At 65.9% G+C, this 53,317-nt stretch carries 57 protein-coding genes and 3 pseudogenes; 27 read left to right on the top strand and 33 right to left on the bottom strand.

All coding sequences use genetic code 11. The annotated features are described in order from the left end of the window. Nucleotides 1-245 precede the first annotated feature (245 nt). Nucleotides 246-1,001, bottom strand: coding sequence for a hypothetical protein (locus tag AC1DYD_RS30950; RefSeq protein ID WP_478176570.1), 756 nt, complete (start codon nt 999-1,001; stop codon nt 246-248). A 471-nt stretch (nt 1,002-1,472) separates the two neighbouring features. Between AC1DYD_RS30950 and AC1DYD_RS30945 the strand changes: the two genes are divergently transcribed. Beyond that, entirely contained in the window at nt 1,473-1,667 is a 195-nt protein-coding gene (locus AC1DYD_RS30945; RefSeq protein ID WP_286521153.1) for a hypothetical protein, read from the top strand. 69 nt (nt 1,668-1,736) lie between these two features. On the opposite strand, the gene AC1DYD_RS30940 is transcribed toward AC1DYD_RS30945, so the two are convergent. Both AC1DYD_RS30940 and AC1DYD_RS30935 read right to left on the bottom strand, forming a co-directional pair. Beyond that, nucleotides 1,737-1,943, bottom strand: a complete 207-nt coding sequence (locus AC1DYD_RS30940) for a hypothetical protein (RefSeq protein WP_478176569.1) — start codon at nt 1,941-1,943, stop codon at nt 1,737-1,739. 816 nt (nt 1,944-2,759) lie between these two features. Continuing rightward, nucleotides 2,760-3,083 (bottom strand): hypothetical protein, encoded by a 324-nt coding sequence (locus AC1DYD_RS30935; RefSeq protein ID WP_478176568.1) that lies wholly within the window; start codon nt 3,081-3,083, stop codon nt 2,760-2,762. 902 nt (nt 3,084-3,985) lie between these two features. On the opposite strand from AC1DYD_RS30935, the gene AC1DYD_RS30930 reads away from it, so the two are divergent. Next, nucleotides 3,986-4,783, top strand: coding sequence for a hypothetical protein (locus AC1DYD_RS30930; protein WP_478176567.1), 798 nt, complete (start codon nt 3,986-3,988; stop codon nt 4,781-4,783). 105 nt (nt 4,784-4,888) lie between these two features. Here the strand turns inward: AC1DYD_RS30930 and AC1DYD_RS30925 are convergent, their stop codons facing one another. Both AC1DYD_RS30925 and AC1DYD_RS30920 read right to left on the bottom strand, forming a co-directional pair. Beyond that, complete coding sequence (locus AC1DYD_RS30925; RefSeq protein ID WP_478176566.1) at nt 4,889-5,899, bottom strand: ParB/RepB/Spo0J family partition protein; 1,011 nt, start codon at nt 5,897-5,899, stop codon at nt 4,889-4,891. Nucleotides 5,900-5,945: 46 nt separating this feature from the next. Continuing rightward, nucleotides 5,946-7,142, bottom strand: a complete 1,197-nt coding sequence (locus AC1DYD_RS30920; protein WP_478176565.1) for a ParA family protein — start codon at nt 7,140-7,142, stop codon at nt 5,946-5,948. Nucleotides 7,143-7,810: 668 nt separating this feature from the next. Between AC1DYD_RS30920 and AC1DYD_RS30915 the strand changes: the two genes are divergently transcribed. From AC1DYD_RS30915 to AC1DYD_RS30900, 4 genes are all read left to right on the top strand, one after another. Next, nucleotides 7,811-9,136: a hypothetical protein gene (locus AC1DYD_RS30915; protein WP_478176564.1), complete on the top strand. Its 1,326-nt coding sequence runs from the start codon at nt 7,811-7,813 to the stop codon at nt 9,134-9,136. A gap of 160 nt (nt 9,137-9,296) precedes the next feature. Further along, nucleotides 9,297-10,157: a methionine ABC transporter ATP-binding protein gene (locus tag AC1DYD_RS30910; RefSeq protein WP_478176563.1), complete on the top strand. Its 861-nt coding sequence runs from the start codon at nt 9,297-9,299 to the stop codon at nt 10,155-10,157. Then, nucleotides 10,150-10,812, top strand: a complete 663-nt coding sequence (locus AC1DYD_RS30905) for a methionine ABC transporter permease (protein WP_478176562.1) — start codon at nt 10,150-10,152, stop codon at nt 10,810-10,812. The genes AC1DYD_RS30910 and AC1DYD_RS30905 overlap by 8 nt, the downstream gene beginning before the upstream one ends. A gap of 241 nt (nt 10,813-11,053) precedes the next feature. Beyond that, nucleotides 11,054-11,881 (top strand): MetQ/NlpA family ABC transporter substrate-binding protein, encoded by an 828-nt coding sequence (locus AC1DYD_RS30900; protein ID WP_478176561.1) that lies wholly within the window; start codon nt 11,054-11,056, stop codon nt 11,879-11,881. A gap of 60 nt (nt 11,882-11,941) precedes the next feature. Here the strand turns inward: AC1DYD_RS30900 and AC1DYD_RS30895 are convergent, their stop codons facing one another. Then, nucleotides 11,942-12,193: a hypothetical protein gene (locus AC1DYD_RS30895; protein ID WP_478176560.1), complete on the bottom strand. Its 252-nt coding sequence runs from the start codon at nt 12,191-12,193 to the stop codon at nt 11,942-11,944. 38 nt (nt 12,194-12,231) lie between these two features. After that, nucleotides 12,232-12,840, bottom strand: a complete 609-nt coding sequence (locus AC1DYD_RS30890; protein WP_478176559.1) for a hypothetical protein — start codon at nt 12,838-12,840, stop codon at nt 12,232-12,234. A gap of 383 nt (nt 12,841-13,223) precedes the next feature. On the opposite strand from AC1DYD_RS30890, the gene AC1DYD_RS30885 reads away from it, so the two are divergent. After that, entirely contained in the window at nt 13,224-13,919 is a 696-nt protein-coding gene (locus tag AC1DYD_RS30885; RefSeq protein WP_478176558.1) for an aspartate/glutamate racemase family protein, read from the top strand. Nucleotides 13,920-13,985: 66 nt separating this feature from the next. Beyond that, on the top strand, nt 13,986-14,276 hold the full coding sequence (locus AC1DYD_RS30880; RefSeq protein ID WP_478176557.1) for a YciI family protein: 291 nt from the start codon (nt 13,986-13,988) through the stop codon (nt 14,274-14,276). 52 nt (nt 14,277-14,328) lie between these two features. Here AC1DYD_RS30880 and AC1DYD_RS30875 read toward each other — a convergent pair whose 3' ends face one another. The 9 genes from AC1DYD_RS30875 to AC1DYD_RS30835 all read right to left on the bottom strand — a co-directional run bounded on the left by AC1DYD_RS30875 (nt 14,329) and on the right by AC1DYD_RS30835 (nt 21,003). After that, nucleotides 14,329-14,907, bottom strand: coding sequence for an SRPBCC family protein (locus tag AC1DYD_RS30875; protein ID WP_478176556.1), 579 nt, complete (start codon nt 14,905-14,907; stop codon nt 14,329-14,331). A 56-nt stretch (nt 14,908-14,963) separates the two neighbouring features. Further along, nucleotides 14,964-15,485, bottom strand: a complete 522-nt coding sequence (locus AC1DYD_RS30870) for a tetratricopeptide repeat protein (RefSeq protein ID WP_478176555.1) — start codon at nt 15,483-15,485, stop codon at nt 14,964-14,966. A 28-nt stretch (nt 15,486-15,513) separates the two neighbouring features. After that, on the bottom strand, nt 15,514-16,695 hold the full coding sequence (locus tag AC1DYD_RS30865; protein ID WP_478176554.1) for a TIGR03118 family protein: 1,182 nt from the start codon (nt 16,693-16,695) through the stop codon (nt 15,514-15,516). Nucleotides 16,696-16,763: 68 nt separating this feature from the next. Beyond that, a complete protein-coding gene (locus AC1DYD_RS30860) occupies nt 16,764-17,459 on the bottom strand; it encodes a TorF family putative porin (RefSeq protein ID WP_478176553.1) in 696 nt (231 codons plus the stop codon). A gap of 1 nt (nt 17,460) precedes the next feature. After that, a complete protein-coding gene (locus AC1DYD_RS30855) occupies nt 17,461-18,702 on the bottom strand; it encodes a S8 family serine peptidase (RefSeq protein ID WP_478176552.1) in 1,242 nt (413 codons plus the stop codon). Next, complete coding sequence (locus AC1DYD_RS30850; RefSeq protein WP_478176551.1) at nt 18,699-19,382, bottom strand: anti-sigma factor family protein; 684 nt, start codon at nt 19,380-19,382, stop codon at nt 18,699-18,701. Before AC1DYD_RS30850 ends, AC1DYD_RS30855 begins: the two co-directional genes overlap by 4 nt. Continuing rightward, nucleotides 19,379-19,984, bottom strand: a complete 606-nt coding sequence (locus tag AC1DYD_RS30845; protein WP_478176550.1) for an RNA polymerase sigma factor — start codon at nt 19,982-19,984, stop codon at nt 19,379-19,381. Before AC1DYD_RS30845 ends, AC1DYD_RS30850 begins: the two co-directional genes overlap by 4 nt. A gap of 216 nt (nt 19,985-20,200) precedes the next feature. Then, entirely contained in the window at nt 20,201-20,728 is a 528-nt protein-coding gene (locus AC1DYD_RS30840; RefSeq protein WP_478176549.1) for a cytochrome b/b6 domain-containing protein, read from the bottom strand. A 2-nt stretch (nt 20,729-20,730) separates the two neighbouring features. Beyond that, the gene (locus tag AC1DYD_RS30835; RefSeq protein WP_478176548.1) at nt 20,731-21,003 is read right to left on the bottom strand and encodes a PepSY domain-containing protein; all 273 of its coding nucleotides are present in this window, start codon (nt 21,001-21,003) and stop codon (nt 20,731-20,733) included. Between the two features lie 132 nt (nt 21,004-21,135). Here AC1DYD_RS30835 and AC1DYD_RS30830 point away from each other — a divergent pair, with 132 nt between their 5' ends. The 3 genes from AC1DYD_RS30830 to AC1DYD_RS30820 all read left to right on the top strand — a co-directional run bounded on the left by AC1DYD_RS30830 (nt 21,136) and on the right by AC1DYD_RS30820 (nt 25,833). Next, entirely contained in the window at nt 21,136-21,411 is a 276-nt protein-coding gene (locus AC1DYD_RS30830; RefSeq protein ID WP_478176547.1) for a DUF2164 domain-containing protein, read from the top strand. A gap of 92 nt (nt 21,412-21,503) precedes the next feature. Continuing rightward, a complete protein-coding gene (locus tag AC1DYD_RS30825; protein ID WP_478176546.1) occupies nt 21,504-24,272 on the top strand; it encodes an MGH1-like glycoside hydrolase domain-containing protein in 2,769 nt (922 codons plus the stop codon). A gap of 79 nt (nt 24,273-24,351) precedes the next feature. Further along, nucleotides 24,352-25,833, top strand: coding sequence for an alpha-amylase family glycosyl hydrolase (locus AC1DYD_RS30820; protein ID WP_478176545.1), 1,482 nt, complete (start codon nt 24,352-24,354; stop codon nt 25,831-25,833). Between the two features lie 25 nt (nt 25,834-25,858). Here the strand turns inward: AC1DYD_RS30820 and AC1DYD_RS30815 are convergent, their stop codons facing one another. Next, the gene (locus AC1DYD_RS30815) at nt 25,859-26,146 is read right to left on the bottom strand and encodes a hypothetical protein (protein ID WP_478176544.1); all 288 of its coding nucleotides are present in this window, start codon (nt 26,144-26,146) and stop codon (nt 25,859-25,861) included. 554 nt (nt 26,147-26,700) lie between these two features. Between AC1DYD_RS30815 and AC1DYD_RS30810 the strand changes: the two genes are divergently transcribed. From AC1DYD_RS30810 to AC1DYD_RS30785, 6 genes and pseudogenes are all read left to right on the top strand, one after another. Further along, nucleotides 26,701-27,303 (top strand): SpoIIE family protein phosphatase, encoded by a 603-nt coding sequence (locus AC1DYD_RS30810; RefSeq protein WP_478176543.1) that lies wholly within the window; start codon nt 26,701-26,703, stop codon nt 27,301-27,303. A gap of 20 nt (nt 27,304-27,323) precedes the next feature. Next, the gene (locus tag AC1DYD_RS30805; RefSeq protein ID WP_478176542.1) at nt 27,324-27,743 is read left to right on the top strand and encodes a YXWGXW repeat-containing protein; all 420 of its coding nucleotides are present in this window, start codon (nt 27,324-27,326) and stop codon (nt 27,741-27,743) included. 21 nt (nt 27,744-27,764) lie between these two features. Beyond that, nucleotides 27,765-27,901 (top strand): annotated as a pseudogene (locus AC1DYD_RS30800) (DUF899 domain-containing protein); the annotation flags it as partial. Nucleotides 27,902-27,983: 82 nt separating this feature from the next. Further along, nucleotides 27,984-28,250 carry a tripartite tricarboxylate transporter substrate-binding protein gene (locus AC1DYD_RS30795; protein ID WP_478176573.1) on the top strand — a complete coding sequence of 89 codons (267 nt, stop codon included), beginning with the start codon at nt 27,984-27,986 and terminating at the stop codon, nt 28,248-28,250. Nucleotides 28,251-28,387: 137 nt separating this feature from the next. After that, nucleotides 28,388-28,516 carry a hypothetical protein gene (locus AC1DYD_RS30790; RefSeq protein WP_478176541.1) on the top strand — a complete coding sequence of 43 codons (129 nt, stop codon included), beginning with the start codon at nt 28,388-28,390 and terminating at the stop codon, nt 28,514-28,516. A 5-nt stretch (nt 28,517-28,521) separates the two neighbouring features. Further along, nucleotides 28,522-28,668, top strand: coding sequence for a hypothetical protein (locus tag AC1DYD_RS30785; RefSeq protein ID WP_478176540.1), 147 nt, complete (start codon nt 28,522-28,524; stop codon nt 28,666-28,668). Between the two features lie 51 nt (nt 28,669-28,719). Here the strand turns inward: AC1DYD_RS30785 and AC1DYD_RS30780 are convergent, their stop codons facing one another. Then, nucleotides 28,720-30,222: a lyase family protein gene (locus AC1DYD_RS30780; protein WP_478176539.1), complete on the bottom strand. Its 1,503-nt coding sequence runs from the start codon at nt 30,220-30,222 to the stop codon at nt 28,720-28,722. Nucleotides 30,223-30,288: 66 nt separating this feature from the next. Continuing rightward, nucleotides 30,289-33,051: a tannase/feruloyl esterase family alpha/beta hydrolase gene (locus AC1DYD_RS30775; RefSeq protein ID WP_478176538.1), complete on the bottom strand. Its 2,763-nt coding sequence runs from the start codon at nt 33,049-33,051 to the stop codon at nt 30,289-30,291. A 132-nt stretch (nt 33,052-33,183) separates the two neighbouring features. On the opposite strand from AC1DYD_RS30775, the gene AC1DYD_RS30770 reads away from it, so the two are divergent. The 5 genes and pseudogenes from AC1DYD_RS30770 to AC1DYD_RS30750 form a co-directional block, all read left to right on the top strand. Beyond that, nucleotides 33,184-34,116 carry a LysR family transcriptional regulator gene (locus AC1DYD_RS30770; RefSeq protein WP_478176537.1) on the top strand — a complete coding sequence of 311 codons (933 nt, stop codon included), beginning with the start codon at nt 33,184-33,186 and terminating at the stop codon, nt 34,114-34,116. Then, nucleotides 34,113-35,117 (top strand): tripartite tricarboxylate transporter substrate binding protein, encoded by a 1,005-nt coding sequence (locus AC1DYD_RS30765; RefSeq protein ID WP_478176536.1) that lies wholly within the window; start codon nt 34,113-34,115, stop codon nt 35,115-35,117. The genes AC1DYD_RS30770 and AC1DYD_RS30765 overlap by 4 nt, the downstream gene beginning before the upstream one ends. Further along, nucleotides 35,032-35,583, top strand: coding sequence for a TetR/AcrR family transcriptional regulator (locus AC1DYD_RS30760; protein WP_478176574.1), 552 nt, complete (start codon nt 35,032-35,034; stop codon nt 35,581-35,583). Before AC1DYD_RS30765 ends, AC1DYD_RS30760 begins: the two co-directional genes overlap by 86 nt. Next, nucleotides 35,484-35,921 carry a VOC family protein gene (locus tag AC1DYD_RS30755; protein ID WP_478176572.1) on the top strand — a complete coding sequence of 146 codons (438 nt, stop codon included), beginning with the start codon at nt 35,484-35,486 and terminating at the stop codon, nt 35,919-35,921. Before AC1DYD_RS30760 ends, AC1DYD_RS30755 begins: the two co-directional genes overlap by 100 nt. 20 nt (nt 35,922-35,941) lie before the next feature. Continuing rightward, nucleotides 35,942-36,223, top strand: a pseudogene (locus tag AC1DYD_RS30750) (FAD-dependent monooxygenase); the annotation flags it as partial. Between the two features lie 130 nt (nt 36,224-36,353). On the opposite strand, the gene AC1DYD_RS30745 reads toward AC1DYD_RS30750, so the two are convergent. Next, nucleotides 36,354-37,244, bottom strand: coding sequence for a LysR family transcriptional regulator (locus tag AC1DYD_RS30745; protein WP_478176535.1), 891 nt, complete (start codon nt 37,242-37,244; stop codon nt 36,354-36,356). A 112-nt stretch (nt 37,245-37,356) separates the two neighbouring features. Between AC1DYD_RS30745 and AC1DYD_RS30740 the strand changes: the two genes are divergently transcribed. Continuing rightward, on the top strand, nt 37,357-38,115 hold the full coding sequence (locus tag AC1DYD_RS30740; RefSeq protein WP_478176534.1) for an SDR family oxidoreductase: 759 nt from the start codon (nt 37,357-37,359) through the stop codon (nt 38,113-38,115). Between the two features lie 83 nt (nt 38,116-38,198). Continuing rightward, on the top strand, nt 38,199-39,050 hold the full coding sequence (locus AC1DYD_RS30735; RefSeq protein ID WP_478176571.1) for an SDR family NAD(P)-dependent oxidoreductase: 852 nt from the start codon (nt 38,199-38,201) through the stop codon (nt 39,048-39,050). Nucleotides 39,051-39,244: 194 nt separating this feature from the next. Here the strand turns inward: AC1DYD_RS30735 and AC1DYD_RS30730 are convergent, their stop codons facing one another. Then, entirely contained in the window at nt 39,245-40,087 is an 843-nt protein-coding gene (locus tag AC1DYD_RS30730; RefSeq protein ID WP_478176533.1) for an oxidoreductase, read from the bottom strand. A 228-nt stretch (nt 40,088-40,315) separates the two neighbouring features. Here AC1DYD_RS30730 and AC1DYD_RS30725 point away from each other — a divergent pair, with 228 nt between their 5' ends. After that, a complete protein-coding gene (locus AC1DYD_RS30725; RefSeq protein ID WP_478176532.1) occupies nt 40,316-40,513 on the top strand; it encodes a hypothetical protein in 198 nt (65 codons plus the stop codon). A gap of 84 nt (nt 40,514-40,597) precedes the next feature. Here the strand turns inward: AC1DYD_RS30725 and AC1DYD_RS30720 are convergent, their stop codons facing one another. The 4 genes from AC1DYD_RS30720 to AC1DYD_RS30705 all read right to left on the bottom strand — a co-directional run bounded on the left by AC1DYD_RS30720 (nt 40,598) and on the right by AC1DYD_RS30705 (nt 45,124). Next, the gene (locus AC1DYD_RS30720) at nt 40,598-41,398 is read right to left on the bottom strand and encodes an IclR family transcriptional regulator (protein ID WP_478176531.1); all 801 of its coding nucleotides are present in this window, start codon (nt 41,396-41,398) and stop codon (nt 40,598-40,600) included. 160 nt (nt 41,399-41,558) lie between these two features. Next, nucleotides 41,559-42,773, bottom strand: coding sequence for an ABC transporter substrate-binding protein (locus AC1DYD_RS30715; RefSeq protein ID WP_478176530.1), 1,215 nt, complete (start codon nt 42,771-42,773; stop codon nt 41,559-41,561). Next, a complete protein-coding gene (locus AC1DYD_RS30710) occupies nt 42,760-43,779 on the bottom strand; it encodes a zinc-dependent alcohol dehydrogenase family protein (RefSeq protein WP_478176529.1) in 1,020 nt (339 codons plus the stop codon). The genes AC1DYD_RS30715 and AC1DYD_RS30710 overlap by 14 nt, the downstream gene beginning before the upstream one ends. Before the next feature lie 100 nt (nt 43,780-43,879). Further along, nucleotides 43,880-45,124, bottom strand: coding sequence for a serine hydrolase domain-containing protein (locus AC1DYD_RS30705; protein ID WP_478176528.1), 1,245 nt, complete (start codon nt 45,122-45,124; stop codon nt 43,880-43,882). A gap of 152 nt (nt 45,125-45,276) precedes the next feature. Between AC1DYD_RS30705 and AC1DYD_RS30700 the strand changes: the two genes are divergently transcribed. Then, nucleotides 45,277-46,191 (top strand): LysR family transcriptional regulator, encoded by a 915-nt coding sequence (locus AC1DYD_RS30700; protein WP_478176527.1) that lies wholly within the window; start codon nt 45,277-45,279, stop codon nt 46,189-46,191. A 173-nt stretch (nt 46,192-46,364) separates the two neighbouring features. Here AC1DYD_RS30700 and AC1DYD_RS30695 read toward each other — a convergent pair whose 3' ends face one another. Genes AC1DYD_RS30695 through AC1DYD_RS30685 form a run of 3 tightly spaced genes read right to left on the bottom strand, consistent with a single transcriptional unit; the run spans nt 46,365 to nt 49,053 of the window. Continuing rightward, nucleotides 46,365-47,567 carry an alpha/beta hydrolase family protein gene (locus AC1DYD_RS30695; RefSeq protein WP_478176526.1) on the bottom strand — a complete coding sequence of 401 codons (1,203 nt, stop codon included), beginning with the start codon at nt 47,565-47,567 and terminating at the stop codon, nt 46,365-46,367. Nucleotides 47,568-47,610: 43 nt separating this feature from the next. Further along, complete coding sequence (locus AC1DYD_RS30690) at nt 47,611-48,780, bottom strand: FAD binding domain-containing protein (RefSeq protein ID WP_478176525.1); 1,170 nt, start codon at nt 48,778-48,780, stop codon at nt 47,611-47,613. A 3-nt stretch (nt 48,781-48,783) separates the two neighbouring features. Further along, on the bottom strand, nt 48,784-49,053 hold the full coding sequence (locus AC1DYD_RS30685; RefSeq protein WP_478176524.1) for a hypothetical protein: 270 nt from the start codon (nt 49,051-49,053) through the stop codon (nt 48,784-48,786). 95 nt (nt 49,054-49,148) lie between these two features. Here AC1DYD_RS30685 and AC1DYD_RS30680 point away from each other — a divergent pair, with 95 nt between their 5' ends. After that, nucleotides 49,149-50,072 carry a LysR family transcriptional regulator gene (locus AC1DYD_RS30680; RefSeq protein ID WP_478176523.1) on the top strand — a complete coding sequence of 308 codons (924 nt, stop codon included), beginning with the start codon at nt 49,149-49,151 and terminating at the stop codon, nt 50,070-50,072. A gap of 139 nt (nt 50,073-50,211) precedes the next feature. Here AC1DYD_RS30680 and AC1DYD_RS30675 read toward each other — a convergent pair whose 3' ends face one another. From AC1DYD_RS30675 to AC1DYD_RS30655, 5 genes and pseudogenes are all read right to left on the bottom strand, one after another. Beyond that, nucleotides 50,212-50,973, bottom strand: coding sequence for an IclR family transcriptional regulator (locus tag AC1DYD_RS30675; RefSeq protein WP_478176522.1), 762 nt, complete (start codon nt 50,971-50,973; stop codon nt 50,212-50,214). Nucleotides 50,974-51,123: 150 nt separating this feature from the next. Next, nucleotides 51,124-51,693, bottom strand: a complete 570-nt coding sequence (locus AC1DYD_RS30670) for a YceI family protein (RefSeq protein WP_478176521.1) — start codon at nt 51,691-51,693, stop codon at nt 51,124-51,126. Nucleotides 51,694-51,713: 20 nt separating this feature from the next. Continuing rightward, entirely contained in the window at nt 51,714-52,256 is a 543-nt protein-coding gene (locus AC1DYD_RS30665) for a YceI family protein (RefSeq protein ID WP_478176520.1), read from the bottom strand. Nucleotides 52,257-52,290: 34 nt separating this feature from the next. Beyond that, nucleotides 52,291-52,893, bottom strand: a complete 603-nt coding sequence (locus tag AC1DYD_RS30660; RefSeq protein ID WP_478176519.1) for a cytochrome b — start codon at nt 52,891-52,893, stop codon at nt 52,291-52,293. Between the two features lie 166 nt (nt 52,894-53,059). Beyond that, a pseudogene (locus AC1DYD_RS30655) lies at nt 53,060-53,317 on the bottom strand (glucose-6-phosphate isomerase); the annotation flags it as partial.

Genomic DNA, 53,317 nt, shown 5'->3' with positions numbered 1-53,317 from the left:
CTGGCGCCGATCCAGATCGACCTCGCAGGCGATGTCCTTGTTCTGCCAGCCCTGAGCGGCCAGCAATACGATCTTGGCCCTTTGCTGCACACGAGCCTCGACACGGCCACGCCGCGCCAAGGCCGTCAACTCTCGTTCGACAACAGCATCCAGTTCGATCCTTGGGGCAATGCGCATGGCTGCGACCTCCGTCAAGGTCGGAGTGTGCCGCATCGAATAAGTTCCACTATTTCGAGCGCACTACACTAGATGTCGACAAAGTCCGAATCGCCATTGAGGCGTTTCGCGTGCCAGTCGTCAATAAAAGCGCGCGATCGGTCGGACAGGGAAGCGATCGCGCTGGCGCCGTCCTCGTGCTTCCCACTCAGGGCGATCCGGCATTTGTGGCCGTCCTTCCAATGAAGATCTGCGTGCCCAGAGATGATTCCATCGAGCATCGAACCGTCCAACTCCACCACCACATTCCAGCCGTCGTACTCGAAACGATGAGCTGCAGAGTTAGTCATCACAAGACCTCCAAGTCGCTTCCCCCCCACTCCCTCGAAATCCACGTATTCGAGCAGCAGCGGCGCCACAGCCCGCAGGAACGCAAGTTCACACGGCTTGACCTCGCGGCGTTCGACGTCGAAGTGGCACAAAATCCCGGCGACCGGCCCTGCCAGCGGGCCCACGGCCACACCGCAGTACGACGCGATCGGCCCGCCGAGTGAAGGCAGGCGGCGGTCCGTGCTGCAATCCGCACTGACAAATTCGCCGTTCGCAACCGTCAGGCAGCACAGGGTCTCCAGGAGGAAAGCGCTTCGCAAATACGCCCGGTCCTCCCTGAAGCGATCGAACACACAAAGCGGACGCATGGCGCGGTTGACGAACCCGTGCATGGCCGTGTACCGAAACTGGGTTCGACCATTCAGCAGTTCGAGCGCTGACGAAAGACCACGCTGCGCCAGGTGCGCTCTGAACACCAACAACTGCTCCTCGAAAGGGAGGTCGGTGGATGTCATGTTGGAGCCTCGAATTTTTCAAATTGTCGAGTGGACCGCGCGTTTTTCAGTATAGGTCAGGTTACTTACCAGCGACTTGTTCAGTACGTGGTCAACTCGCTCCGCAGACGCGAGAGCAGCTCAAACTCCGTCCCGTACTTCGCCTCGAACCGGGCCTTCCACGGGTGGCGGCTGACCTTCACCACGTTCAAGGGGGAGCCCTACACCCACGATGGCATGAGCACGGCTTGGACGCGCGCGCGATCGGGCAGGGACCAAGAATGCGCACTTCCACGACCTGCGCGCCAAGGCTCTGACGGACAAGAATGACAGCCAGAGCATCGGCGAGGCGCGCAAGATGGGCGGGCACTCCACCCAGCAGCAGACGATCGATCACGTGCGGCACAAGAAGCCGAAAGACCTCCGCGACACGCTGAAAAAGTGTCTACGCCGGATAATGCTCTGCCCAGCTTTTAACAGCGAAAGGCAACCATGTTCAGCAATATTGTCAATGCCATCATCTGGATGCTGATCGTCGGCGTGGCTTGGTATCTGGTGAGCTTCATCCCGATCCCGGCGCCGGTGGGTACGATCATTACGATCCTGTTCCTTGCACTGGCCGTGGTCGTGCTGCTTTCCAGCTTCGGTGTGATCAACGTTGGGGTGCCACGCCTGTACAACAAGTGATTCGCGGGTATCGTCTAGCGGTGTCAGCATCACCCTCGTCTAGACCACGCTAAAGGGGGAACCCTACTCCTACGATGGCATGAGCACGACATCGTTCGGTAGCCCCATCGCAAGTTGGGCGGCGATCTGGGCCTCGGCAAGCACGATGAGCGCGCGCCGCTGATCAGGCGCCAGCCTGTGCTGTTCGTCAAAGCCGCTGTTGCCCCACGTTTCGTACGCGCCGCGTGCGAGCCAAGCGTTGAAGGGGTCGACGTCGGCAGCGCCGAAGACGGCCATAGCTGCAGCCAGGTCCGGCCGTGCGCAATTGCGGGGCGCCTTTGGGATAGTTCACAACGAGTTTCATCGGAAACCTCCGGAGAACCTCCCCTTCGAGGAGCAGTTGCTGGTTTTCAGCGCGTGCTTGGCGCAGCAAGGATCTCCGGCTGCGCTGGAACTATAGATAGACCGCTTATCAATGCTAGTTTTATCGGAGGCTCATGCCGCGTGCTCCGTCGCTCCCACAAGAGCGTGTTCTACTCGCCCTTGGGTCCACCCGGAGCAACGTCGCCCAATCGATCGCCTGAAAGGGCCTCTTGAAGGCTGCGCCACGCGCTCGAATCTCGTTCAAGTTGTTTCGCAGTGGAGGACCGTTAAATGGCCATGGATATGCTTAAGCATCTCGCCGAATCCCGGCTGCCCGTCACGTCATATGCCCCCGCGGAAATCGATCAAGTCAAACTATTGCGCGCGGCTGACCTGATCGTCGCGCTCACACCCGCTCCGTCCGATCCCATGAAGCGGTGCGGGGGAGGCTGCACAAGTGCTCGCGATAACGCCGCCGGGTAGAGACGAGCTCGCCAGATTTTTCAATTCGCAGGGCTGACCCTTCTCCTCGTCGCCGGCTCGTGACGCCATGCATCGCCCGCGCCGACGCGCAAAATCTAGCGCTCAGCCCCAGGAAAGGAGCCGCCGTGTCCTTGGAGCTTCTTCGCCAATTCGCCGAGCGTAGGCTGCCATAGCCGGTCGGCCGCCCCAAACTAGCGCCATGCTCCCATTCCTACGACGCAAAGCCCGTCATCCTGAGCGGGTGGATCCCGAACTGCCTGATGTCAGTCAGCCCGTGCCGCTGTCCGATCCGCCCACGTGCGGCCCGGCCGACGGCATCACGGTCAGCGAGTTGTCCGAACTGGAAGCACGCGCCCTTTGCGCGCGCGAGGGTATCCCGGTTTTCTGGCCGCGGCCCGATCGCGACAAGCGCGCTGCCTGAGCCGTCACGCGCATCCAACGCAACTGTCCCTGATCCAGGAACACCCGCTGATCCAGTCGGCCGATGTGTACGCCGACCTGTTCGCCCGCGGCGCTGCGCGCCACGGAAGGTCCGGTTGTGGCCGGAAGCGGCAGGCCGCCATTGTTGACTGCCGCATGGTCAGTGCGCACGCGCTTCAATGTGATGTGGGCAACCGCCCTGCGCAATGTCGGGCTATGTCCGGCGCGTGGTTGGTCGTCGGTATGTCGCGCCGCCGTGGTCGTTGGTAGATCTTCGGTAGATCCATCTACCAATATGCGGCACTCCGCGGCCTGGGGCAATGCAGACGGACGACTTGTCCGACGCAACGGCTTGCTCAGGTATGTCTCCAGACGATCGCCGACGCTACGAGTTCAACGTGCCGTTCAATCGTCTCTTGGTCTGCGCGCGGTGCGCCCCCGCAGGCCCGGGGTGTCAACCTTTGGGGCCCCGTCCCAGATCCTGAGCGGCCAGTGACCACCGCGGCCCGACTGAACGCTCCTACGAGCAGGTCGCTTAGCGTCACCTCCTCGCGCTTCGGAGATTTGTCTGTCGGCTCTCATGTATCCCTTGTGATCGCCAACTTCAAAAGAGCCGGCCGCCGAGCTGTAGCGTCAACGTCGGGCGCCGAGATACGTACGCGGGGGCCGGGGGCGGGGAGAATTTGGTACGCAGTGAGCCCGCGGAAAGTCGGCGCCATCTCAGCGCCCAAGGTCCCAACGTTGCACCGACCGAAGCATGCGCTGCAGCCGTGGGCGACCAATCTCACGTTGTGGAAAATCGACAGGGAATGGTGTCGCACCCAACAAGTAGTACTGACGCACGACACGACAACCAAGTGTCCAGGTATTAATCGCCAACCCCCTGCCCGCTGCCACCGATTGTTTCACGACATTTTGAAGCATTGATTTTTCCTCAATGGCAGCAATGACTTAACTCTACATCCTCGTGTCCGGCAGCAAAATGTTTCACGCAATTCAGCTGGAATCACGACATTTTTCCGAACTACCACGGTTGTCAGCCATAATTAGGTTATTTAGTAACCAAATAGTCCATGCAGCCCTTCTCCATCGTCGAGATTCCTTCTGCGCATTCGGGCAGCGAAGACGCAGATGCGCCTGCCGACATGCTGCAGACCGCAGGGTCCATTGCTGGCAAAGGATGGCCTTCCGTTTGCACGCTTGCGGAACTCGGGCGAATTCTCACGCTGATACACGGCGTTCGGGCGCCCGCCGATTCATCTCTCAAGAAGTGGAGCGCCGCCGGCGCATTTCGAGATTGCCTGGCAAGCAAGGAAGACGTCGAAACCAGCGAAGTCCCCTCCTCCCTCACCCACGAAGCGCTGCAGCGGCCACGGCGGGGCGGGCGGCCAGGACTGAGGCTGCGCACCGCGGCTGCCATCGGGCGGGTGTACGAACTCTGGCCCTTTCTGGCTGATTCCGACGCCAACGCGGTGCTTGAACTGGCGGTCGCCCGGACTGCCGATCGCTTCCGCTCCGCCCTCGGACCGATCCCCGCTCCACCCCACCCCCCCGCATCACTTGCCGTGCCGGTGGCTGCGACCGAGCCGGTGCTCAAGGAAGTCCAGGAACAACTGGCCGTGTTGACCCGAGAAATGAGCGCAGTGCGGCGCGAGTTGGCGCAGTTCTCGGCGCTGCGCAACAACCTCATCACCAAGCTGGACGACGTGGTCGCGCGCGCCAAGGACGCGTTCGCAGGCAATGGGCAGGCGGCAGGTCCAGGCTTCGACCCGTTGGCCGAGGCGCGACGCGACCGCGACATGGGCCTGATGAAATCGACCTTGACCGAAATCCTGACGGCGCTGGAGCGCATCGAAGCGGGCCGAGGCTGACGCTGGCATGGGGGGGTGGTTTGAAACTACCCCCTCCTCTGCGTCTGACTGGCCAAAAAAAAAGGGGTAGTTTGAAACTACCCCCTTCGTCCTTCTTGTAGCGATTCAGACCGAATCCACGAAACCCTGCATCGTCTTGATCAGCGTCTTCTGCTGCTCTGCCGACAGCTTGATCGACAGCCTGAACGACGGGCGCCCGATCGCGTCGAAGCGCAACGAGCCCACCTTCTGCCCGCCGACCTTGAGAGCATGGCTGCCCTGGGCCGGAAGTGGCGCCGCCTCGGGAACGACCGACGGCGGCGACACCAGACGCGCGAGAGCGCTCTTCGCCGGTACCACGCCCTTCTCCGCCGACAGCGCCTGGGCCCGTGCCAGCAATCCGGCTTCGTCTTCCGCCAGCGCCTTGCCCAGATCGGTCGCCCATGCAAGCTGAATCGATTGCGGGGTCGGAAACGCCGCGATCACGGTCGCCGGCAGACGCGCCAACGCCAGTGCTTTGCCCAGGTTGCTGATGTCCACGCCCAGCGCCGCCGCCATCTGCCGGTTCGACGGATAGATTCCCTTCTCGAGCGCGCGCAGGTAAGTCATGCCTTGTTCCCAGGGCGAAGGATCCGCCCTGCCCCGGTTTTCCCGATCCATCTCCTCGATCAGCGCCCGATCGTCCAGGTTCTCGACCACGGCCCAGACCGGTAAACCGATCTGGCGGCAAGCCTCATAGCGCCGGTGACCGAACACCAATTCGTAGCGCGGGCCATCTCCCGGATTCGCGATCGCGCGAACCTTGATCGGCTGCGAGTTGCGCCCGGCTTCCTGAATCTCGCGCTTGAAATCCTCGAAAAGCTTGCCTTCGAAAGCGGACGCATGCCGGTTCGCGAATTCGCTGCGGGCGATGTCCGCGGTATCGATCAACCGGGCCGGCAAGGCGCCGTCCCAGGTCCGGAGCTCAGCGCTGACCTCGCTCAGGCGCCCTTCCAGGTCATCGACCTGCGAGGCCCGCGCCCGCAGTTCGTCGTTCTCACGCAGCAGGTCCGAGCGCTGGTCATTGGCAAAGGCCATCATCGCGCCAGGCGCGGTCTTCGGTTTCGCGAGCTCCGGGTTGGGCTGCGCCGTCGGCATGATCGATGCGAAGTCGATCTTGGAAGCTTTGTCTTTCAGTCCCATGTCAAACCGCCGTTTCCAGAACTTGCCGCTCCGCCACCTGACGCGCCCAGACCGCCTCGATCTGCTGCTCGATCAGTTCGCACATCCGATCGTAGGCCACCCGGGCCCTTGAGAAAGTCTTCGAGTTCACCGAGCCCCGCGGCAGGTCGTAGACCGTGCCGAACTCGGCGCTCGCCGTGGCCGCCACTGCCGTCTTCGGAATCTCGATCGGCAGCACCTTGTCGCCGTAGCCCTCGAGCACCCATTGCCGGACCACCGAACTCGCCGTGTCCGAAGCCTCGACCCGGGACAGCAGCACATCGATGAATTCGAAGCTCTTGTCCTTGCCCCGGCTGCGGACCAGCTGGTTGCACAGGTCGGAGAACAGATCCCAGAACTGGGCCGAACTCGCGAAGTCCAGCGCCGAAGGCGGCAACGGCATGATCACGCCATCGGCCGCCATCAGCGCATTGATGGTCACGTAGCTCAGGGAGGGCGGGGTGTCGATCACGATGACGTCGTACTCCTCGCGCGGCAAGTCCAGTCCGCGGTCCAGCACGCGCCAGAACTCGAAGCCCGGATCCCGGGCCTGGCGCGCCGGCAAATGGAATTCAGCGCCGTAGAGCAGGGGAGCGGCGCAGACCAGGTCGATACGGGGCCAGTATGTCGGGCGGACCGCATACTTCAGGTTCTCCTGGTCGCCGGTGAACAGGGACATGGCCGTGTGCTCGGTCTCGACTTCCGCATCCGGCAGGACGCCGAACAGCGTCGTCGCCGAACCCTGCGGGTCGAGGTCGACCAGCAGCACGCGGTGGCCGCGCATCGACAGGCCCTGCGCCAAGGTCACGGCCGAGGTGGTCTTGGCCACGCCGCCCTTGAAATTGGCGACGGTGATCGTGATACCTGCGGCCCCCTCCGGCCTCAGGTGCTCGGCGCGCAGTTCACGTGCCCAGCTCTGGGCCTCCGCCATCGTCCACTCGCGGCTGTTGCCATGAATCTCCCCCGCAGGGAGATCGCCACGGGTCAGGCGGTAGGAGATCTTCGATTTGTCGACGCCGCACAGGTCCGCCAGTTGCACGGCCTTCAGGGTCGGCGCAGACTTGACGGCCGTCGGCGCCAGCATGGCGGCCCGGATGCGGTCCATCATGCCGGCGATCTTGTGTGCTTGTTGCTCGATGTCCTCCAGGTTTTGACGTCGAATGGTTTGCTTGATGTCCACAGGATCTGCCTCGAAAGTTGGGGTGTTGTGCGATTATGCAGGGCACACACGAAAAAACGAAGAATCCTTGATGCATCGGCAGAAGTGGAGGGCTCCTGGGAGGGTTTGGGTCTTCTTATCCAGCCTTCTCGGGAGATTAAGAGAAGAACTTCAATGAATTCAAGAGATTAAGCTCCGCCAAAAAGACAATTTCTTCAATTAAATCAACAACTTATAAGCGATCCAAAGGGGCAAGTGTCCAGGCTTTAATCGCTTGCGTCCAGCTTTTGAGCGAAGGTGTCCAGCCTTCCATCGGCATCTGTCCGCGTCGACATCGGTGCCGTCTTCCATCTTGTCCACAGCCCCGAATTCGCTCGATCTGCACCAGCTTGACGCAAGTGTCCGGGTTTTAAGCGCCTTTTCGAGGCCCGGGACACGCCCGCGAAAGGGGGTGAAAAGCCAAATGTCCGGCTTTTAATCGCGTCGGGCAGCCACCGACGAAGGCCCGTTTCGGGCAACCGTCCAGCTTTTAATCGGGATCGCCGCGTGCCTGTCGTTCCCAAATGTCCAGGATTTGATCGGCTTCCTGTACCGATAGCGGCGCGGGCTTGTGTCCAAACATCGTTGGACATATCATCGAACTCGCAATGAGCCATCCAATCGCGGGAAATCCGGGCGAGAAGCCCCTCATGAGCCACGCCGTCGACGACGTGCTGGAGCTCAGGAAGCCGCACGAGATGATCGTGATGATGCCGCGCTCGGCCCGGGTCACCCTGACCGGCCGCCGGATCTACAGCGCGCTGCTGCAGGTCGCGCAGACGCGCCTGGTCGCCATGCCCGGCATGCCCGCGGCCGACTTCATGTTCGAGGCACCGCTGGCGGCCATCCTGCGCACCACCGGTTCCAGCGGCAGCGAGCGTACCGCGGCCAAGAAGTACCTGATCGAGATGCGCAGCCTGGAGGTCGACTGGGAGTCGACCGCCCCGGGCGACGGCGTCAAGTGGCGCGGCTTCTCGATGCTGTCCGAAGTCGCGCTGGAACTGAGGCGCGGCGAGAACTGGGTCAGCTGGTCCTATCCGCCGACCATCATGGCCGCCTTGAGGGATCCGCAGCGCTGGGCCAGGATCGATCTCGACGTCCTTGCAAAGCTCGGCTCCTACACGGCGGTGGCCCTCTACGAGATCTGTGCGCGCTATCGCGAGAACCCCAGCGGCGTCACCAGCCGCAAGCCGGTCACCTGGTGGGTCGATGCCTTGAGCAACGGGCCCGGGCCCGAACGGCGCGAATGGCGCAAGTTCAAGAACGAACGCGTCAAGGACGCGGTGGCCGAAATCAACGCCGAAACCGATCTAGAGATCGACCTGATCGAGCACAAGCAGGGCAGGGTGATCACCGAGGTCCAGTTCGCGGTGCGCAAGAAGCGCCAGGTGTCGGCACCCCGGCCGCAGGTGGGCGAACCGGTCGATGCCACGCTGGTGCTGCGCGCCGAAACGCTGGGCATTCGAGAAATCAAGCTGGAAGGCCTCCTGAAGGAGTTCGGCGACGAGCGGGTGCGCACCCAGATCGAGGTGCTCGAGCGGCGGGCCGCCAACAAGTCGCTGCGCACCATCGAGAACGCCTTCTCCTACCTTCGCTCGCTGTTGCGCAACGAGCCGCAGAGCGAAGGCGCGACCGACACCCGCGCCGCCATCCCCGCGCCTGCGGTGCCGAAGCCCGAGCCGGAGTCGGCCTCGCAGGTGGCCAATGCCGAAGGCGCGAACTGGCTGCGCGAGCAGATCGAGGCGATGAAGAAGGAAGTCGCGGCACTCGAGCCGGCACAGCTCAAGCGCTGGGTCGACCAGGCCCTGCAGGACCTGGCGCGCAAGGGCGCGCTGAACGCCGTCATCAGCCGGCGCGCAGCGCAAGGCGACGTGCTGCACGGGCTCCTGGGCTCGGCCGTGGTGTACGCCTATGCCGACGCCACCTACGGACCTGACTGGAAGGTCGACCGCCAGTTGTTCGACGCCGTGCAATAGGGCCTTGCCGACGAGGCAGGGCTCTTATGCCCTGCGCATATAAGCACCTTTCGAATGCTTCGTTCCCTCCGAAGCGACGGTCCGCGAGAATTGCAGGCTTTGCCGCGCCGCCGTTCCGGCCCGCCTGTTTTTCGCCAGGTGCTGCGCGACCGCTCTGTTCATGACTTCCTCTCCCCCGGCCGTGCCTGCGTCTCGGCCACCCCTGATCCGACTCGAATCGGTGCAGAAATCCTTCACTCTGCCCGGCGGCGAAGTATTCGACGCCGTGCGTTCGCTGTCGCTGGACATCCATGAAGGCGACGTGTTCGGCCTGATCGGCAAGAGCGGCGCCGGCAAGTCGACCCTGCTGCGCCTGATCAACCTGCTGGAGCGTCCCGATGCCGGCAAGGTGCGGGTCGGCGGCCGCGACCTGACCACGCTGTCGCGCCGCGAACTGCGCGACACGCGGCAGAACATCGGCATGATCTTCCAGCAGTTCAACCTGATCCAGAACGCGACCGTGGGCGACAACGTCGCCTTTCCGCTCAAGATCCATGGCCGCCATTCGCGCGAGCAGATCCGGGCCCGGGTCCGCGAATGCCTCGACCTGGTCGGCCTGGCCGAGAAGATCGACAGCTACCCGGCGCAACTCTCGGGCGGCCAGAAGCAGCGCGTGGCGATCGCCCGTGCGCTGGCGCCTCGGCCCCAGGTGCTGCTGTGCGACGAACCCACCTCGGCGCTCGACAGCGAGACCACGCGCGCGCTGCTCGAGACGCTGCGCGACATCAACGAGAAGCTCGGCGTGACGATCGTCATCGTCACCCACGAGCTGTCGGTGGTCGAGGTGCTGTGCCGCCAGGTCGCGATCCTCGAGCAGGGCCGCCTGGTGGAGCAGTTCGAGGTCGATGCACCAGCGACCGAGCGCGCCACTGTGCTGGGCCGCGAGATCGACGCCCTGGTGCGGCGCCGCGAGCGAGATGCGCGCGAAGCGCTCGAAGCCCGGGCCGCGGCATCCACGCAGAGGGAGCCGGCCCATGCCTGAGAACATCGTCGCCATCCTGCCCGAACTCGGGATCGCCATCGCCCAGACCTTCATGATGCTGGGCATCGGCCTCTCGGCCGCGCTCCTGATCGGCGGCCCGCTCGGCGTGCTGCTGTTCCTGCTCGGTCCGGGCCAGTCGCTGGAGAACAAGCCGGCCTTCCTGATCCTCAACTGGATCGTGAACACCGTGCGCTCCTTCCCCTTCATCATCCTTCTGGTGGCGCTGGTGCCCTTCACGCGCGTGATCGCGGGCACGTCGATCGGGCCCCTGGCGGCCGCGGTGCCGCTGTCGGTGGCGGCCATCCCGTACCTGGCGCGGCTGGTCGACCAGTGCTTGCGCGAGGTGCCGCGCGGCGTGATCGAGGCGGCCCATGCGATGGGCGCCTCCGAGCTGCAGATCATCTGGCGCGTGCTGATCGTCGAGGCCCGTTCGGGCCTGGTGCTGGCCTTCACCGTGCTGGCCGTGAGCTTCCTGTCGTACTCGGCGATCGCCGGTGTGGTGGGCGGCGGCGGCATCGGCGACCTGGCCATCCGCTACGGCTACTACCGCTTCCAGACCGACGTGATGGTGCTCACCGTGACGCTGCTGGTGGTGCTGGTCCAGATCATCCAGTTCGTCGGCAACACCGCCGCGCGCCGCCTCGACAAGAGATGACACCCCCGAAGCGCCTGCGGCGCCCCGAGTCGCTGCCAGAGGCAGCGGCTCTTCGGGTCCGTCCAAGCCTGCGCAGGCAGGCTTGGAGCCGCGGACCTCAGCCCACCCAGGGGGCGATACCAGCGGCCCGGCGAAGCCGGTTCCGCGGTATCCCTGGCTTCGGGCTGCGCCGGTGTCTCCCATTGCGCCCTGAAGCTCGGTGCGCGTCGAATCGTTTCTTCACTGCTGTTGACTGTCTCCCATGAAAACATCTCTCGTCCGCCGTTCCGTCCTCGCTCTGTCGGTGCTCGCACTGTCGCTCGGCGGCCTCTCGCTCGAAGCCCAGGCCCAGGCCGCGGCCAAGAAGGACCTGGTGATCGGCGGCACCGCCGGCTCCAACTTCGACCAGCTCAAGGCCGGCATCGTGCCGCTGCTCGAAAAGAAGGGCTACAAGGTCAAGCTGGTCGAGTTCAACGACTACGTGCAGCCCAACCTGGCGCTGGCGCAGGGTTCGCTCGATGCCAACTTCTTCCAGCACCGGGTCTACCTGCAGAAGTTCGCGGCCGACCAGAAGCTCGACATCGTCGAACTGGTGCAGGGCCCGATCGCGCCGCTGGGCATCTACGCGAGCAAGCGCAAGACGCTGGCCGAGGTCAAGGACGGCGACCGCTTCACCTTGCCCAACGACCCGAGCAACCTGGCCCGTGCGCTGGTGCTGCTGGAGCAGAACAAGCTGATCACGCTGAAGCCCGGCATCGATGCGCTGCGCGCCTCCGAGAAGGACATCGCCGAGAACCCGCGCAAGCTGAAGTTCATCCCGCTCGAGGCCGCGCAGCTGCCGCGTTCGCTGGGCGACACCGACTACGCGGTCATCACGGGCAATTTCGCGATGTCCTCGGGCCTGAAGCTGACCGAAGCCGTGGTGCTCGAGAAGACGCCCGACCACTACCTCAATGTGGTCGCGGTGAAGCGCGCCGACAAGGACGCGCCGTGGGCCAAGGACATCGTCGAGGCCTACCGCTCGAAGGACTTCCGCGCGGTGGTCGACAGCAAGTTCCCGGGCTACGCGAAGCCGACGTTCCTGCAGTAAAACGCACCTGTCGGCGCTCCAATCGAAACCGTCATTGATCGATGGAGCGGTGAGTCTGAATCACGGCCTCGCCGTCATGCCCGGTTTAAGGTCGAAGTCGATGTTCTGCCGCGGGCGGGGCGATCGCAGGATAGGCGCCAGCGTCGAGGGGCTGGCGTCGGCCACGCGCTCTTCCGATTGACAGGTGCCGAGCCAGATCGAACTGACCAGGCCCGCCAGGGCAGTGCAGAGCAAGCACCAGTCCAGGGTGCTGGAAGCGAGCTGCACCGAAGGGCGCGCGTTCGCATCGGCTCGCGCGAGTTGCGGGTGCAATGGACTGCTTGTCGGTTCGGGCGAGGGCCGCTGTGTCATCAGGGGCAAACTCCGGGTCTGGGTGTCTTGCGTTGCCGATGCAGCGGAATTCGCAGAGTGAGGCTGCGATCTCCCAGCGGCGAGGGCGCGGGGTAGACCCGTGCGCCGTACCTGGCGGCGATCGTCTGGCAGGTCAGTGCCCGCGAGGCGATCGGTCTGCCAAAGCCCTCGAAAGCGTGCGCGAGCTGCGGTCCTTCATCACCGGCATCGCGCCAGTTGATCACGGCATGATGCCCGTCGGCACGGGCCAGCACGTGCAGTGCGGTACCGCCTCGCAGCAGGCTGGCAGCCATGTCGAAGATGTGTCCGAGTAGGAGCTGGAGGTCGTCGGGCACCGCGAGCACGAAGATCGGTTGGTCTGGCAGGACGAGCTCGAGGCCGATGTCGTGGCGTTGCAGCATGGGCCCGTGGGTTCGTGACATCAGGCCCAGCAATTGCTGCAGTTCGACGGGCTCGCCGGCGGCAGCCGGAATCCGTGGAACGGCGGCCCGATCGAGGCGTGGAGCCGGCTCCGCCGCGACCTTGCGCGCCCCGATCCTCGTCGCCAGGAACCATGTTCGGGGACCGCACAGGAACGCGATCGCATGGCCGAAGAGACCCTTGTTCATTCAGCCTCCGTGCGGGTTTCCGGACCAGGGAATTCTTGACGCATCGGACGATCGGTCTTCTCTGGGTTTCTGGCGCCTTCCCTGCAATGCGGCGTATGCGCGGCAGGAAGATCACGCGATATGTTGATGATTCGGGTCACGATTCGATGGTTGACAAGAAGGCCTGGTGTTCTGCGGGGCGATGCGCTGCCACCGGTCGAGAGTCGGCCAAATGTGTGATGTGCGTGCCCTCTTCGCGAGGGGCCGCACGCGTCGTTTGATTGTTGGCGCTTCTCAGGCGATGGATTGCCGAAAGATCTGTAGTCAACGGCGCTGTGATGCAGCGGAAATTTCCTGCGTTGCAGGGCATCATCCCCGCTTCGACATCCGAACCCGTCATTGCAATGCGCACCATCGGCCTCATCGGCGGCATGAGCTGGGAATCCAGCAGCGAGTACTACCGCCTCATCAACCAGCAGGTGCGCGATCGCCTCGGGCCGCTGCGTTCGGCGCAGCTGCTGATGCACAGCGTCGACTTCGGCCCGATCGAGCGCGCCCAGCACGAGGGCCGCTGGGACGACGCCGGCGCCATCCTCGAGGATGCCGCGCGCCGGCTCCACGCCGGCGGGGCGGAGTGCATCGTGCTGTGCACCAACACCATGCACAAGCTGGCCGATCGCATCCAGGCCGCGACGCCGCTGCCTTTCATCCATATCGCCGATCCGGTTGGCGCCGCCGCCGCCCGCATCGGCGTACGCCGCGTGGGCCTGCTCGGCACCGCCTTCACGATGGAGCAAGGCTTCATGAAGGACCGGCTCGCGCAGCGGCACGGCCTGGAGGTGCTGGTGCCCGAGCCCGGCGAGCGCGCCGAGGTGCACCGCATCATCTATGACGAGCTGTGCGTCGGCATCGTCGACGACGCCTCGCGCGAAGCCTACCGTCGCGTGATCGCCTCGCTGCAGGGCCGCGGCGCCGAGGCCATCGTGCTGGGGTGCACCGAGATTTCGCTGTTGGTCAAGAACGCCGACAGCGCATTGACGCTGCTGGACAGCACGGCGCTGCATGCGGCAGCCGCGGTCGACTTCTCCCTGGCAGATTAGGTCTGGTTTACAAAGGCGGCGCGCCGTTCCGGCGCAGCCATCTCCCATCAAGGAACGAAGTCCATCATGATCATCGTCACGCTCACGTACATCCGTCCGCTCGAGGACCTCGACGTGCTCATGTCCGAGCACGTCGCCTGGCTGAAGAAGCACTACGAGAGCGGCCTCTTCATTGCATCAGGACGGCAGGTGCCTCGCAAGGGCGGCGTGATACTCGCGCGCTCCGGCAATCGCCGGGAACTCGAGGCCATCCTCGAGGAGGACCCGTTTGCAAAGAGCGGATGCGCCCGCTTCGACGTTGTCGAATTCACGCCCAGCATGACCGCGCCGGGTGCCGAAGTGCTGAAGGAAATCTAGCGGCAGGCAGTGCCTGCGGCGATCTCTCTGCGTCGTCATCGTCGACGACGACTCACTCGACGGGTTGCTCCTTCTGCGCATCGCGACGCACGATCTCCTTGACCATCGCGCTGAACTGTGTGGCGAGCACATTGCGCACCACCAGCTTGCCGATAAYCGGCGGGATCGCGAAGTCAGGCACCAGGCGACCTGAGTAGCTCAGGCGCACGGTGCCCGCGGGCAGGCTCTCGAGCGTGTAACGGCCCTCCATCTCCCTGAGGTTTCCGCCGACAGCGCGCGCCATCACCCGCCGCTGCGGGGACTCGACAACCGCCAGCTTCGCCTGCACCGGCTGCCTGAAGACCAGGAAGCTGAACTCTCCCGTCTGCTCGATCAGGAACCGGTCGGCATCGCGCTGCACCACGCGGGAACTGCGCATGTAGGGAATGAATTCGGCGAGGTGGTCGTAGTCGGTGATGACCTTCCAGGCCGTGCGCGGGTCCACCCGCATCTCGGCGGACGCCGTCACGGTGATGGACTCGCCCTGGCCGTCGGTCTTGATCTCGACCTGCTGCGCGCCCGCGGCGGCCTGGATGCACAGCACGCCGGCCAGCACCTGGGCCACCGCGCGCGGAGTCAGTGCGTGCGCCACGGCGTTGCGTTTCTCGGGGTGAACGCCATGGCAGCCTGGCCCAGGCGGTGAAGCCGCTACGGCCCCGTCTTCGCGTGTTGGGCCCGGTACTTCGAGATCTCCGATTTCAGGTCGGTGTACTGTTCGCACGGAAAGAAGCAAAGCGAATCAAGCACCTTCAGTTCCTTCTCGGCCCGCGCGAGATCGCCCATCTGCAGATAGGCCTCGCCGAGATACTCGTGCGCGCCCAAGTGCCTCGGATTGATCGTCAGCGCCTTCTCATAGTCGCTCAGTGCGGCATCCAGGTTGCCCAGCTTGCGGTGCGCGTGGCCGAGTTCGTTCCAGGCGTCGGCGTCGCCGGGGCTGCGCAGGACGTAGACGGTCATGTGCGCCAGGACTTGCTGCCAGTCCTCCTTGCGGACCGCCGCCATGCCCGCCCTGAAGTCGCGATCCGGATTGGTGGCCATCTCCCCGCCACCGCCCCCGCCCCCGCCGCCCCCACCGCCACCACCACCACCACCACCACCACCAGCCGCCAGCGCGGACAGACTGAAGGCCAGCGACATGCCGGAAATGAACACAACAATTGCGCGTTTCATGGTCGGTTTCTCCTTCACGGACAGGGCCTCAGCGGTTGTCGATGCGCCCGTAGACGCCATGAATTCCTCCGCCGGGCCCCGCGGCAAAGAAAAGCGTGTTTTCAGGCTGGCTGTTCAAGCCATTTCCGAACGCGATACCGCGCAAGCCGTCGATCACGATCGGGTGCCCGTCCGCCATGGAGAGTGTGCCCATCGGTGCCCCGGTCGTCGAGTCGAACGCGTGGACAACCCCGTCCCCGGTATTGGCGACGAGCAAGGCGTTGCTGAAGGCGCCGAAGTTGGCGGGCGCCATCGCCATTCCCCATGGCGCGTTGAGCGCACCGCCGACCGGAACGAGCCGCTTGACGAGGTGTCCCGTGGTGTCGAAGGCATCGACGGCGCCCTGGCCGGCGCCCGCAGCCTCGTTGCGCGCCAGCGCGTCCTGCCTGGCGTAGCTGACATAGATCAGTCCGCCGATCGCCTGGAGCCCGAACGGCGCGTAGCCGGATGGCATGGCCGAATCGACGAAGCCGCCCGCGACGCCGATCTTGGTGAAGTTCGAGTCGAACACGTCGACCTTCGCATGGTGAAAATCTGCTGCGTACAGAAAATCCGATGTGCCTTGGCTGGCGAGCGCCAGGCCCGTGTAGACCGTACCCGCGGCTGCGTCGTCGAAGACCGTGACCGCATGGGTCATGTCGACGTCGGGCGACCAGCCCGACAACGTGCCTGCCTGGCCGGCGAAGATGAAGGCGCTGGCACCGGACATGCCGTTTGCCGTGACCATGAAGTCCTGATGGCCATTGAAGACGATGCCGCTCGGCATGGCGCTGCCGGCAGTGCCGGGCGGAAGCGCCACCACCAGCGATTGCGGCACGCCGTTGCCGTCGTAGAGCGTCGAGCTCGAGGTACCGTTGTTCGCCACCCAGACAAACCCCCTCGGGTTGAAGGCCACGCCCCAGCCCTTGAGCAGATGCGGGTCCGTGTTGGAGCTGCCATACGGATTGCCGCTCGCGGGGAGATCGGACACCAGGCTGGTAGCGGCAAAGGTCATGCCTGCGACCGCGCTGGGCGTCACAGCCATGCCGGGGACGTAGCCGACGCCGGTGCCGGTGGCGGCGCCGACGCTCGTCGCGGCCATGCCGTTGTAGCCTCCACCGCCGCCGCAGGCGGCCAACCCAAGCGCGCCTGCGCAGGCGAGCCCGTACAACTTCAGGCGATAGGCGCTCATTTGCATCTCCTTTCGGTCCGGGGTCGGTGTATTCCGCACCGAAGCCAAAAGGTTCATTCGCCGGCGATTCAGAAGGCCAGCGAGGCGCTCAGCACCAGCGCGCTACTCGACCCGCGTCCATAGGCGGCCGGGTAGATGCCGCTGCGACCGCCGGCGACCCAGTCGAGCCGCACCTCCCACGCGTCGCGCGCGACGGCCAGCCCCAGGCTCCCGTCCAGGGTCAGGCGCGCGCCTTCGGCGGCAACGCCGCCGACTCGCACCAGGGCGCCCACGTGGGCCGTCGCGCGTGTCATCGGCGAGAGCGGCAGCCCGGCGTTGAAATCGCCATAGGCCGTGCGCGCGCCGCTGCCGAAATAGTCGGGCGAGTAATGCAGCCGCAGGTTCCATCGTTCGCCACTCAGGCCAGCGAACCCCTCGTAGAAGTCGTAGCGCGAGTCGACGCTGAAGTGAACGGCGGTCGCACCCGCTTCCCAGCCGAGGCGATCGGACAGCCGGCCCGCGTACCCCGCGTAGCCGAGCACTTGCAGCTGTTGCCGGTTGTAGGGGCCCAGCGCCACGCCCGTGAGCGATGCGCCGCCATACCAGCCGCTCGGATCGTCGTGGGTGACGCTCAGGCCGAGCGTGGGCCGTTCGTCACTGAGGGAAACGCCGCGATAGAGATAGTTCGAAAAGAACGCGACGCTCCCGCCGGTCTGTGCGGACGCGACGCAGCTGACAAGGCACAGCAAGGGGTAGAGCGCGGCACGCAGACCGGCGCTCGGCATGTCACTGACGAAGGTTGAGGGGTGTCGTGGAGCGCGTCACGGTGCGGACGCAGGCGCCAGGGCCTGCGACGCGTGCCAGTGTGGCACAAGCATCGATTCCTCCGCCGGGAAAAGAAACGACGCTGGCGATGGAGGGCGGCACGGCATGTGCCGGCAACCGCTCGCGCAACAGGGCGAACAGCCCCGCCACATGGGCTGCGGCATAGGACGAGCCCGACACCAGGTTCCAGCGGGCACCGGGCAGGGTGGTCGGCACATCGCGCCCCGGAGCGACCAAGGCAGCCGGCAAGGCCGGCTCGCCGGTGTCGTCGGCGACGGCCACGACGCCGGCATGCGAGGCCGGGAACCCGCCATCCGGCAGGTTTCGATCGACGGCGCCGATGACGCTGATGCGGCGCGAGAGCGCGACGTCCAGCAGTCGGTCGAGCAGGCGATCGGGCGGGCCGCTGAGGCTCAGGTTGATGATGTCCGCGTCGTGCGTGATGGCGAAGTGCAGGGCCATGGCAAGGCTCAGGCTCGTGCACAAGGTGGCCTGGCTGCTCTCCTGCCAGCAGGCGCGCAGCGCAAGCAGGCGCGCGTTCGGTGCCACGCCCACCATGCCGACGCCGTTGTCGGCGCGCGCGGCGATGATGCCGGCGACCGCGGTACCGTGGTCCTCGGGGAGTTCGCCCCGGCCGTCGACAAAGTTCTCCTTCAACGCCACCTGGCCCTCGAGGTCCGGGTGGTGCTCGTCGACCCGGCTGTCGATCACGGCGACCCGCACGCCGCGGCCGGTGGAGATCTCATGCAGATCCATGAGGTGCCAGGCCTGCGCCGGTGGCTGCAGCGGGTACAGCGGGTCGTCATGGCCTCGCGTTCGATAGACGTTCATGGGCTGGGCCCACTCGACGCGCGGATCGCGCGACAACGCCTGCGCCACGCGGTCGGGCGGCTGGTCGCCCGGCACGGCCAGCACGAAGCAGTCGACGGCCAGCAGCGGAAGCGCCCAGTCCGTGACCAGCGTCAATCCGTGTTCGCGGGCCAGCGCGGCAGCCACGCGGCGCCGTGCGCCGCGGGCGGGGCCGTCGCCGTAGCCGCCCGAATAGGCGCTTTCGGGTCGAAAGTGCTCCGGCGGCAGGCGCAGCAACAGCAGCACCTGCTGGCCGGCGGCGGTCGATGCAGCGCTCGGATCGGGCGGCGCGGCGCGGGCCAGCGGCTGGACCGCGGCGAGAGCGAACAGCCAGGCGACCAGAAGCCACTTCATGGCGCCGCCCGACCGTTGAGCGATTCGACCAGCAACACGGCGCTTTCCTTGCGCAGTTGCTGCACCGCCGCGGTTTCGAGGCCGGCCGGCACGGCCAGCAGATAGGCATCGGTGGTGGTCGGTCCGTAGACCAGCCGGGCCTTGCTGTCGCGCAGCACCCGCCGCATTTCCTGCTCGGTCGCCTCGGGCCGGAACCTCACGATCAGGTTGCCGCTGTCGGCGGTGGCAGTCGGTGCCGCCGGCCCGCCCAGCGCGCGGAAGGGCTGTTCGGGAGGAAGCGGCAGGAGCAGCAAGCCGCCCAGGGTCGCGATCAGAACGCACTGCGCCAGCAAGGCCCAGCGAGTCCAGGGTGCGCATTCGCGCCAGCGCTGCCTCAGCCGCGCCGCGACGCCGTCGCGTTGCCGCGGTGCCGCGCCGACGCCGACGCCGACGGCGATCCGCTCGCGCAAGGACGCGAACCCCTGGTCGACGTCGCCCGGGACGTCGATGTCCCCGTTCGAACAGGCGGCCTGAAGCTGTCGTTCCCAGGCCAGCTCGGCCTGGCAGCGCGGGCAGTCGGCAATGTGGGCCTCGACGCGGGCGCGATTCTCGGCATCGAGACGTGCGCCGACGTACCACGGCAGCAACGCCTGCACCTCCTGATGCATGTCGGTGCCGAGATGGACCACCCGCCCGCTCACGGCCAATCCTCCAGCCGGTCGGCTAGCAAGGTCTTCAGCCTGCGCCGTGCGTGGAACATGCGCGTCTTCACGGTGTCGACCGGACAGCCGACGATGTCGCCGATCTCGCGATAGCCCATGCCATGGAAGTAGGTCAGGTGGACGACCGCACGCTGTTCGAGCGAGAGCTGGTCCAGGGCTTGCGCCAGCAACGCGCGGATTTGCGACTGCGCCGCGTGATATTCAGGACCGGACTCCGACGGCGCGGGTTGATCGTCGTTGCACTCGGCTTGCACGGGCTCGTCCAGGCGGCTCAGCGCCTTGATGGCCTTTCGATAGGCGATGGCGAAAATCCAGGTCGATACCTTGCAGCGGCCGTTGTAGGTTCCGGCCCGGTTCCAGACGACCAGCATCGTGTCGTTGAGCACTTCTCCGACGAGTCCGGGCCGCCGTGTCACGCGGTCCAGGAAACGCGTGAGCCGCGGGTGGTAGGCGCGGTACAACTGCTCGAACGCCTGCAACTCGCCGTTCGCGGCCCGGCCCACCAGGCGTGCCTCGGCGCTTTCGGCCAACGGCGGCCCCTCGGCCTGTCGCCGGACGGCGTCGCGGGGATGGGGCGGCATAGGCGGCTCTTGATGTGCGGCTCTCAGAGACTTTACTCCCAGGTTGGAGGCGGGCTGCGGCGACCTGCCTCCGGGCGGGTTGAAGATGGACCCGGAAGGCACTTGCCGAACAGCTCCGTTCATTCCCGGAAACGGGCGTTCGGTTCAATAACCCCACAGCGGCCGTCGGCAAAGGCGGATGCGGCATCCGCCTGGCGCCAACCGGAGCGCCTTGCCTCACCTTCGCTTCCGTCCGGTCACCATCGTCGCCGGTAGATTCTCCCGCCACCGCCAGCTCATCACGCCCACTGCAAGCACGTGAACAATGGCAGCGACCATCAGGGCATTGGCAAGCCATGCATGGATCGCTTGCACGCGCTCGTCGCCCCAGAAGGCGTCCAGATGGCTCATCCATCCGGTGAGTCCCAAGAGAGCCACGAGCGACCAGAGCAGCCACACCATCCACAGTCCCAGAGGATCGTGGCCCCTGCAGCGTGGCGCGCGAGAGCGGACAAAGACCACGGTCGAAGCGATGGAGGGCCGCATCGCAGCAAGGCTGGCGTGCCCCCTTGAAAGCCATCCCCATAGCAAACGCGTCGCGACTGCGCCAAGGGCTGCGTAGCCAACCGCGCGATGCGCGGGTCCGCCATCGTCTTGGAGGGAGCAATAGATCACGGTCCCTGCCAGCACCCAGTGCTGAAGGCGCACCGCGGCGTCCCAGACCAGCACGCCTTCTGCGGAACGCCTCTCACCGGAGGTCGGCATGGCTACTTTTCGATCTCGCTCTTGACGGGCTCCAGCGTTTTCGCGTCGTAGTAGATCTCGACCTTCTTGCCTGCAGCGTTCTTGCCATAGATCTCATAGCAGTTCCCATCGACCTTGAACTTGGTGATGGTGTAGCCCTGCGCCGCGATCCTGGCTTTGGCGTCCGATTCCTTCATCCAATCGGCTTTCGGATAGAGCTTGCAGTTTGCCTTGGCGAAGGCGGGCGTGGATGCGAGGGCGCAGAGGCCGAGAACGACGAAAACGAGTGGCTTCAATTGTCTTGCTCCTGTTCAACCGGAGGACAAATGCTAGCACTGGCCCGGGCCACACAGGGGGCAGGGCGCTCGCCAGAGCAGGGCAGAATCGGCCCGGACACTCTGAGCGCAAATCTGGACGAGGACGCCGCCATGACCATCGAACTGAGCAAGGAAGCCCGGAAGGAGGCCATCGCCTCCATCGAGAGGTACTTCCGAGAAAACATGGACGAACCCATCGGCAACATCGCCGCGGGCGCTCTCCTTGGCTTCTTCCTGGAAGAAGTCGGGCCAGTGATCTACAACCGGGCCGTGTCTGAAGTGCAGGAGCGACTCCAGGCCAGGGTCTCGGAGCTGGACATCGAGGTCCACGAGGAGGAGTTTCAGTACTGGCGCAAGTACGATCGCAAGGGGCGGGAACGGAAGTGAAGGCGGGCGGGAGCCCGGGAGAGGTTCTTGCCATTGCGATTCGGGCGGGACACACTGGCCGCCTGAAGGCAGCGATCTCAAGGAGAACTCCCATGAGCACCGAGGCAGCGGAGAAGCGCCGGCTGGAAGAAGCGCATGCGAACCGGGCGGCCTGGAAGAAGTGGGGGCCATACCTCAGCGAGCGGCAATGGGGAACCGTGCGCGAGGACTACAGCGACAACGGCGATGCCTGGAACTACTTCACCCACGACCAGGCCCGCTCGCGCGCCTACCGCTGGGGCGAAGACGGGCTGGGAGGCATCAGCGACGACCATCAGGTGCTGTGCTTCGCCCTGGCGCTGTGGAACGGGCGAGACCCTATCCTGAAGGAGCGCGCCTTCGGCCTGGCCAACGGCGAAGGCAATCATGGCGAGGACGTCAAGGAGTACTACTTCTACCTCGACTCGACGCCGACGCACTCGTACATGAAGTACCTGTACAAGTATCCGCAGGCGGCCTACCCGTACGAGGACCTCGTCGCCACCAACCGCAGCCGCGGCAAGCACGAGGCCGAGTACGAACTGCTGGACACCGGCGTCTTCGACGACGACCGCTACTTCGACGTCTTCGTCGAGTATGCGAAGGCCGCGCCCGACGACGTGCTGGTACGGATCACGGTCTTCAACAGAGGTCAGGAAGCGGCGTCCCTGCACCTGCTGCCGACGTTGTGGTTCCGAAACACGTGGTCGCAGCCGGGCGGCGGCTCCAAGCCGATCCTCGAGCGCGTGGGTTCCACCGGGGCTTCGACCGTCCGCGCCCGTCATACCGATCCGCTGTTCCTGGAATCGCTGGGCGACTACGACCTGCATTGCGACGCCGACGTGCCGTTGCTCTTCACCGAGAACGAAACCAACAACGCTCGGCTGTTCGGCGGGACCAACGCCTCGGCCTGCGTGAAGGACGGCATCCACAACTTCATCGTCCACGGCGACACGGGTGCGATCAATCCGGCGCAGCAGGGCACCAAGGTGGCCGCGCACTACCAGATCGACATCGCTGCCGAGCAGCCGCGGGTGGTCCGGCTGCGCTTGAAGGCCTGCGGGACCGGCGCCCCGGCCAGCCCCTTCGGGGACTTCGATGCCGTGTTCGCGGCCCGGCTCCAGGAGGCCGATGCGTTCTACGCCTCGGTGACGCCGCCCGCTGTTCGCAATGACCCGGACCGCGCCGCCGTGATGCGCCAGGCGCTGGCCGGCATGCTGTGGACCAAGCAGTACTTCTACTACGACCTCGACCTCTGGCTCGAAGAGCACGGCGCGGGCAGCCAGCTGCCGCTGTCGGAGCGGCGGCGAGTGCGCAACATCGAGTGGGCGCACATGTTCAACGACGACATCATCTCGATGCCCGACAAATGGGAGTACCCCTGGTACGCCGCGTGGGACCTTGCCTTTCACATGATTCCGCTCGGCATGGTCGACCCCGAGTTCGCCAAGCAGCAGCTCGACCTGATGCTGCGCAACGACTACCTGCATCCGAACGGCCAGCTCCCCGCCTACGAGTGGAACTTCGGCGACGTCAATCCGCCGGTGCACGCCTGGGCGACGATGCAGCTGTTCCTGATCGACAAGGAGCGCCGCGGCGACGGCGGCGACATCGAGTTCCTCAAGTACGCGTTCTCCAAGCTGCTGGTCAACTTCACCTGGTGGGTCAACCGCAAGGACCGCACCGGCGCCAACGTCTTCGAAGGCGGCTTTCTCGGGCTCGACAACATCGGCGTCTTCGACCGCTCGTCGCCGCTGCCCACGGGCGGCTACCTGGACCAGGCCGACGGCACCGCGTGGATGGTGTTCTTCAGCCAGCAGATGCTGCGCATCGCGGTCGAACTGGCGCTGCAGGAGCCCTTGTACGAGGAGTTCGTCGAGAAATTCTTCCAGCACACGCTGTTCATCGCCGGCGCGATGGACCGCATGGGCGAGCGGCACGACGAGATGTGGGACGAGGAGGACGGCTTCTTCTACGACGTGCTGCGTCTGCCGGACGGCAGCGCCACGCGGCTGAAGGTGCGTTCCATCGTCGGCCTGCTGCCCCTCGCCGCGGTGGCCGTCTTCGAAGAGGACATCCTCGCGAAGCTGCCGAAGTTCCGCGAGCGTGCGGGGCTGTTCCTGGCGCGCCATCCCGAACTGGCGGCCAGCATGCATCTGCCCCAGGAGCCCGGGGTCAGCAATCGGCGGATGCTGGCGATCGTCGACGAGCGGAAGCTGCGCCGCATCCTCGCGCGCATGCTGGACGAGAGCGAGTTCTTCGGCCCGCATGGCATTCGGGCGCTGTCGCGCAGCCACCTGGAGCATCCCTACGTCTTCGAGCACGCGGGTCAGTCGTACCGGGTGGCGTACGTGCCGGGCGACTCCGACTCGGGCATGTTCGGCGGCAACTCCAACTGGCGCGGGCCGGTCTGGATGCCGATCAACTTCCTGCTGTACACCTCGCTGCTGCGCCTGTATGCCTATTTCGGCGAGGACTTCAAGGTCGAATGCCCGACCGGCTCGGGGCAGATGAGGACGCTGCTCGAAGTGGCGAAGGAACTGGGCGAGCGCCTGAGCCGGATCTTCCTGCGCGGCAGCGACGGCGCTCGGCCGGCTTACGGCTCGGCGCGGAAGTTCCGCGACGATCCCCACTGGCGCGACCTGGTGCAGTTCCACGAGTACTTCCATGGCGACACCGGCGCCGGGATCGGCGCCAGCCACCAGACCGGATGGACCGGTTGCGTGGCGCGGATCATCCAGATCAACGCCGTGCTGACGAAGGATCTGCTGCTCATGCCGGGCGCGGAGGCCGCGGCGGCGCGGGCGTTGCACGGTGTTCGCAGGGGCCCGGATTCGGGTTGACGAAGCGCCTCGCGCAGAAGGTTTCCGAGAAGCGCATCCGGGTCAACGCCGTTGCGCCTGAGACAGGGGGATGATCGCCATGCAAGGACCTCGTTATCCAGCGCTCTACCAGCTCAACACCCGTGTCGGCTTGACGGCGCTGTCGCGGTCGCTGGGCCGCGCGGCCACGCTGGACGACATGGCCGACGCCGAACTGGATCGCCTGGCCGAGATGGGCTTCGACTGGCTGTGGCTGCTGAGTGTCTGGCAGACGGGGGAAGCCGCGCAGCGCATCTCGCGCAGCCATCCGTCGTGGCGGCGCGAGTTCGAGCGAACGCTGCCCGACCTTCGCGAGGCGGACATTGCGGGTTCGGGCTTTGCGGTCACGGACTACCGCGTGCACCGCGCCCTGGGCGGTGATGCGGCACTGGCGAGGCTGCGTGAGCGCATGCGCCAGCGAGGGCTGCGCCTGATGCTCGACTTCGTGCCGAACCACATGGCCCTCGATCATCGCTGGACCGACGAGCATCCGGACTACTTCGTCCATGCCAGCGAGGACGATCTGGCGCGTGCGCCCCAGAACCATTGCCGCCTGGCGACGAGGAACGGGCCTTTGTCGCTCGCCCACGGACGGGACCCGTACTTCGACGGCTGGCCCGACACGCTCCAGCTCGATTACGGCAACGCCGATCTGCAGGCGTCGATGATCGGCGAGCTCGAACGCATCGCCGGCCAATGTGACGGCGTGCGCTGCGACATGGCCATGCTGGTCGTGCCCGAGGTGTTCGAGCGCACCTGGGGCATCCGGGCCGATCCGTTCTGGCCGAAAGCGATCGAGGCGGTGCGACGCTCGCATCCCGGCTTCCTGTTCATGGCGGAGGTCTACTGGGACATGGAATGGACATTGCAGCAGCAGGGCTTCGACTACACCTACGACAAGCGCCTGTACGACCGCCTGCACGAACAGCGCGCCCGCCCCGTGCGCGAACACCTGTGCGCGGACTTGGCCTACCAGGACAAGCTCGCGCGCTTTCTGGAGAACCACGACGAGCCGCGAGCGGCAGCCGCCTTCGCGCCCGAAGTCCACGCCGCCGCGGCCGTGCTGACCTACTTTTCACCGGGCCTGCGCTTCTTCCACCAAGGGCAATTCGAAGGCCGGCGCACACGAATTTCTCCGCACCTGGTTCGTGGGCCGGATGAACCCGTGGACCACATGCTCGAACGGTTCTATGGCCGGGTTCTCGACGTGCTGCGCCTGCCGACGCTGGGCGACGGCCATTGGTCCTTGCTGGACTGCATCCCGGCCTGGGACGGCAACGGCAGTTGGGACAACTTTATGGCCTATGCCTGGGAAGGTGCCGCCCCCGAATGGTTGCTGGTGGCCGTGAATTACTCGCCGCAGCCGTCCCAGTGCTTCGTGCGTGTTCCTGTTCCGCAGATGACGGGGCGCATCCTGCGGCTGCGGGATCTGCTCGGCCCGGCCGTCTACGACCGCCCGGGCGACGACCTGCTCGCCCGAGGCCTGTTCCTGGACCTGCCGCCCTGGGGTCACCACGTCTTCGAGGTGCAATGGCTTGCCTGATGCGATACCGGACTCCGCGGGTCGTTCACCCGGCGTGCGCGCCGGCCATCGTTTCGATCGCTTCGAAATCCCGCGTTTCCAGCAGCACCGGCCGATGCGATGCCTCGCGGTAGCGATCGAGGGCGCGGGCGTCGATGGTCGCCGCGTGCGCCTTGTAGGCCGCCACCAGGGTGTCGCCCCCGCCGCTCGCGCCGAACAGGTCGCGCAGCGGATCCTCCGCGATTTCGGCGACGATCCTGTCGCCTCCAGGGCCTTCCGGGTAGATCGCGAACCGCACGGTGGCGGTGTCGAAACAGTAGATTGCCTCGGTCATTTCCTTTGCCTCCGCTCTCGGCGCAGGCCCGCGAAGCGACTGCTTGGCACGCCTGCGCATGCCTCCACATGATCCGCGCCCGCGTCTCGAAGGTCCAACGGAACCTCTCCGGCCAGTGCGGGCTTTTTCCTGCGGCGCCGCGCACAAGGGGCGATGCACACGCGAGTCGGCCTTGCGAGGCGCGGCGACCCGGTCGCCCGAATTCAAGCGCTTGTTGAAGGATGTGGGCGGTACGCTGGTGGCGGAACCACCGTCGGCAGGAAGTCCGGCGTTGAAGAAGCAGCGACGCCTTGGCTTTGCCGGTAGTCCGCCGGTGTCTTCCCGGTCCAGCGCTTGAAGGCGCGGCCACGCAGTGCCTGCGCTTTGGCGCCTTCGGCAAGTGAGATTGGCGGCTGCGGACAGTTTTCCTCTCCGGCCGCAGCTTAATCTGCAACCGAAAGCAAACACAATTATTACTTTCTGTATGGTTCCTGCGACCGAAGCCGTTGCGGGTGGATTCGTTGCGCGCAAGACCCACCCGATCTTTTCATGCGGCGCGAATCGAGCGACGCGTTGTGGAGCGATTCGATGAACCATCTGGGGCACCCGGGCGCAAGCGGATCGCGCTGGTCATCGGCTCGGGCAGCGTCAAGTGCGCGGCCGGCATCGGCATCCAGAGCGTGCTCGAGCGCGAAGGCTCCGAGCTCGACATGGTGGTCGGCTGCAGCGCCGGGGCGATCTACGCGGCGGTGATGGCGGCACGAAGCCGCCCTGGCGGCCGAGATGACCCGCAAGCTGTGGACCAAGGAAGTGGCGAACAAGCGCAACACGCGCGCGCTGCTGCAGACCGTGGCGCCGCGCTGGCTGCGTTTCGACAAGGCGCCCTGCTGGGCTACACCGACGGCGTGGTGGAGGCGGCCGGCACCGAAGGCGCGTTCGGGGAGTCGCGGCTGCTGGAGTCCCTGCGCGACCTCCAGGGTTCGTCCGAAGGTCTGCTGCAGCGGATCGAGGCGGCGCTCGACGCGTTCAGCGAGGGTGCGGAAGCCTCGGACGACATCACGATGGTGGCGCTGCGGCGAAGCGGATCGGCCGAGGGCCCGTGGGCCTTCGAGGTGCAGCCGGGCGCCTGCGCCGACCGGGCCGGCAGCCTTGCAGTTCGACGCAGTTTCGGTCTTTAGAATGGGCCGCCACGAGTTGAATGGAGCTTCCTTTGCGCATTGCCACCTTCGCCTTCGCCGCCCTTGCCGCGGCTGCCACGCTCCCGGCCTTCGGGCAGGTCAACATCAACATCAACGTGCCCGGCCTGGTGCAGATGGCGCCGCCGCCTCCGCGCTATGAAGTCATGCCCGGACCGCGCCCGGGCCAGGTGTGGGTGCCGGGGCGCTGGGTCTGGAACGACCGGGATTACGTCTGGCAGGCCGGGCGCTGGCAGCAGGATCGGCCCGACTACGTCTACGCGCCGGGCCGCTGGGTGCAGGCGAGCGGCGGATGGCGCTGGGTCGACGACCAGTGGAAGCCCGGCAAGCCGCCGAAGGAGGGCAAGCACGGCCATGGCCACGATCAAGACGACGATGGCTACCACTGCCCGCCGGGGCAGGCGAAGAAAGGGCGCTGCTAGCCCGCCTTTCACAGGCAGCCCGCCGCCCTCGGCGGCGAGACGCCGGACATCCTGCAGCGCGTGGCCTTCGAGATGCCAGGTCGCCGGTCGAGCGCATGAGTGCCTTCGCCGCCGAGCGTGGCTGGCGCCACCTGCGCCTCTATTCCTCTGGCGGCAACCGCCCGATAGACAGCGCACCCGACCCGTCGGGGCGCCCGCGAGCCAAAGCCAGCGCCGCCATTTCTCGCTGATCGTACGGTACTGAAGCAGTCCGACACTGCCCGGGTTGACGACCAGTCGCCCGCTGGACAAGAGGGCAAAGTCAGGGCGTTGGCGGCATCGAGCGACAAGCGGCTTGCGAGTCTCCCGAATGTGCCGACCCTGGAGGAGCTTGGCGTCAAGGGCGTCGACATCCCGGCCTGGTCGGGGCTGTTCGCCCCGGCCGGCATGCCGCCGCCGTCCGCACAAGCGCTGCAGCGCGATGTCGCGACCGCACTGCAAGGGGGCCCGAGTACCTCGCCCACATGAAGATCCTGGGCACCACCGTCGTGGCCTCTACGCCTCAGCAGTTCTCTGCCTACGTTTCATCCGAGACCCAGAGATACAAGAAGCAGTTGGCGCCGCTCGGCATCAAACTGGACTGAGTTCGGGAATTGGAGGATCCGATGACAAGCGAACTGCGCGATGACATGCTGATCGATTGGGATGTTCCCATCCGGATGAGCGACGGATTGGTCTTGCGAGCGGATGTATTTCGTCCGAACCGGGAAGGGGCGTACCGCTTCAGCCGCTGATGAACATGAAGGACGCGATGCGCAGCTGCGGGCCTTTCCTTCATGAAGACGATGGCGATCGGCCCGCCGAGGTATTTGGCAAGCGCTACACGCTGCACTTCGCCGCAAATTCGGCGCCCTATGTCCTGCTGCCGATCATCCCGTCGGCTTGAGAACGGCAGGAGGGCGCAATCCGAGGCCGAGTTCTTGCGCGCCGGTCGCAATCAGCGGCCGCCGGTCGCGAGTCTGTCGAAATCGAGGTCGAGCTTGTCCAGCGACGCCGTGATCTTGGCTCGCCTTTCCTTGATCCATTCGCCCTGCCGTGACAGCTTCTGCCTGGATGCCGACAACATGCGCTCCATCTCCGCCGGCTGGGGCCCACCGGTCGACATGCGATGCTTGACGATGGCGACGGGGTCAAGCGTGGATCGAAACTCCGCTTCGTTCAGGGGCAATTCGGCGGGATGGCTGGAGCCGCTGACAGCGTCCGCGTAGATGCGTTTCGCTTCGGCGTAGGGGAAGTCAAGCGGCTTGAGGTCATGCGCCTTTGCGTAGTCCACGACTTCGGAAGCGAAGTGATGTCCGACGCGGAAAGGCAGTTTGTACTCGCGCATCAGTACATCCGCCAGTTCCTGCGAGGCCGTCCAGTCGCTGTTGAGTTCCTCCAGTGCGCGCTCGGGGCTGACGACCAGTGAGTTCAGGATCTTGTCCCAGCTTTTCAGGAGGGCAATGGCGCCGTGGACCATCGCACTGTTGGCTTTGACCTCTTTGGGGTCACTCATGCCAGGGGTGATGTTGTGGGCCTGGATCACGGTACCCATTGCCAACGAGACCGAAGTGGATGCATCGCGCCGCGTCGTGTTGAGAAGCCCTGGGTTGCGCTTTTGCGGCATTGCGCTCGAGACGTAGGTATTGGAGCCGCCTTCTTCCAGCAAGATCCAGGGACGCGGCTGGGCGTACTGAGTCATGATGTCCTCGACGAAATGGCCGGCGTGGAGGGCGATGCTGGTCACGATGGCGCTGACTTCGACCGGCTGTTCCGTCGAAGAGATCTGCGCGGCATCGTAGGCGTTGTCGACGATCGCCGCGAAGCCCAGATAGTCGGCCATGCGGGTGCGATTCAGCGGCCAACTGGTGCCGCTCAAGACCGCTGTTCCCATGGCCGATCGGTCGATTCGCACATAGGCTTCACGGATTCGCTGTGCGTCCCGTTCGAGCCCCGCTGCGTGCCCCAGCAGGTAGTGCCCGAAACTGTTCGGTTGCGCAGCCACGCCGTTCGTGTAGTTCGGGACGATGGTGTTGACGTGTTTCTCCGCGAGCTTGACCATCGAGCCGGACGTCTTGTTCAGTTGGTCGGCAAGGTCGAGCATGTCGTCACGCAGGATGGCGGCGCGGTAGGTGGCATGCATGTCCTGGCTGGAGCGGCCTGCGTGGAGCAAAGTCACCTCCGGGCCGGCCGCGGCAATCAACAGCGGTTCGAACGTGATGACGCTGGAAGGGCGTTTCGCGCCGGGTTGGCTGCCATCCTTGAGGACCTTGTTGATGCCGGCGGCGACGCGGGGCGCCATCGCTGTTTCCAGCAGTCCTTCATCCGTATTGATCACCGCCGTGGCCTTGTTCATCTCTCCCAGCCAGAAGAACTCATCACGGGCGGGGGCTTGCTGCGCAAAGCCGGAGCCAGCGTGAACCGTGCCGGCCAGTGCCAAAGAGAGGATTGCGAGTCTCATTGCGTTCCCTGGGTTTGTACAAGTCAGTCGGCGTACACGCCGGCGGTCTTGATATATGAAGAAGTCTCAATGCCGTGCGCCGAGTTCGAACGCCGGTTGGCTGGCGTCACTGGAAACGAAGGCCAGTACGCCGCCATTGAAGATGAACTGACCCGGCCGGCCGGCGTCGACCTGCACCACGCCGGGCACAGGCGTGTCGTAGCTGAGCGCGGCGGCCGCACCGCCAAGGTTGAAAGCGGCGCCCGCAACCGTGGCTTCCCGGCTGTGGCCCTGCACGCTCGCGACCGCGTAGCTGCCATCGGCCGCGCCGGACGCCAGGCTCTGCTGCGGCGCGAGTAGGCGCATGCCGTGGCTGCCGTCGCCGTTGCGCACCAGGTGCAAGGGAAGCGGACTGCCGTTCACGAGGCCGATCACCATCGAGCCGGACAATGTGCCGCCGCTGGTGGCGGCACCGCCGGTGGGCGAGGTGGTGAAGACATCGAACGCGCCGCGCGCCGCGACATAGTTGAGGTATCCCTTCTCCGTTTGCGTGCATGCCGGGTCGTAGACCATGGCGCCGCCGCTGGCTGGGTCGCGGCAGTACTGGAAGGTGCCGGCGTTGCGCAGCCGCACGGCGGCCGCATTCGCAGCGGCCGCAGCGCTCGCGGACTGCTGGACACCGGCCGCATTGGCGATCATGGCCACCGGGTTGAACACGGTCGGCGTGCTCTCGTTGCCGAAGGTGTTCTGGAAGGCGAGCAGCGGCACGTGGCCGCCGCCCGTGGGTGCAGACACCCCGCCGTGCAGCACGCCACCGCTCGCGAAGGTGAAGACCGCACCGGCCTCCGCGCTCGCGTAGCTGCAGCGGCCCTGCGGCAGCAGGGTGCCGCTGCGCTGCGTACCGGGAGCGCGCAGACCGGTGGCCTCGAGCGTGACGGTGTAGGCGAGCGTGGCAGGGTCGATCTGCACGCTCAGTTCCTCGCCCAGGGTGTCACCACCCTTGTAGCGGGTTGCGGCGGCCGGCAGATGGGGGCATGCCAGCGGGTCGCCCGTCTCGACCACGCAGCTGAAATTGACCGCCGCGTCCAGGCTGCCGCTGCCGCGGTACTTGGGCCAGGAGGGGAACTGGCACAACGGCCGCGTGCGGCCATAGGTGCCCGCAACCGCGTCCACCGCCACCCCGGTGGCCGGCGCCAGCTTGTTCTCCACCCAGCTTTCCAATGCGGCCAGCGAGTCCCAGTTGGGAATGAAGACGCCGGTGCCGTGGCCCATGCCGGGCACGGTGTAGAAGCGCACGCCCTGGTCGACCGCAGACTGGCCGACCGTGGCAATCAGGCGCTGGAAGTAGTCGATGGTCGAATTCGGGCTGATGACCTCGTCGGCCAGGCCATGCAGCAGGATCAGCCGGCCGCCGCGCGAGAGGAAGGGCCGCAGGTCGGGGTCGGTGGCGTCGGTGATGGCCGACACATCGGCCACACGGGCGGTGTAGGGGCCTGGTGCGAGCGGATCGAAGCCGAGCGAATCGAAGCCCGCCATCCGGGTGACGAAGAACTTCACCCACTGGTCGCCCGTGACGTACATGTTGGCGTCGGCCGAGGTGGCCGGATTCGCAGGAACCGGCCGGGTGCCGAGGTCGCGCGTGGTGAAGGGACCGGCGACGAGCGCTCCCTCCAGCAGGTTGTAGCCGCCCGCGCGCCGCACCCCGTGGGCCAGGCTGTAGCGCGCGAACTCGAGCGGTGACTCGATGGTGCGCACGGTCGCGAGCTGCGCGTCCGACAGGCAGTCGTTGCCGGTGTCGACGCCACCGGTGCAGCGCAGAGAGGCCAGCAACTGCGCGTTGAGCAGCCTGCAGCTCTCGACGTTGCTCACGATGCCATCGGCCGCGCCGTCCAGCGTGTCGCAGGCCTGCAGCGCTGCCTTCTGCACCTGGAGCGTCTTGGCGACGTTGAGCCAGCCGGAGCCGCCATTGGCATAGAGCGCGCGACCCGCCGCGACGTTCGACAGGCGCGTGCCGGTGTAGTTGAGCGCCGGCTCGTTGGCGATCACGCCGTCGTAGTCGCCAGGCCAGCGCTGGATATAGGCCAGCGCATCGCGCCCGCCGGTCGAAGTCCCGAGGAAATAGGCCTTGCGGGGCGTGTCGCCGTAGTACGCTTGCACCAGCCATTGGGCCGCGTCGCGGGTCTTCTTCAGCGACTGGCCGCCGTAGTTGGCCAGCGCCTCGTCGTCGGCGGCGAAGCTGCCGTCGGTGATGCTGGAGGACTGGTGGCCCGAGTCATCCCCATAGGTGGCGTAGCCCAGTGCCAGGGGCGCGGGTTTGTCCGCCGGACCGAATCGGATGGTCTCGGTGCCGTCGATCAGCCGGCCGTCGAAGCCGCCGCCGCCGAAATGGATGGTCTTGCGGTTCCAGCCCTGCGGCAGATTGAGCGCGAATTGAATGCCGGGCGAGGCTGGATTGACCGGCTGGATCGTGCCGCGCAGCTTGCAGTAGGCCCCGAACAGGTTGCCCGCGTCGCCAGCGGCAACGGCCTTGGCTTCGGTGACCGTTCCTCCGCCCGTGGGCAGGCCGAGGACCGAGGCCGGGATGCGCAGGCCGCCGAGATCGGCACACGACAGGCGAGGCGCCGCAGCGTCGGGCGAGGGCGCCGGCGCGTCGTCTGCCGGGTCCGACGCGGCGATCGTCGCTCCCGGTGCGGAAGCAGCGGTCAACGGCAGGGCAGCGAAGCCGCCACCGCTGCCGCCGCCGCCGCACGCGGCCAGAACGGTCAGGAGCGACGGCAGGCAGAGCACCACGGCGGCGCGCCTGACGCGCGGGAACAGGGCTCGGCAGCCAACGAGGAGCGATGAGTGCATGGATTTGTCTCCGGAGAACGCGGCCTTCGGCGGCCGACGCGTGGTGGGCGCCGACGATATGAGCGTGGGTGACTTGGCGTCAAATAAAATGAAATGGCACTTTCGATACGAAAAAAATATGGAGACAAATCCATGGACATGAGATCGCTGCGCTACTTCGCGGCCGTCGCCGAGACCGGCCACATGACCCGCGCCGCCGAGTGCCTGGGTATCCAGCAGCCGCCGCTGAGCCAGCAGATCAAGGCGCTGGAGCGCGAGTTGGGTGTGCAGCTGTTCCGGCGTCATCCGCGCGGCGTCGCGCTCACCGACGCGGGGCGGTTGTTCCAGGCGGAGGCGATCCGGCTGCTGGATGACATGGAGGCCATGCGCTTGCGCATGAAGCGGGTCGCTGAAGGACAGGCCGGTGTGCTGCGGGTGGGCTTCACCAGTTCAGCGGCTGCGCATCGCTTCGTGCCAGATGCGCTGCGCGCCTTCCGCCATGCCCATCCGGGCGTGGAACTGCAGCTGCGAGAGGCCAACGCGGCCGAACTCACCGAGGCGCTGGCCGCGGGACGGCTGCAGGCCGCGTTGCTGCGGGTGCCGGTGGTGCGGCCGGACGGCCTGGTGTTCGATACCCTGCTGCGCGAACCGGTGGTGGCGGCGCTGCCGGCCGACCACGCGTGGTCAGCGGCAACCGCGGCGGCCCGCGCACCGGCTTCGCGCCGCCGTCTGCGCGCACTCACGCTCGCACAGCTGTGCGAGGACAGCATCATTCTGGTGCGACGGCCGGGCGCACCCGGGCTGTACGCCGACCTTCTCGCGCTCTGCCGCGCCCAGGGCCTGTTGCCGCGCGTGGTGGCCGAGGTGGATCGCATGATGACCAACCTCAATCTGGTGGCGGCCGGGGTGGGCGTGTCGGTGGTGCCGGCCTCGATGGCCGGCGTGCACGCGCACGCGATCACCTACGCCCCGCTGGCCGGCTGCGACGCCTTGGATGCACCGCTCACGCTGGTGTGGCGCGAGAGCGAAGACAGTCTGCCCGCACAACGATTCGTCGCGCTGCTGCGTGCGCGCTCGGTCGCATGACGCTGCGACGGCGCGAACTCTTGACCCAGGGGCTGGGCGCTGCGGCGCTGGCCGGTTTCGCGTGCGTCCACGCCGAGTCCAGGCCACCATCGCGCGAGCGCGCGTGGCCGACCCGGCCGCTGCGGCTGATCTTGGTCTATCCGCCCGGCGGCGTGAGCGATGCCATGGCACGAGCGCTGGCTGAACCGCTGGCGCGTGCGCTCGGCGTACCGGTGCTGGTGGAGCACCGGCCTGGCGCGGGTGGCAGTGTGGGCATCGAAGCGCTCGCGCGTGCCGAGCCCGATGGCCACACCCTGGCCTTCTCGGCGATCAGCCCCTTGACGCTTCAGCCCTTGATTGCGCATGGGGCCCGCGACCCACTGCATGCGGTGCTGCCGGTGGTCAGCGTGATGCGCACGCCGGTGCTGGTGGTGGGCACACCGGCCTTCGAGGGGCGGCGTTTCGAGGACGTGGTGACGCTGGCGCGCGCCCGGCCCGGCGCGCTGAGATGGGCCAGTTCGGGCGTTGCGACAACCGGCCACCTGGTGCTCGTGCAGGTGCGTGTGCTCGGTGGCGTGGCTATCACGCACATTCCGTATCAGGGAGGCGGGCCGCAACTCAACGATGCGCTGAGCGGGCAGTTCGAGCTTCTGTCGACCAACGTGGCTGCACAGCAGCTGCGCCATATTGCCGACGGTCGCCTGCGAGCGCTTGCAGTGGGCGCCCCGGTTCGGCTGCCCGCACTGCCCCAGGTGCCTACCTTGGCCGAACTGGGCTTCGCGCCGGCCAACCGCGATTCGCTGTTCGGCATCTTCGTGCCGGCGCGCACACCACTTCGATTCGTGTATCGGCTCAATGCCGAGATCAACCGCCTGCTGATCGAACCGACCCTGCGGGCACGGCTGCAGGAGGCGAACAACCTGCCGGCCGGTGGTGGTGTCGAAGACTTCATGTCCGAGATCGCGCTGGAACGCGACCGGAACAGCGCCCTGGTGTCGATCGACCGGCGCGTGTTCGATTGATCCAGGCCGGGTGTACGAGGATGTTTTCACCCGCCGCTGGAATCCCGAGTGGGAAGAATGGCTGGCGGACAGGTCGGTGCCGTTCGCGGATCGGCTGAAACGCTACCTGAAGGACTACGCGCGTTTCGTTCTTCGGGGCGAGTGGGTGCGAATCTTCATCTATGCCGGCCTGAGTCGAGGCGGCATCAATCAACAATACCTGGCCCGCCTGCGCGAGCGCCACTTCATGGTCATCGCCCGCGAATTGCGTCACAGCTACAAGATCCCCGAACCGCGCGATGCGCAGGAGGAAGATGAGGAAGTCGAGTTGATCTGGGCCATGCACTCCAGCGTCTTCTACATTGGCGTGCGCAAGTGGGTCTACGAATTGCCGACGCCGAAGAATCTCGATCGGTTGATCGACATGCGTGTCGACGCCTTCATTGCCGGCGTTCCTGTCGTGCTGAGGGCACAGCGCCACCGCTGAGCGGCGACGAGGCCGACTACGGCGTGGTCCACCTGATCGGGATCGATCGCCGCGATCCCCAGGGTTTGGTCGACTACCTTGGTGACAATGCTGAAGAAGGCCTGCACGGCAGCGCCGCCGTCGATCACCTTGCGTTACTGGCGACGGACCTGAGCGGCATGCATGAGCGCCTGCGTGCCGCGAGCCTGGCTTTCCGCGAGCGCACGGTGCCGAGCCTCGGACTGCATCAGGTGTTCGTCGAGGATCCTTCCGGCGTCACGATCGAGCTCAATTTTCCCGCAACGCAAGCGCTGCCGTTGCGGCAAAAGATGACGGACGCGTCTGCAATCGCGGACTGACCGGCCTGGAGGGGACAAACATGAAGGCGCATCAAGCCAAGAAGGCAGTCGTCGTCGGTGGCTCACTCGGTGGATTGTTCGCGGCCAACCTGCTGCTGCGCGCCGGCTGGGACGTCCATGTCTATGAGCGCGTCGCGCAGGCGCTTCAGGGCAGAGGGGCCGGCATCGTGACGCATCCGGAACTCCTGAGTGCATTGACGTCCGCGGGTATCGTCGTGGACGAAAGCATCGGCGTGAAGGTCACGCAGCGCGTTACGCTGGCGAAGGACGGCACGGTGATCGGCCTGCGCGACCTGCCGCAGACGCGAGAGATGGCGCAGCTGTATCGAACGCCAGAAGTCCTCATGAAGGAAACAGCGGTCTTTCCGGAACGGCATTGACCGAGCGAGGACGGTCTCGATGGCCATGCCTCTCGGGCTCCGAGCGAGCCGTTCAGGCGGCGTCCCGGAACCTTGCGGCCAGCCAGTCGATGAAGACCCGCAGCCGGGCCGAAAGATGTCGTGCGCGCGGATAGAGCACGGACACCGGTAACGGAGCCGGTCGCCAATCCGGCAGCACCGGAACCAGTGCGCCGCGCTGAAAATCCGCCTCCAACCGGTAGCGAGGCGCTTGAATCAGTCCCAGGCCGGTTCGTGCCGCCGCCGCGTACGTCTCGGCGCCATTGACGGCAACGGCGAACGGCAGCATGACTTCGCGCCCCTTGCCTTCGACCACGAAGTCCAGCGGCAGCACGCTCCCCGTAGCCGACGAGCGGAAGCCGACCATGTGGTGGCCGACCAGTTCGTCGATCGAGGCGGGCATGCCGTGCCGCGCGAGATAGCCGGGCGATGCGCAAGTGATCTCGTCGAGCGTTGTCAGGCTGCGTGCGACGAGATCGCTGTCGACCAGCCGGCCGACGCGCAACACGCAGTCCACGCCTTCGCGCACCAGATCGGCGTAGCGGTCGCCCTCGCTGATCTGCAACTCGATGTCCGGGTAGCGGGCCAGGAACTCCGGCAGGTGCGGCACCACGAAGTGGCTCGCCAGCGTGCCGTGGACATGGACGTGCAGCAGTCCGCGCGGCTTCGCGCCCACGAAGGCGCTGTCGGCGTCTTCGACTTCGGCGATCACGCGCAGGCAGCGCTGGTAATAGGCCTCGCCGTCCAGCGTCGGTCTGACATGGCGGGTGGTGCGCTGCAGAAGGCGAACGCCGAGCCGGGCCTCCAGCGCCTTGATCGCATCGGTGGCCGAGGAGCGTGGCAGGCCGAGGTCGTCGGCCGCTTGCGTAAAGCTGCGGCACTCCACGATCCGGGTGAACACGCGCATGGCGTCGAATCGATCCATTGTCCGAAATATCGAATAGTGATGACGATTTATACATGATTATCTTTCTTTAGCGTACAGATATCGTTGCACCCAACCCGTCGATTTCCGGCGGAAATTCAGGAGCAAGCGCATGAACAACCTCCATCAAAAGATCGATCCGGCCCGCAAGGTCGCCCTCGTGACCGGTGCAGCTGGCGGCATCGGCGCCGCGGTTTCCGAGCGCCTGGCGCGCGATGGGTTCGCGGTGATCGTCAACTACGCGGGCAGTGCGGCGCGCGCCGAGGCGCTGGTGCGCAAGATCGAGGCCGAGGGCGGTCGCGCCATCAGCGCCCAAGCCGATATTTCGGACGCCGCGGCGGTGGTCCGGCTGTTCGATGCCGCCGAGCTCGCTTTCGGCGGCGTCGACGTGCTGGTGAACAACGCAGGGATCATGAACCTGGCGACCATCGCCGACAGTGACGACGCGCTGTTCGACCGCCAGATCGCGGTCAATCTCCGCGGCACCTTCAATACCCTGCGCGAGGCAGCGCGCCGCTTGCGAGACGGCGGCCGCGTCGTCAACCTCTCGTCGAGCGTCACGACACTGCTGCAGCCGACCTATGGCGTCTACGCCGCCACCAAGGCGGCGGTCGAGGCCATGACCGGCATCCTGACCAAGGAACTGCGCGGCCGAGGTATCACGGTGAACGCCGTCGCTCCCGGGCCGACCGCGACCAAGCTGTTCCTTGACGGCAAGCCCCAGGAAATCATCGACCGCCTGGCAAGGGCGGCGCCGCTCGAGCGCCTGGGCCAGCCCGAGGATATTGCTGCGGTCGTGGCGTTCCTGGCGGGACCGGACGGGGCCTGGACCAACGGCCAGACGCTGCGCGTCAACGGCGGCATCGTCTGAAGCGGGGACCCGACTTGTCGAGAGGTATCGCTGTGTCCACTTCCATCATTCTCGTCACCGGCGCGTCTTCGGGCTTTGGCCTCATGACCGCCCGTGCCCTGGCCCAAGCCGGGCATACCGTCTACGCATCGATGCGCGAAACGCAGGGCCGCAATGCGCCTCGTGCGGCCGAGCTTGCCTGGTGGGCAGCCGAGCAAGCGGCGGATCTGCGCACGGTCGAACTCGATGTGCAATCCGACGCGTCCGCCGAGGCCGGGGTGGCCGGCGTCTTGCGGGAGGCGGGCCGCCTCGATGCCATCGTGCACAACGCCGGGCATATGGTGTTCGGTCCCGCCGAGGCGTTCACGCCGGACCAGTTGATCCAGCAATATGACGTGAACGTCATTGGTGCCCAGCGGGTGAACCGTGCCGCGTTGCCGCACCTGCGCAAGCAGGGCAAGGGGTTGTTGGTCTGGGTCGGCTCCTCGTCGACACGCGGCGGCACGCCGCCTTTCCTGGCGCCGTATTTCGCGGCAAAGGCGGCGATGGATGCACTGGCCGTGTCCTACTCGACCGAACTGTCGCGCTGGGGCATCGAGACCACCATCATGGTCCCCGGCGCCTTCACCAGGGGCACCAACCACTTTGCACATTCCGGTTCGCCAGCAGACAAGGATCGTGCCGCCGAGTACGAATCCGGCCCCTACGCCGGTGTGGCCGAGCAAGCGCTCAAGGGGTTGGCGGGCCTCGAGCCGGCGGATGCCGATCCGGCGGAAGTGGCTCGCCAGATCGTGCGCGTGGTGGACACGCCGATCGGCCACCGTCCGTTTCGCGTGCACGTGGACCCCTCACAGGACGGCGCCGAGGTGGTCAACGCGGTGGCCGACCGCATGCGTCGCGAGATGTACCGGGCCATCGGGTTGGAGGATTTGCTGGCGCCACGCATCCATGCGTGAGATCCCGGCGACAACGAGCCTGTCGGGCGCCAGTTCCCCGGAAATGCAGGCGGCTGGCGCAGCCTGCGACTGCGTCGCAGACCCGCCGGGGGGCGCTCCGGCACGCGGTGGAGGAGGCGCTGGCGAACCCGTCTATTGTTGATCGATCGAACAACGATAGGCTGGCGCCGTGCCTCTTGTCGACGCGCGCTCGCTCAAGCAAAGTCGGTTGATCTCGAGACCTGCTCCCAGGCGTCGATTTCCGCGCCGAGGCTGGCCAGCTTCTCGCGCACCAGGTTGACGGCATCTGTCCCGAGAAGCAGATGCGCCGGCGGATGATCCGAGTCGACCAGTTGGAGGATGGCCTGTGCCGCCTTGGCCGGATCGCCCGCCTGCTTGCCGCTGCGTGCTTGCCGGGTCGCCCTGATGGGTTCGAAGATCGCATCGTATTCCGGAATTGAGCGCTCGACCCGGACCATGGATCGCCCGGCCCAGTCGGTGCGGAAGCCCCCTGGCTCGACCGCCGTGACGCGGATGCCGAAGTCCTTCACCTCTTTGCCCAAGGCTTCGGAGATGCCCTCGAGGGCGAACTTGCTTGCGTGGTAGAAGCCCAGCCCCGGCATGGTGATGATCCCGCCCATCGAGGTGATGTTGATGATGTGGCCCGAGCGTCGCTTTCGCATAGAGGGCAGTACGGCCTGGATCATTGCGACGGCACCGAACACGTTGACTTCGAACTGCTGGCGCAATTGGTCAATGGTGGATTCCTCGATCAGTCCCTCGTGACCATAGCCTGCGTTGTTGATCAGCACGTCGACGGCTCCGACATTGCGTTCCACCTCGGCCACCACTGAATTGACGGCGGCCGCGTCCGTCACGTCGAGAATCCTGGCAAAGGCGCGGCCGGGTTCGAGCGCCTCGAATGCGATGCGGGCATCTTCGTTGCGCACGGTGCCGACCACGCGCGATCCGGCAGCCAAAGCCGCCTGCGCAAAGGCGCGGCCGAAGCCCGAGGAGACGCCGGTGATAAGGAACCCCTTGGGGGCGACTGAGGACATTGAGAAAACTCCGGTTGTGTAGGTGTCTGTTGAAGGTAGCTCAGCTTGCCGGCCGCCAGCCGGCACTGACGGGCATCAGATTCCATCCTTTGGAAACAATGGATGCCCCATGCGAGAGGAAGTCCTTAGCATCGGCTCCATGGGGACGATGGCGATCAATCCGCACATCTACAAGCGGCTCAAGTACGACCCGTTGAAAGACTTCGAAGGCGATCGGCACCGGCCGGCGTGCCCAAGGCCAACCTGGATCGCCTGTCCTCCGCGCTGGCCACGGCGATGCAGGCACCCGACATCAAGGAGGCGCTGGCCGCGGTCGGTGCCGATCCGCTTTACAAAGGTCCGAGGGACTATCGCGCGTTCATTGCGGCGGAAAATCAGACGTGGGGCAAGACGGTGAAGGCGGCAGGCGCCGAAGGAACCGAATGAGGACGATCGTCGGAAGTGCAATCAAGTCGAGGCGCAGTACCGGATCGAACTCAGGGCTCGGCGACTGCGTCGCGTTGCAAGCGGTCAGCTGCCCCGGCCTTCTTTCCGAACGGCGTGATGGATGTCGGCGGCGAGTGCCATGAGAGGTCCGGAGAGTTCGCGCGCGACGGATTGCATGCTGTCGGTTGTCGACACACTGGCGTTCACGACGTAGATCGACCCGTCTGCGGTACGGATCGGCGTGGCGAGCGCAACGACCTCGGGCTGCCAGGCGGCCACGCAGTAACCCTGTGAGGCGACCGCCTCGATGGCACGCGTGATCTCCACGGAGATCTGGCGCCACTGCGATGGACGCCGGCGTTTGAAGATTCCCATCAACACTTCGCGTCGTGCCTCCTGAACGGTGGCGAGGTACGCCCGTCCGAGCGAGGTGAGTTCCATCGGCACGCGCTGGCCCGAGACCACCGAGCGCAGGGATACCCGGCGGTTGTATCGAATCGATTCCAGGTAGATCATCTCGTCGCGGTCGGGGGCGGCCAGTCCCACGTTGATCTTCCGCTTCTCGGCCAACGCCCGCATGCGCGGCGCGGCGGCATGAAGAATGGATGAGCCGGTGCGCATGGCGTGCGCCAGGCTCAGGACCGCTGGCGCCAATCTGTAGCCGCGCTGCAGAGGCTCCGCCTGCAGCATTCCCGTGCCCACCAGCGTTTGCGTGAGCCGGCTCACCGTGGAGCGCGACAGCCCGGTGCGCTCCGCCAACTCCGCGTTTCCCAGCAGTTCCGAGCCGGGGCGGAAGGCCCGCAATATGTCGATACCGCGTTCAAGCGAGCGGTTCGCGGGCGAGATACCCGGCTTCTCGTCCAGGGCAGACGTCATGCGTGCCATACACCATCCTCGAAGGCTGTGAATTCCATTGTTTGGAATCATGGGAGTGTATTGCGTGGCGAGCTTCCTGATGCTTTCGACATCGTGAATGTCGCGGGTTGCGCATGGTGCCGGCTTCAGAAGGTGGCTAAGCCGTGTGCAGTTCACACGGTCCCCTGCATCACGGACCGTCGATGCTCGCGACGGCGAGCTTGCCGCCTCGCACGGTCACCAGTTGCAGCGAGGTGTGTGCATGGTTGTGCTCATCCATGGCGTAGTTCCCTCCCAGGATCGACGGATAACGGGAGGTCTTGAGCGCCCGTTGAATGCTGGCCGGTGCATCCGAATCCGCCCGCTGAATCGCATCGGCAATCACGAGGGTCGCTTCGTAGGCGAAGAACGCTCGCTGATTCGGCACCATGCCGTACTTGTTGCGGTATGCCTGCATGAAGTCCTGCACGCTGCGGGCGTCGAGAGCGCCGTTGAAAACGGTCACGCTCTCTGCGTGATCGAGGCCGCCTGCCGCGATGAACTGTGGCGACACCGTGGTCAATGCCGACTGCAAGTCGATGCGGCCGGCGAGAGGGACGTGTGCGCTTGCCTGGTAGGCGCGGAAGAACGGCACATTCGAGGCGCTCAGCAGGCTGACGATTCGATCGGGAAGCGCGGCATCCAGGCGAGCGACGATGGCCGTCAGATCTTGGCTGCCTTTCGGAACGATCTCCGTCGCCACGATCCGGATACCCGCAGCGGCCGCCGCCTCTTCGGTTGCCGCCTTGTTGGCAAGATGGAAGTCGATATCGTCCGCGATGACCGCCAGGGTGTGGACGCCTTGTGCCTTCAAGCGCTTCATCACGGCCACGGCCACATCGAGGTCCGACGGACTCGTCTTGAAGACGTAGTCGTTGCCGCCGACGCCGGCGGCGTCCACGAACTCCTGGCCCGTCGAGATGTCGATCACCAACGGCACTTTCGCGTCCTTCACGACGGGCATGATGGCGCGGGTGACTGGCGTGGACAAGGCCCCCACCATCACGCTGACGTGCTGTTGTTCGATGAGCCGTTTCACTGCCGCGACGCCCGCTTCCGGCTTCGCGCCGTGGTCGCCGTAGAACGCCTCGACGCGGCGGCCCAGAAGGCCGCCCGCGTCGTTCACGCGCTGCAGCGCCAGTTCGACGCCGAATTGCTCGCTTTGACCCCGGTCGAAGTTCGGGCCGCTGAGGAGGGTCGTGACCCCGATGCGCACCGGCTCGGAGGCCGCTGCCGGTGTTGCGGCGAACAGCGCCATCGCCAGGGCCGCGGCGGAAATGGCGCCAACGCCGCCGCCGCGGCGGCACGTGCGCGAGGCTGTCGCGGCTTGCCGCGGAGGCACCGCAGCATGTTCAGGCTTGGACATCGATCACCACCTTTCCGAAATGCAGCCCTTGTTCGACGTGCGCATAGGCGGCCTTCGCTTCCCCGAAAGCAAACGTCCGGTCGATGGCGGGCTTGATCCTGTTCACATCGACAAAGCGCACCAGGTCCTCCAGCATGGCCCGACTGCCGGCCGTGATGCCCGCCAGCTGCTTGGCCCCGGCGATGAGGGCGCCGGGTTCGATCAGCACGCCCCCTGCGCCCGCAACGCGGCCGATGACCACCACCGTCCCGCCCGGCCTGCATGCCTTCAGCGAGCGCGCCAGCGTTCCTTCGCCGCCCACTTCGACCACCCGATCGACGCCCTGGCCATCCGTCAGGCGCAGCACTTCGTCCTGCCATTCCGGCGTGCTGCGGTAGTTCACCGTGGCGCGCGCGCCGAGTTTGCGCGCGCGCTCGAGCTTGCCGTCCTGCGACGAGGTGATGATGGGATAGAGCCCCGCTGCGTGGGCCAACTGAAGGGCCCATACCGAAAGCCCGCCGGTTCCCAGGAGCAGCACCTTTGCGCCGGGCTTCAAGCGGCCTGCGCCGAACAGCGCGTTCCAGGCCGTCAGGCCGGCACAGGACAGCGTGGCGGCGCCGTGGTCGTCGAGAGTGGCTGGAGCCAGCACGAACGACTCTTGCGAGGCGACCATTTCGCTGGCCAGCGTGCCGTCCATCTGTGCACCGAATGAAACCGCCGTCTTGGCGGGAGCGATGGAGCCGTCCAGCCAGCGGGGGTAGTAGGTCGTGATGACGCGATCGCCCTCCTTGAACCGGCTGACGTCGGTGCCCACCTGCACGACCTCGCCGCAGCCATCCACCAGCGGGACCAGCGGCTGCCGGGGGGCACTGTAGAAGGTGCCGCGCGCGAAGCTCAGATCACGCGCGTTCAGGGAAGCGGCTCGAACATGGACGCGAACGTCCGTCGGGCCGAGTGGCTTGCTCCGAAGTTCGCGACGTTCGAGTCCGGCTATGCCGGCGCCCGCCTGGATTTGATAGGCCTGCATCGAAGATCCTCAAGGTTGTGTTTGCCGCCGGGCGCGACTGGCGTCGAAGGGGCAGAGATTGCGATCCCGAGCGCATCGCCGCTGGCCCGTCGGTCGCGTGTCAGCTCTCATAGACCGCGCGTCGAAGTGCCATGGGGAAACCGCCAGTCATCCCGGCCACGGCCGTGTTCGTCAATGCGACGAAGCTGAGCTTCTCAACCGGATCCACCCAGAAGTTCGTGCCGTACACGCCGGACCAATGCCAGGTGCCGGCCGTCACCGGCGAGCGGGCGGCCGCCGGATCCCTCAGGACCGCCACGCCGAGCCCCCAGCCGAAGCCGGGGCCGGCCGCGCCGACCTGCAGGTTGCCGATCGCATTGGCGGTCATCGCGGCCGCGGTTTCCGGTCGGATGATGCCCGCGCCGCCGGTGCGTATCGCCTCGGCGAATCGCAGGTAGTCCCGGGCCGTGCCCACCATGCCCACGCCACCTGAAGGGAAAGCCTTGGGATCGAAGGCGCGCGCGGGCGAATAGACGATCGCGCTCTGCCCGAACTTCAGCGAAAAGCTCTCCGTCATGCGTGCGGGCTGTGGGGCCGCGTCGCCATAGGGCGCTGCCAGCACGCTGCCCGCCGGGGCCGCGAACTCGACGCTGGACATGGCCAGGGGGTCGGTCACGATGCGGCGAATGGCTTCGGGCAGGCGCGTGCCGGTGACGCGCTCGATGACGGCCCCCAGCACGTCGATGGCCACCGAGTAGTGCCAGCTGGTGCCGGGCTCGAAGAGCAGCGGTGCCGATGCGATCCGCTGGAGGTTTTGCGCCAGCGTCAGGCCGGAGGCATCCAGGCCGTCGGATACGCCGAGCCGATGGTAGGGGCCGTCGGGGACTTCCAGAAAGCCGTAGCCGAGTCCCGCGGTGTGCGTCAGCAGATGGCGCACTGTGATGACCGGCTCGCGCCCGTCGGCCAGCTTCGGGCGAAAGTCGGGCAGCCAACGCGTGACCGGGTCTTCCAGGCGAAGCTGGCCGCGATCCTTCAGCGCGAGCGCCGCCACGCAGACGATCGGCTTGGTCATCGATGCCAGGCGGCAGAGTTCGTCTTCCGCCATCGGACGCCTGGCCTCCCGGTCCGCGAACCCGGCGGCGCGCTGGTACACGATTTCCCCGTCCTTGGCGGCGATCAGCGTGGCGCCGACGATCCGGCCGGCGTGCACGGCGTCCTGGATCGCCGCGTCGACGGCGTCGGCGCGATTCCATCGCGCCCTGGCCGTGGGCAGCGCGCGTTCGGTGGCTCCAGCGGCGTCCATGAGCGCAACCGCCAGGCCGCCGATGGAAGCGGTGGCGAGCAAGTCGCGTCGCGACAGTGTCATGGAGGGCGTCTCTCTCCTCGGCGTGTTCATTGCTTGCTGGTTCCTGCGGGCCAAATGGTTTACGGGCACAGGCCGTGAGACTAGATCGCCGCTCGTTGGTTGTTAATATGCTGATTTGTTGATTCAGTTCCTACTGAGAGTGGCAAGTCGGCATGCTCGATCGCATCACAGGAATGCATGTGTTCTCCCGTGCCGCCCGCGCGGGATCGCTTTCCGCCGCAGCGCGGCAAATGGCGTTGTCGCCCGCGATGGCCGCCAAGCACGTCGACGCGCTGGAGGCGCGCCTGGGCGCGCGCCTGTTCCTTCGCAGCACGCGCAAGCTCTCGCTCACCGAGGCGGGACAACAGTACCTGGAGACTTGCAGCCGGCTACTGCCCGAGTTGGAGGAAGTGGAGGCCGCGATCGCCTCGCAGCGCACGGAAGCGTCGGGCCTCCTTCGGATCAATGCGCCGTTGTCGTTTGGCGCGCGTTACGTGGCGCCGATCCTGCCGGCCTTTTTCCGGCAGCATCCCGGGGTCACCGTGGACCTCGGGTTGAACGACCGCGTTGTCGATCTGATGGAAGAGGGGTGGGATTTGACGATCCGGGTAGGACCGTTGAAGGACAGCCGCCTCGTCTCCCGCAAGCTGGCTGACAGCGCCATGGTCGTTTGCGCGGCCCCCGGGTATTGGGCCCGGCAGGGGCGCCCGGGGCGCTGGGCGGATCTGCAGGCCCACAACTGCCTGAGCTTCTTGTTGTCGAATCTGTCGCGCCCGGACGAATGGCGTTTCGGCAAGGGGGCGGACAGGGGCGTTGCCGTCAAGGGAACCCTGCGCACCAACAACGGCGACGCGCTCGTCGCGGCCGCTGTCGCCGGGCTCGGGGTGCTCTACGAGCCCGAATTCATCGTGGCCGACGCGATCCGGCGGGGCGACCTGGAGTGCGCTGCGCTCGATGCGGACACGGCGGATCTCGGCGGCATCCACCTGGTGCGCGCGGCGGACCGGGCGCCCCCGGCGAAAGTGCGCGTCATGAGCGACTTCCTCTTGGCGGCGTTCAATCCCAGCCCCCCGTGGGCAATTCTCTGACCGGCCGGCCGCCCCGTCCGGCGCGGTCAAGCCGCGGCCATGCGGCCGGACCACGCCGGGATTGCGTGCCGCGCGAGCGTGTCATGGGGGCCATGACGACCGGTGCGAAGCCTCGTGGCGGCCGAATCGGACCGGGGTGAACAGTTTGGCGCTGACTGGCATGTTCGAACCGGTCAGGCCTTGGCCAGCGTCTCGTCCAGCCAGTCGAAGATGGTCTGGTGCGCCCGATACATGGCCCCCATGTGGCAATGCTCGCCGGCCCCTTCTGCCGATGTCAGCGTCACCAGGTGCTTGGGTGACTGAAGCGCGGCATGGATGGCCTGTGGCTGTCCTTTGAGAAACTGGTCGTTCTCGGCATCGAGCACCAGCGTGGCGGCCTTGATGTTGCCGGCGACGTCGGCCAGCGTATAGCGTTTGCTCATGCGAACGAACGCGCTGGGCGAGGATGTGCCGAAGGTCCACATGCCGTTCTGCATCGCCCATCGGGCGGCGGTCTTGCCGGCCATGATCATCCGCAGAACCGCGTCGGCGTCGCCATCCTTCTGGTCGTGGATCCAGGACAGGAGGAAGGGAGGCAGCATGTGTTCGAAGGCCGCATGGAAGTCCAGGATGCCGTCGTCCAGAATGATGGCGGCAGGGCGATGGTCGAAGGCGGCCGCGCGCGCGACCAGATAGCCTCCCAGGCTGTAGCCGAACAAGGCAATCTTGTCGGCATCCACTTCCTTGCGTGTCAGGGCAAAGTCGATGACCGGGGTGATCACTTTTTCCCAATCGTGGCGGAACCTGAGCTTCGATTTCCGGAGCGCGGCGCCTTGGCCGGGGCCGTCGAACGCGAGCACGTTGTAGCCGCGGCGCAATGCCGCAGCGCCGACCGCGACATACGACTCTTCCTGCGTCGAATCGAAGCCGTTGTTGTAGATGACGGTCGGCCGCGGCTCGCCGGACTTGTCGGCCAGGAACAGGTAGCCGGGCAATGTCGTGCCCTCATAGGGGATCTCGACGACCTCGAATGGCGTGTCGAGCAGTTGCCCGGCCTGGATGAAGGTCTGTGTCGAGCGGCCGGACAGCCGGGCGACGTCTTCGTCGTCCACCGGCTTGGCTCGCTTGAAGAACTCCGCGGTTCGATAGTAGTTCGAGGCCCGCAAGAATGCTTCGCGGGCGCTGACACGATGTCCCGCAGCCAGCGAGCTCTCGCCGATCTTCGCCGCACGGTCGGCGGTGGCTTCCCATTGTTTCAGCCACGCGGCCTCGTCGCCTTCGGGGATGGCGCGGGCGGTCACGATGACCTCGCCGAGGTCGGCGCCGCCGTAGTTGGCGAAGCCTGCGGTGCGCAGGGTTTCAAAAGAAAAAGACTCGTCTTCGAACAGAAACTTCACGGGTGTTCTCCTGGGTGCAGATGGAAAGAAAAGAGGGGTCGGGTCATCTCGCGGCGACGGACCGGGATTCGTGGAACAGAAGTTGATCGCCAATGCTTTTGCCGCGGTCTCGCAGATGCCTGCCGACTGCAAGCTGTTGCGGCTCCCAGCGGGCCAGTGCCTGGTCCGGATCGTCGGGACAGGTGTTGAGTGCCGCCAGCAGCGAAAGCGCATTGGCGGCGGCTTTCGAGGTGCTGGCAGCCGTATGCGGGCGAGGGATCGAGGCGGCATCGCCGATCAGGATGACGCGCCCATCGACCATGCGATCCACCGCAAGATCGCGAATCGCCTGGGCAAAGGGGTGTTGCGTGGCCTTGACCACCGCACGGAATGGTGCCGGCAGCAGCGCGTCGGCCTCGCGATAGACGTGCTCGCGCCACCCATTGCCAAGTGCTCCCTCGGGAATCGAGTCGCCCCGGTAGCGGCCGTTGGTGTCGGTCATGATGTCGTGCAGTTGCGCGTCGTCGGCGACGCGGTACCAAACCCAGTTGTAGAGGCGATGACCTGGGCGCGTATCGTTGCCACTGCCAGGCACGAGGTACCCGAGGATGTGCGACCCGCAGTTGCTGGCGAAGCCGAAGTCGCCGTGCAAGGCGATGCGGGCGACCTCCGGCATCTCGTCTTCTGGCACCAGGCCACGCCAGGCCAGGTACCCGGCATAGCTGGGCGCCATCCCGGGCCACAGCAGATGCCGAACGGTGGAGTTGCCTCCGTCGGCACCGACGAGGAGGTCGCCGGTCTCTTCCGCGCCATCCTCCAGGATGGCCGTCACTTGCCCATTCTTCTCCCGCCGGATCTCGATCAGCTTGCTGGCTTGGTGATAGTGTTCCTCGCCGAAAGCACGGCGCAAGGTCGTGTAGATCAGGGACCACGATGTTTGTGTCTGCGGTGCCAGATGCTTGCTTTGAACGGTGCCGTCCGGGCGGAACACCGTTCGGGCTCGCGACCTAACGCCGAGTTCGATTTGCCCGATGTCGATGCCCGACTGCCGAAACGCTTCGATGACTTCGGGCTGAAGGACGATGCCGCCGCCACGACTGTCGAGATCACGCGGCGATCGTTCGTAGATGTCGACCGTCCATCCGGCGCGGCGCAGCAAGTTGCCGACGAAGAGTCCGGCGAGCGAACCGCCGATGACCAGCGCGCGTCGCTGAGCTGTGGCCTGAATGCCCATGGCCTATGCGCCTTGACCGTCCGTGGCGGTCGCATTCAGATGGGTCGCCGCAATCGCCTCCCGCAGGAGTTGGGGCGATTGCGCCCCGGTGACCACGGTGCCCGCGATGTCGAAATGGGGAACACCACGAATTCCGCGCGTCAGGCCTGCCCGTTCCAACCGACGTACCTGTCGTTGGCCGCGCCGCCGGCCGATCGCCTGGGACAGCCGGCGGTTTGCCAGCAGGCACCAGGGGCAGATGAAGTCCGATGTGACGTCGATGGTGATGGGCATGGTGACCTTCGCTTCGACGCACTTTAATTCGTTGCGGCCGAGGTGATAATCGGTTGAAGTTAACTAATTGCGTTGCGAAAATTGCAACGATTGACATGGACGCATTCGCCGCGCTCAAGGCATTCGTGGCCGTCATCGAGGAAGGCGGGTTCGCGCCGGCTGGCCGACGCATGGGGGTTGCCACGTCGTCGGTCACCCGTCAGGTCGATGCGCTGGAGGGCAGTCTCGGCACGCAGCTTCTCAATCGGTCGACGCGAAGCGTGACCTTGACCAGCATGGGCGAGCGCTATCTCGAGCACGCGATCCGCATCCTGGGCGACCTGGAAAATGCCAATCTCGAGGTCAGCGAGGCAGCGGGCCCACCTCGCGGATTGCTGCGGGTGAGTCTTCCTGTCGCGTTCGCACGCCTGCACATCGCGCCAGTGATCCCCGCATTCGCCCGGCTGTACCCGGGCGTTCGTCTCGACCTCACCCTGTCGGACGACATCGTCGACCTCGTCGGGGAGCGGATGGACCTCGCGATCCGCCTGGGCAGCGTCGAGATCCCGAGTCTCGTGGCGAGGAAGATCGCACCGCACCGGAGACTGGTTTGTGCGAGTCCGGACTATCTGGGTCAGTGGGGAGAACCGCGGTCGCCGGCAGATCTTGCCGGTCGCAATTGCCTGACCTTCTCCTACACCAGAGGCAACAGCGTTTGGCGCTTCTCGGGGCCCTCGGAGGAATCTGTTCGTGTCGGCGGCAATCTGCGCGCGAACAGTTCCGAGGTCTTGCGAGAGGCGGCGATCGGGGGGATGGGCTTGATCCTGATGCCGAGCTGGCTGGTCGGCGCCGACATCGAAGCGGGACGCCTGCGCGTCGTCTTGCCTGAATGGGAGGCCGGTCTCGGCGGCAATGGCGGCGCCATCTACGCGGTCTACCAGCCGAACCGCCGCTCCTCGAAGAGGGTCCAGGCGTTCATTGACTTCCTTGTCGAACGCTTCGGTTCTCCACCCTATTGGGACTTGCGGGGCCGCGCTTGAGTGTCGCCCTCTCGCCATTGAGTCGATGAACATCACCCTCCGACAACTGCGCGTTTTTGTGCCGTCCATGAACTTCGCAGCTGTTCGAGCGCAGCACCCGCCGGGTGGTGCCGCTGGAAGCCGCCTCTGATCTCCATCGCTACGCGCAGTTCTTCTTTCGAGTCGGCAGCCGCAGGCGGCCTTCGATTCGCAAGGCTGCTCGCAAGAGCTTGTCTGCAATGCTCTTTGTCTCGGGAATGGGAGCGTTCCTGTCGATGACGACGCTCAGGCTGCCAAGCAGTGCCTTCCCATGGTGAACGGCGGCGGCCCAGGCCATCACGTCTGTGTCGATCTCCCCGGAGGCGCGGCACACCCCGGTCGATCGGATCGCCGCCAGGAACGCGTCCAATGCCTCGAAGGCAGCCGGCAGGCCGGCTGCGCACAGTTCGGCCGCGTCTTGCTGGACGATGTCGCGCAAGATCGACGGATCCAGAAAGGCCAGGATGATCTTCGACGTCGCGCCACGATACATCGGCATGGCACGGCCACGCTCATAGCTCACGCTCACAGGGCTGAACCGTCCCGAAGTCTGGTGCACGCACATCACCTTGCGTCCATGGAGGCGACTCAGCAATACCGTGCCGCCGGTGCGGTCGGACAGGTTCTTCATGATGTCTGTCGCCGCCGCGATCAGTGGATCATCGATGCGAATCTGCCGGTCCAGTTCGACGACGGTGGGGCCCAGCACGTATTGATTGGGATTGGCCCGCTCGATCATCCCGGCCTCCTCGAGGTCCACCAGGTAGCGATAGGCAGTGGCTTGGGATACGTCCAGCAGCTCGACGACGTCGGCGACGCACAGCTGCTTGCGGCCTTGGCCGAAGAGTCGCAGCACCTGCAAGACTTTGGCGGATGTTGTCATTTTCTATCAGCTGCGCATGATCGCGGGACCCCATTGGATAGCGCAGGGTAGAGACCACCGCAGCGCGCACTTCGAAGGCTGCCTCGGGAACGGCCGTGTCGCCCGATCCGTGTTGTGCAGTTGTCTTCATTCCGGCCATCCGGGGGCCTTCTATTCCTTGACGGCTTCGACCTGAACGATCAACTGCACCTCATCGCCCACGCCCGGCAGGAAAGTCTTCATGCCGAAGTCCGAACGCTTGATCGTCCCGGCCAGATTGGCGCCGCACTCTTCTTTCTTGCTCACGGGATGCGCGCCGCAGTTGAAGCGGACGACGGTGAGCGTCAGTGGCTGGGTCACTCCGAGCAAGGTGAGCTGCCCCTGCACCGTCGAGAGCTTGTCGCCGTCGAACTGGAATGCCTGCGAGTGGAAGGTCATCTGCGGATACTTCTCCGCATCGAAGAAGGCCGGCGAGCGCAACACCTGCTCGAGGTCTTCGGCGCCGGTGTCGATGGAGGCGGTCTGCACAGCGATGTCGACCCGGCCGGTTCTTGCCGCCGTGTCGATCATGATGTTCCCGGAGGACCGAGTGAACATGCCGCTGTGCATCGAGAAGCCGAAATGGCTGATCTCGAAGCGGGGATAGGTATGCCGGGAATCGACCACATAAGCCTGCGGTGCCGCACAGGCGGCACTGGCGCCAAGCAGAGCGGACAGCAGCAGGGGAAGCGCTAGTTTCATGGAGATCTTTCCGGGGTGGGTCAAGAGTCGGCGAGAGCCAGGCGAAAGCGGATCACAACGTCGTCGGCGACCACACTCACATCCGACCACGGCCCGGCGCCGATGCCGAAGGCCAGTCGCTTGACGGGAACGGCGCCCTCGATCGTGGTGGTCTCTCCCACCCGCTTGGCGGTGAACGCAGCGACCACATCGCGGCTGATGCCCTTGATGACGACCTTGCCGGGCGCCTCGTACCTTCCACCGCCGAGGGATCTGGCGCCGGCCGCGGTGAACACCGCTTTGGCGAATTGCGGGACATCGAACCAGTCGCGGCTTTGCAGGTCGCGGTTCCAGCCGGCATCCCCGAGTTCGAGGCTGGCGATGTCGACCTCGACGCGGATGGCCGCCAGCTCGGGCTTGCTCACATCGAAAGCGACCTCCGGCGTGAATCGCCGGAAGCGCCCATCTCCGGGAACACCCGTCTGCTTGAAGCTGAATTCAAGCTGGGCGCTGTCCGCGACAACACGCTGAGCCGCCGAGGCGGGCGCCATGAGGGCGGCGGCGAGAAAGGCCGACAGGCACATGAGTCTCTTCATCTCGAAGTCCTTGGTTGAAAATTCAATTCATGCGGACGGGCCACATGCGATTCAGCGCGCCGTCCTTGTTCACGAAGTGATGCTTGGCCGCCGCCGCGATATGGAGCACAGCCAGTGAGGCCAGCAAATAGCCGAGCGCCTGGTGCAGCGATCGCAGCTGGGCGGCGAGCGCCGCATCCCTGTCGATCGCGTCGGGGATCTGGAGGGGCGCGAAACCCAGAAATACCGTGGGTATGCCGCTGGCCGATGAATACAACCAGCCCACCAGGGGCACGACCATCATCAGCAGGTACAGCACACCGTGCAAGGTACTCGCGGCGCGTGTTTGCCAGATCGGCATCGACGCAAGCCGCACGGGCACCGTGTGCGTCAATCGCCACGCCAGGCGCGCGGTGGCCAGAGCGAAGATCGTCACTCCGGTCCACTTGTGAAACGAATACAGCAAGAGCTTGAAGGGGCTGAAGGCCAGTCGGGTCATGTACAGGCCCAGCAATATTCCGGCCGCAATGAGCAGCGCCATGACCCAGTGCATCAGGACGGCGGGAATCGCATACCGCTGCGGACCGTGGGTATCGCGGGCACGCGGTGAGCATTGCGAATCGTCCAGCGATGCCTTGATGTCCATGTCCGTGCCCATTGAGAAGTGGCGGGATCATGGGCGAGGCTTCTTTGAAGGGCAACAGCACTTCTCAAATGATGAGAAGTTGCCGGGTATATCTCCGCGTGGACCGGTGCAGTCGCGGGATCGCTGAGGAATTCGCTGGAAGCTGCGACCGCGTCGCGGCGCGGTCTCAATCACGCAAGCGCTTCATCAGTCCCGCAGTCGAAGCGTCCAGCCCCTGGGTGTCGCCGCTCGCCAGGCGCGGCAGCAGGTCGCTGCACAGGGCCTTGCCGAGCTCGACGCCCCACTGGTCGAAGCTGTTGATGCCCCACAGCGCACCGCTGGTGAAGACGCGGTGCTCGTACATCGCGATCAGCGCGCCCAGGCTGTGCGGCGTCAGGCGCTCGAGCAGCAGCGTGGTGCTCGGGCGGTTGCCGGGGAAGGTCCG

It is taken from the genome of Variovorax sp. P4_B11 (assembly GCF_056402355.1).
Note: the sequence above shows the minus strand (reverse complement) of the source record. Positions and strands in the feature narration are given on the sequence as shown.

Coding starts and splice junctions, on each gene's coding strand:
- AC1DYD_RS30950 (WP_478176570.1), bottom strand. CDS start 1,001: ATGACATCCACCGACCTCCCTTTCGAGGAGCAGTTGTTGGTGTTCAGA.
- AC1DYD_RS30945 (WP_286521153.1), top strand. CDS start 1,473: ATGTTCAGCAATATTGTCAATGCCATCATCTGGATGCTGATCGTCGGC.
- AC1DYD_RS30940 (WP_478176569.1), bottom strand. CDS start 1,943: ATGGCCGTCTTCGGCGCTGCCGACGTCGACCCCTTCAACGCTTGGCTC.
- AC1DYD_RS30930 (WP_478176567.1), top strand. CDS start 3,986: ATGCAGCCCTTCTCCATCGTCGAGATTCCTTCTGCGCATTCGGGCAGC.
- AC1DYD_RS30925 (WP_478176566.1), bottom strand. CDS start 5,899: ATGCCGACGGCGCAGCCCAACCCGGAGCTCGCGAAACCGAAGACCGCG.
- AC1DYD_RS30915 (WP_478176564.1), top strand. CDS start 7,811: ATGAGCCACGCCGTCGACGACGTGCTGGAGCTCAGGAAGCCGCACGAG.
- AC1DYD_RS30910 (WP_478176563.1), top strand. CDS start 9,297: ATGACTTCCTCTCCCCCGGCCGTGCCTGCGTCTCGGCCACCCCTGATC.
- AC1DYD_RS30905 (WP_478176562.1), top strand. CDS start 10,150: ATGCCTGAGAACATCGTCGCCATCCTGCCCGAACTCGGGATCGCCATC.
- AC1DYD_RS30900 (WP_478176561.1), top strand. CDS start 11,054: ATGAAAACATCTCTCGTCCGCCGTTCCGTCCTCGCTCTGTCGGTGCTC.
- AC1DYD_RS30890 (WP_478176559.1), bottom strand. CDS start 12,840: ATGAACAAGGGTCTCTTCGGCCATGCGATCGCGTTCCTGTGCGGTCCC.
- AC1DYD_RS30885 (WP_478176558.1), top strand. CDS start 13,224: ATGCGCACCATCGGCCTCATCGGCGGCATGAGCTGGGAATCCAGCAGC.
- AC1DYD_RS30880 (WP_478176557.1), top strand. CDS start 13,986: ATGATCATCGTCACGCTCACGTACATCCGTCCGCTCGAGGACCTCGAC.
- AC1DYD_RS30870 (WP_478176555.1), bottom strand. CDS start 15,485: ATGAAACGCGCAATTGTTGTGTTCATTTCCGGCATGTCGCTGGCCTTC.
- AC1DYD_RS30865 (WP_478176554.1), bottom strand. CDS start 16,695: ATGAGCGCCTATCGCCTGAAGTTGTACGGGCTCGCCTGCGCAGGCGCG.
- AC1DYD_RS30860 (WP_478176553.1), bottom strand. CDS start 17,459: ATGCCGAGCGCCGGTCTGCGTGCCGCGCTCTACCCCTTGCTGTGCCTT.
- AC1DYD_RS30855 (WP_478176552.1), bottom strand. CDS start 18,702: ATGAAGTGGCTTCTGGTCGCCTGGCTGTTCGCTCTCGCCGCGGTCCAG.
- AC1DYD_RS30845 (WP_478176550.1), bottom strand. CDS start 19,984: ATGCCGCCCCATCCCCGCGACGCCGTCCGGCGACAGGCCGAGGGGCCG.
- AC1DYD_RS30840 (WP_478176549.1), bottom strand. CDS start 20,728: ATGCCGACCTCCGGTGAGAGGCGTTCCGCAGAAGGCGTGCTGGTCTGG.
- AC1DYD_RS30830 (WP_478176547.1), top strand. CDS start 21,136: ATGACCATCGAACTGAGCAAGGAAGCCCGGAAGGAGGCCATCGCCTCC.
- AC1DYD_RS30825 (WP_478176546.1), top strand. CDS start 21,504: ATGAGCACCGAGGCAGCGGAGAAGCGCCGGCTGGAAGAAGCGCATGCG.
- AC1DYD_RS30820 (WP_478176545.1), top strand. CDS start 24,352: ATGCAAGGACCTCGTTATCCAGCGCTCTACCAGCTCAACACCCGTGTC.
- AC1DYD_RS30815 (WP_478176544.1), bottom strand. CDS start 26,146: ATGACCGAGGCAATCTACTGTTTCGACACCGCCACCGTGCGGTTCGCG.
- AC1DYD_RS30805 (WP_478176542.1), top strand. CDS start 27,324: ATGGAGCTTCCTTTGCGCATTGCCACCTTCGCCTTCGCCGCCCTTGCC.
- AC1DYD_RS30790 (WP_478176541.1), top strand. CDS start 28,388: ATGACAAGCGAACTGCGCGATGACATGCTGATCGATTGGGATGTTCCC.
- AC1DYD_RS30785 (WP_478176540.1), top strand. CDS start 28,522: ATGAAGGACGCGATGCGCAGCTGCGGGCCTTTCCTTCATGAAGACGAT.
- AC1DYD_RS30780 (WP_478176539.1), bottom strand. CDS start 30,222: ATGAGACTCGCAATCCTCTCTTTGGCACTGGCCGGCACGGTTCACGCT.
- AC1DYD_RS30775 (WP_478176538.1), bottom strand. CDS start 33,051: ATGCACTCATCGCTCCTCGTTGGCTGCCGAGCCCTGTTCCCGCGCGTC.
- AC1DYD_RS30770 (WP_478176537.1), top strand. CDS start 33,184: ATGGACATGAGATCGCTGCGCTACTTCGCGGCCGTCGCCGAGACCGGC.
- AC1DYD_RS30765 (WP_478176536.1), top strand. CDS start 34,113: ATGACGCTGCGACGGCGCGAACTCTTGACCCAGGGGCTGGGCGCTGCG.
- AC1DYD_RS30745 (WP_478176535.1), bottom strand. CDS start 37,244: ATGGATCGATTCGACGCCATGCGCGTGTTCACCCGGATCGTGGAGTGC.
- AC1DYD_RS30740 (WP_478176534.1), top strand. CDS start 37,357: ATGAACAACCTCCATCAAAAGATCGATCCGGCCCGCAAGGTCGCCCTC.
- AC1DYD_RS30735 (WP_478176571.1), top strand. CDS start 38,199: ATGACCGCCCGTGCCCTGGCCCAAGCCGGGCATACCGTCTACGCATCG.
- AC1DYD_RS30730 (WP_478176533.1), bottom strand. CDS start 40,087: ATGTCCTCAGTCGCCCCCAAGGGGTTCCTTATCACCGGCGTCTCCTCG.
- AC1DYD_RS30720 (WP_478176531.1), bottom strand. CDS start 41,398: ATGGCACGCATGACGTCTGCCCTGGACGAGAAGCCGGGTATCTCGCCC.
- AC1DYD_RS30715 (WP_478176530.1), bottom strand. CDS start 42,773: ATGTCCAAGCCTGAACATGCTGCGGTGCCTCCGCGGCAAGCCGCGACA.
- AC1DYD_RS30710 (WP_478176529.1), bottom strand. CDS start 43,779: ATGCAGGCCTATCAAATCCAGGCGGGCGCCGGCATAGCCGGACTCGAA.
- AC1DYD_RS30705 (WP_478176528.1), bottom strand. CDS start 45,124: ATGACACTGTCGCGACGCGACTTGCTCGCCACCGCTTCCATCGGCGGC.
- AC1DYD_RS30700 (WP_478176527.1), top strand. CDS start 45,277: ATGCTCGATCGCATCACAGGAATGCATGTGTTCTCCCGTGCCGCCCGC.
- AC1DYD_RS30690 (WP_478176525.1), bottom strand. CDS start 48,780: ATGGGCATTCAGGCCACAGCTCAGCGACGCGCGCTGGTCATCGGCGGT.
- AC1DYD_RS30685 (WP_478176524.1), bottom strand. CDS start 49,053: ATGCCCATCACCATCGACGTCACATCGGACTTCATCTGCCCCTGGTGC.
- AC1DYD_RS30680 (WP_478176523.1), top strand. CDS start 49,149: ATGGACGCATTCGCCGCGCTCAAGGCATTCGTGGCCGTCATCGAGGAA.
- AC1DYD_RS30675 (WP_478176522.1), bottom strand. CDS start 50,973: ATGACAACATCCGCCAAAGTCTTGCAGGTGCTGCGACTCTTCGGCCAA.
- AC1DYD_RS30670 (WP_478176521.1), bottom strand. CDS start 51,693: ATGAAACTAGCGCTTCCCCTGCTGCTGTCCGCTCTGCTTGGCGCCAGT.
- AC1DYD_RS30665 (WP_478176520.1), bottom strand. CDS start 52,256: ATGTGCCTGTCGGCCTTTCTCGCCGCCGCCCTCATGGCGCCCGCCTCG.
- AC1DYD_RS30660 (WP_478176519.1), bottom strand. CDS start 52,893: ATGGACATCAAGGCATCGCTGGACGATTCGCAATGCTCACCGCGTGCC.